The sequence below is a fragment of the uncultured Gemella sp. genome, assembly GCF_963537375.1.
Classification (GTDB): Bacteria; Bacillota; Bacilli; order Staphylococcales; family Gemellaceae; genus Gemella.
In genome coordinates this window covers 1-52334 of record NZ_CAUTDQ010000007.1, presented here as the reverse complement: position 1 = coordinate 52334, position 52334 = coordinate 1, and the positions used below count along the sequence as shown (strand labels likewise).

Here is a 52334-nt window from a genome sequence, read left to right as displayed (position 1 = left end):
TAAAGTGTGATAAGTCCAGTTTTTATGCGGATAACTAGATTTTTATGCTATTTTTATCGCAAAAATAGTATAGAAAGGAAGAAGATGAAGAATTTAAAGTTTGATGGAACCCAGTTAAAATATATAGCTATAATTGCTATGACAATTGATCATTTAGCATGGCTATTATATCCAGGTTTAGTTAAAGAACCGATACCAGTAATTATGCACATAGTAGGACGTTTAACAGCACCGATTATGTGGTATTTTATTGCAGAAGGATGTTATTATACAAAAGATATTAAAAAATATTTCTTTAGGATTATGAGTTTTGCTGTTATCAGTCACTTTGCTTTTTGTTTCGGTTTAGGTATACCATTTGATATAACAACAGGAAGTATATTTAATAAAACTAGTGTCTTATTCCCATTGGCGATGTCGGTTGCATTAATCGCAATTTTTAGAAATGAGAAGATAAATAATACATTAAAGATTTTAGCAATTATTGTTTTCTGTTTATTAACGTTTGTAGCGGATTGGTCTTCAATAGCTCTAATGATGCCATTCTTTTTATATAATCATAGAGATAATAAAAAACAACAAATACTTGACTATGTTATCTGGATAAGTGTTTATGCAGCTATTTATATTATATTTATAGATGTATTTTATGGAGTACTACAGTTTTCAACTTTATTCTCTTTACCATTATTAATGAGATATGATGGCACTAGAGGAAAACATATTGGTTCTAAGTGGTTCTTCTACTACTATTATCCAATACATTTAGCTATTATAGGTATATTTAGAATAATATTATATGGAAATATTTCATTGGTACTTTAGAAATAGTATGGACTTAGCAAATCAAAAGAACATGGATAGGTTTAATACAACAAAAATCTAATATAGGGGTTCCTTATTAAGACAAAACTTAATAAGGAACTTTTTTACATATATTGTGATATTAATTTGTAGTAAAAAAGTGAAGGATATAATATAATTAGAATACTATAAATAATAAGTTTCGAAAGGATAAAATGAATAATAAAGAAGAAAAAGTTCAATGCCAAAAGTTATGGGCAAATAATAAATACTTAGTTCTAAGTCACTCAAGTAAAATATACTTAGAAATTAGAACGTATTTAAAGCAAGAAGAAGTATCACTGAGTAAAGTGAGTGAACTTATAAATCAAGCAATAAGTTTACCAGAAGATAAAGGACAAGTAACGAATGCACTTCATCATGTCTGGGGATATTTTAAAAAATTTGCAACAAAAGAAGAAAAAGATCATTTTTTTGAAATGATTGAAGAATATCATAATAATAAATATAAAAAAGAAGGTTTGATAAATGAAGTAAAATATCTTCTAAAGAAATATCCAAATAGATATTTGGAAGAATCTACTTTTATCAATGGAGGACAAGATGAGACTTTGGCATGAAGAACTAATATCAAAACTACCAAGGCAACAACTTTTAGGTCAACATAGAGAATGCTGCGCATTAAGAGGAAATGGTTGGGGTAAGAAACATGCAACGGTAGATTATGTATTTGAACATAAGCCATTTTTCCTTTTTAAGTATCATGAATTAATCATGCAGGAAATGAAGAATAGAGGATATAATGTTAGTAAAGAATGGCTAGATAAAAATTATAGAGGAAAAATTTGTGCTCCTCACAACGATCTAAAAGAGTATAAAATAAATAAGCCGATTTATAAAGAACACGATGCAGCATACTATGATGAGTGTATTGAGAATTTAGCTCAAAAGGATATTTTTATCTGGTAGTAATTAAGAAAAGATTGTTTTATTGACAATTAATAATAAAAGTAGTAATATTAATTTACTTGCAAACGCAAGTAAATTAAGAGGTGACAAATGAATAATGAAGAAGTAGTAAATAAATGGATAGCATTTCATAGTAATATGAAACAAATAAGTACTGAATTAGAAGATGCCTTATCAAAAGGAGAGCATCCAATAACTTTAAATGAATACTATAGCTTACATTACTTGAATGAAACCGAAGGAAATATATTAAGAATGACAGATTTAAGTACTAAGATTTCATTAAGTTTAAGTGCAACATCAAGAATGTTAGCTAAATTTGAGAATACGTGTGGTGTAATAGAAAGATTTTCTTCTGCTGAGGATAAGAGAGGTGTATGTATAAAATTAACACCTAAAGGAAAAAAGTACCTAGAAAATACTACAAGTATAGTTACAGATGTATTAAATAGAAATAGTGATAAAATATAAAATCAGAATTTATTATTTTGATTTTTATATTTTACTAATGTACTTGTTTGTGCAAGCAAATATTTTCAAATAAAAGTTAGGAGAATTAAAATGACAAAATTAACAAATCAACCAGTAAAAGATAGAGCAGAACATAATGCATATTTTCCATCAGACTATTCTTTGAGTATATATACAAGCCCTGTGACAAATTTTGATGGTTTTAAATTTGAAAACACATATAGTGGTGAAAAGAATAAAATTTTAATGATAGCGACAGATGAAAGATATTTACAAATGTCTAATGGAAAGTATTTTTCGACAGGTAATCACCCTGTAGAAACATTATTACCAATGTTACATATGGATGCTGCTGGATTTGAGATAGATATTGTTACTTTATCAGGAAACTCTGTAAAATTAGAGATGTGGGCAATGCCAGAAAAAGATGAAAATGTTATGAAGCTTTATAATAAATATATAGAAAAATTTGAGAATCCTCTTAAATTAGATAGAATTTTGGAGAATATTACTTCAGAAAATTCACCTTATTCAGGTGTTTTCATACCAGGTGGTCATGGTGCAATGATTAACTTGCCTGAAAGTAGAGAAGTAAAAGAGGTTCTTAAATGGGCAATTAAAGAGAATAAAAAAATCATAACACTTTGTCATGGTCCAGCTGCATTAATTTCAGGAAATATTGATGAATCAGAGTTCTTATTTAAAAATTATGAAATGACTGTTTTCCCAGATAGTATAGATGAGGGAGCAAACCAAGAAATTGGCTATATGCCAGGAAAATTAAAATGGTTATTAGCTGAAAAGCTAGAAAGTTTGGGTGCGAAAATAGTAAATGAAGCAATAAGCGGTCAGGTTCATATAGATAGAAACTTAATAACTGGAGACAGTCCTCTTGCAGCAAATCAACTAGGAATTGTAGCTGTAGATGAGTTGTTAAAAATGGTAAATAAATAGAGGTGATAATTATGAAAATTTCAATTTTAAATTTAGCTCCATTAAGACAGGGGCAGAATTTTAAAGATGCTATTGACGCAATGGTTAAATTAGCTAAAAAGGCTGATGAATTAGGATATGAAAGATATTGGATTGCAGAACATCATAATACTAAAAGTGTAGCAAGTAGTGCGACACAATTACTAATACAACGTACATTAGATAATACAAAAAATATTAGAGTAGGATCAGGTGGAGTAATGTTGCCTAATCATAGTCCGTATATAGTTGCTGAACAATATGGAACTTTAGAGACTCTTTATCCAGGAAGAGTTGATTTAGGTTTAGGTCGTGCTCCAGGTACTGATTATAACACTGCGCGAGCTATTAGAAGAAACACAAATAGAGAGATGGATTTTAAAAAAGAAGTCGTGGAGCTATCTGGGTATTTTAAAGATACAAGACCTGTTCATGCATATCCAGCTGCTGGGCTTGATGTTCCACTATACATACTAGGTTCAAGTACTGATAGTGCATATGTAGCTGCTGAGCTAGGATTACCTTATTCATTTGCATCGCATTTTGCTCCAGCTATGATGGAAAATGCAGTAGCAATTTATAGACATTACTTTAAACCATCAGAAGTTTTAAGTGAGCCGTATGTAATTTTAGGTGCTAATGCAGTTGTTGCAGATACCGATGAAGAAGCAAAAAGATTATCAACAACTCAGATTCAATCATTTTTAAATATCATTACAAGTAATCCTCAAGGTATGGTTCCTCCAGTACAATCGGAAGAAGCGGTTTGGAAAAATTATATAGCTACAACTAAAGTGCCACATTTTGGACCAATTGCATTTGAACATGATGAAATAGTTGATCATGAGAAAGCTGTTGTTGATCAGATGACAAAAATCTCATTTATTGGTAATAAGGAAACTGTGAAAAATCAAATTTTAGATTTGAAAAATAGGGTAGAATTCGATGAATTAATGATAAATTCATATATTTATGACGAAAAAGCACAGCATCATTCATATGAACTATTAAAAGAGGTTATTGATGATATTAATGGATAGGTTATTGGTGAATTTAGAAATACTACTTCTTAATTGTTAAAATTTATAATTTTTTGAAAACTAAATTGATGACAAAAGTAGATAATTAGTGTATTATGAAATCAAATAAACTTGATAATAGTAAAAAAGAGGTAAATTATGGAAAAATATCTAATTAATGACGAATTTGTCAATGTAAAATCAAGAGTAGATGAATATTTAGAAAAAAATAACATTCATCAATTTTTAAATATAAACCAAGGTGAATATGCTAAAAACGTTGGTTTAGAATTAGAGGATATTCAATATGTAGTATTTGGTAATCCAAAAGTAGGAACATTACTAATGCAAGATGACTTATATCTAAGCTTTAACTTACCACTTAAATTATTACTTATTAAGAGAGAAGATAAGACAGAAGTATTATATGAAAAACCTACTTCGTGGTTAAAAGAAGAACATTCTGATAGAATAAAAGACATTTTATCAAAAATGGATAATTTGTATTTAGATGTCATTAAGTATCTAGAAGTATAATTAAGAATTGTTTATTTTAGATAAGAAAATTAAATAAGGAGAATTATAGATAAAATTGATTTTCTATAATTCTTCTTTTTTATTTGAATACAAACTAAAACTAATTTTATCAATGGTTATTGGGAGTGTTTTGTGGTAAACTGTTACTAGTATACATAGGAGGTATGAAGAATGTTAAAAACAGATTTTTTAGATGTAGAATTATCTAACCCATTAATGAATGCATCAGGGGTTCACTGTATGACGACTAAGGAACTAGATGAATTAGTGGCTAGTGAAGCGGGGGCTTTTGTTACAAAGACTGCAACTCGTGATTATAGAGAAGGTAACCCTGAACCAAGATATTATGATACTGCTTTAGGAAGTATAAATTCAATGGGATTACCGAATAATGGTTTAGATTATTATTTAGATTATGTTATTGAACGTCAAAAATCAGGTGCAAAATTGCAGTTTTTATCGGTAACAGGTATGAGTTATGATGAAAATATTGGTCTATTAAAGAAAATTCAAGAAAGTGAATATGAAGGTGTGACTGAATTTAATCTATCATGTCCAAATGTACCAGGAAAACCTCAGATTGCTTATGATTTTGAACTTACAGATAAATTGTTAGCTGAGGTACTCACATTCTTTACAAAACCTATTGGGGTAAAACTACCTCCGTATTTCGATATTGCTCATTTTGATGAAATGGCTAAAATTCTTAATAAATATCCTCTTACATATGTGAATAGTGTAAATAGTGTAGGAAATGGTTTATATATTGATTTAGATAAAGAACAAGTAGTTATTAAGCCAAAAGGTGGATTTGGTGGACTAGGTGGAGAATATATTAAACCAACAGCATTAGCTAATGTTCGTGCATTTAGGGAACGCTTGAATCCTAGTATAAAAATTATTGGAACTGGTGGAGTTATAAACGGCAAAGATGTATTTGAACATATTCTATGTGGTGCAGATTTAGTTCAAGTAGGAACAACTTTACATAAAGAGGGAGTTTCAGTTTTTACTAGACTAACTAAAGAACTTCAAGAAGTGATGAAAGAAAAAGGGTACTCAAGTTTAGATAACTTTAGAGGAAAATTAAAGGTAATAGAATAAATAATTAGCATACATATAGTATAAAATTTAATTAATGATGAAAATGTAAAAGAAAAATAGATAACACTTGAAAATCATTTTGAAAATTGTTATTATATATTGTACAGACAAAATATAGCACATATAAAGGCAAGAATATGGCTTGCAAGTTTCTACCATCAGACCGTAAATTTGATGACTATGGGCATTCTTATTATAATGTTATTGGAGTTGGTCCAAAAATCCTAGATTTTAAAAAGTTTACAAGAAAACTCATAGACGCAGTGGTTTATTGATATCTAAAATCGCTTTATAAAAGCTTTTTAGATATCTAATAAACTGTGCGGGGGTGACTCGACAAAATCGATTTCCCCGAAATCACGATTTTTGAGTCACTCCCAACTATTTGTAGTAGAATTTTTAAATCGCCTATAAGTAATTATAGGTGATTTTTTGTATTTATATAGTTATATTTGTCAAAAATTATATATAACTAAGGAGAAAATAATCTTGAAAACTTTTATTTTAAGTTTACAGCACGTACTAGCAATGTACGCAGGAGCGGTAATTGTACCGATAATTGTTGCTGGAGGTCTAGGTCTTTCAGCAGAACAAACAACGTATTTAGTGTCAGTTGATATTTTTATGTGTGGGGTAGCAACATTCTTACAAGTGTATAAAGGTAAATTTACAGGTATTGGGTTACCTGTTGTACTTGGATGTACTTTCACAGCAGTTGCGCCGATGATAGCTATAGGAAATAGCTCAGGGTTACCAACTATGTATGGAGCAATTTTTGTTTCAGGATTAGTGGTAGTTGGAATAGCACCATTTTTCGCTAAGGTGGCTAAGTTATTCCCACCTGTTGTTACTGGTAGTGTTGTAACAATTATAGGTATTACATTAGTACCAGTTGCGATGAACTATATTGCGGGTGGACAAGGATCGAAAGATTTTGGAAATCCAAAAAATATTGTATTGGCATGTATTACACTTGCAATTATTTTAGTAATTTATAAATTTACTACTGGATTTATTCAATCAATAGCAATTTTATTAGGGTTAGTATCAGGAACTATTATTGCTAGTTTTATGGGAATGGTAACTTTAACAGAAGTTACACAAGCAGGTTGGTTCCAACATCCAACACCGTTTAAGTTTGCTAGTTTCGAATTCAATATAAGCGCGATTTTAACATTTGTTATAGTTGGAATAGTTAGTATGATTGAATCGACTGGTGTATATTATGCCCTAGGAAATATCTGTAATCAAGAGGTTAAAGAACCAGATTTAAGAAGAGGATATTTAGCAGAAGGATTAGCGGTTATAATTGGATCATTAGTAAATGCCTTCCCGTATACTACTTATTCTCAAAACGTAGGACTTGTACAAATTTCAGGTGTAAAAAGTAAAAAAGTAATGTATGTAATGGTACTGTTACTTCTAGTTTTTGGATCAATTCCAAAAATTGGAGCTTTAGCTACAATCGTACCTCAACCAGTACTAGGAGGAGCGATGATTAGTATGTTTGGTATGGTACTTGCATATGGTGTGAAAATGTTAGGAAATACTGATTTTGCTAAACAAGAAAATCTTATGATAATTGCTTGTTCTGTTGGTTTAGGATTAGGTGTAACAACAGTTCCTACAGCATTTGCTCAATTACCAAGCTTTATCCGTATGTTTACTGATAGTGGTATTGTTTTAGGCACAATTGTTGCGATTGTAATGAATCTGATTTTTAATAGAAAATCAAAATTAAATAAATAATTAGTTAGATATAAATTGTGATTCAGATATAGAAACTTCAAAAAAACAAAATGAGAATGACTTTATAATATTGATTTAGACAATATTTCGATTTTATAAAAACGTTCTCTTTTTTTATGTGTTTAGGCTTGAAAATCAATGTTTTTTGTGTACAAAATATTATAGATGTAGTATAATTTAATAAAGGTCAATTTTAGTCAATAAAGGAGGTGCCCTTATGAATAATAATATGACAGATATTCTTGAACAATATATTATGAACTTATTTAATGAGGCAACAGAGGATCATATAATTATTAAAAGAAGTAATGTCGCACAAAAATTTGACTGTGTACCATCCCAATTAAATTATGTAATAAAAACGAGATTTACTCCGGAACATGGATTTATTATAGAAAGTAAACGTGGAGGGGGAGGATTTATTAGAATTACTAAAATAACCCTTCATAAAAATAAAGATTACATAGACTATTTAATTGAGACTGTAGATAATGAAACTATTGAGGTAGAAGAAGCCGTTAGAATAGCTAAAATTCTGCTTGAAAAAGAATATATAGATAAATTTGACTACAATCATTTTATAGATAGTGTAGAGATTATTACTGATGTTCATAATCAATTTTTAGATCATATTGATAAAAATAGTGCTGAAGAGATGATTTCTAAAACAAAAGCAAATTTAAAAGATTTGACAATAAGATTTTTAACAAATATAAAATATAATAAGAGAGGATAAGGTTATGTACATAAGATTTAATGAAACGGCCCTTATGGTGCTAACGACAGCGAAAGAAGAAGCTAATGATTTTGGTGTTAAGGCCGTAGGGACAGAGCACTTACTATTAGCTATGTTGAGTATGAACAATACATTGTCATGTAAAACACTTAATAAATATGGTGTTTATTATGACGACTTCAGAAAAAGCGTAGTAGATTTTTATGAAGCAGAATTAGAAGGTACGGATTTTTATCGTAATGTTTTAATGAAGATAGATTATACAAATGGAGCTGTTAGAACTATAGAAAAAAGTCAACAATTTGCAGATGATACATCTAGTTTTGTAGTTACAAGCGAGCACTTACTATTATCTTTATTAAATGAGAAAACAGGGACTGCTGTTCGATTATTAACTGATAAGTTAGGAGTTAATGTTGATGCATTAATTACGGAATTATTTGAATTATTAAAACAAAGCCAAGGATTACTATCTAAATTATTTGATGGGTTTAAAAAATTAGAAGCTTCAGAAGATAGTTCAGCAAAAACTAAAACTTTAAATTCTTTAGCTAAAGATTTAACTAAGGATGCATTTAATAATAAATTAGACCCTGTTTTAGCTCGTGATAAAGAAATCACTCGAATGATAGAGATTTTAAATAGACGTACTAAGAATAATCCGGTATTAATTGGAGAACCTGGGGTAGGGAAAACAGCTATTGTTGAAGGTTTAGCAGAAAGAATAGTATCTCAAAATGTTCCGAGTAATTTATTAGGTAAGAGAGTTATGGTTCTAGATATGGGAACTTTACTTGCAGGTACTAAGTATCGTGGTGAATTTGAAGAAAGATTAAAAAATATCATTACTGAAATAGAAGATGCAGGAGATATTATTTTATTCATCGATGAAATTCATACGATAATTGGTGCTGGAGGAACTGAAGGTAGTGCCGATGCATCAAACATCCTTAAACCAGCTTTATCACGTGGTTTAATTCAATGTATAGGGGCAACAACTACTGAAGAATATAGAAAATATTTTGAAAAAGATGCAGCTTTAGAACGTAGATTCCAACCGATTAAAGTTGAAGAACCAAATACAGAAGATTCAATTAAAATTCTAGAAGGATTACGCCATAAATATGAAGAACATCATAATGTGGAAATTTTAGATGAAGCTTTAGATGCAGCGGTTAAGTTAAGTACAACTTATATTACTGATAGATGTTTACCAGATAAAGCAATTGACCTTATTGATGAAGCTTGTTCTAAAGTTAAATTAAGATTTTATAAATCTCCAGAGAAATTAAAAGAATATGAAGATGAATTAAGTCGTTTAAATAAAGAAAAAGATAGAGCTGTAATTAATCAAGAATTTGAAATAGCAGCTAAAAAACGTGATGAAGTTAACCAAGTAATTAGTAAAATTGAGCAATTTAAAATTTCTTGGCAAGATAGTTTATCAAAAGATAAAATTAAAATTAGTGCTGATCATGTAGCTGAAGTTCTTGCTGCTTGGACTGGGGTTCCTGTTACTAAATTAACAGAAACTGAAAGTGAAAGACTTCTAAAATTAGAAGAAATTTTACACAAACGAGTTATTGGACAAGATGAAGCTGTGGTGAGCCTAGCTAAAGCAGTTAGAAGAGCAAGAAGCGGATTTAAAGCCCCTAATAGACCAATAGGAAGTTTTATTTTCTTAGGACCTACAGGTGTAGGAAAAACAGAACTTGCGAAAAGTTTATCTGAAGCATTATTTAGTTCAGAAGATAATATGATTCGTATTGACATGAGTGAGTATATGGAACCACACTCAATTAGTAGACTTGTTGGAGCTCCTCCAGGTTATGTAGGATATGAAGAAGCGGGACAATTATCAGAACAAGTTCGTCAAAAACCATATTCTGTAGTATTATTTGATGAAATTGAAAAAGCTCACCCATCTATTTTTAATATTTTATTACAAGTATTAGATGATGGACGTTTAACAGATGCTTCAGGTCGCGTAGTAGATTTCAAAAATACTATTATTATCATGACTTCGAATGTTGGAGTGAGTGAACTAAATGATCAAAAATTCGTAGGATTCGGTGGAAGCGAATCTATCAAAAATGATTATAAAAATGTTCAAAATACTATGATGGAAGCATTGAAAAAACAATATCGCCCAGAATTCTTAAATAGAATAGACGATATTATTGTCTTCAAAACTCTTGAAAAAGAAGAGTTAGAAAAAATCTCTGAGTTATTAATTGATGGATTATCTAAGCGATTAGCAGATAGAGATATTACTATTAAACTTACTAAAAAAGCTATGGCTAAAATCGTTGAAGACGGTAGTATAAAAGAATATGGAGCGCGTCCATTAAAACGTAGTATTCAAAAAAATATTGAAGACTTATTAAGTGAAGAACTATTAAGAAATCCTGAATTAACTGGAACTATTAATATTGATTATAAAAATGATAATTTTGTTGTAAAGAAAACTAAGAGGTAATTATGGCAAAGGTAAATGTTAAATACGAATGTAATGCCTGTGGTTACCAAAGTTTAAAATATATGGGAAGATGTCCTAATTGTAAAAAATGGGCGTCTATGGAAGAAGTAGTTGAAGCAAAAAAGGCTACTAAACATACAGAATTTGAAGTTAAAACAAATGATACAGAACGTGTAGAAGCTGGGAAACTAAAATCAGTTTCTACACAGGATGTTCCACGAACACTTACAGATAGTGGTGAATTAAATAGGGTTTTAGGTGGAGGAGTTGTAGGAGGATCATTAGTCCTTTTAGGTGGAGATCCAGGTATCGGTAAATCTACATTGCTTCTTCAGATATCAGCATATTTAGCCAAAGAACACGATGTTCTTTATGTAACAGGTGAGGAGTCTGTGAGACAGGTTAAAATAAGAGCTGATAGGTTAAAAAATAACACGGATGAACTGTTTGTTTATGCGCAAACTGATTTAAATTTAATTTATCAAGTTGTAAAAAAAATAAAACCACAGTTTTTAGTCATTGACTCAATTCAAACAATTTATAACCCTAACCTAGAAAATTCTCCAGGAAGTATTACTCAAGTTAGAGAATGCACACAACAACTTATGAAGATTGCTAAGAGTTTAAATATAGCAATATTTATAGTAGGGCATGTTACTAAAGAAGGAACTATTGCAGGACCACGTATGCTTGAACACATGGTTGATACAGTGTTATATTTTGAAGGAGAAGGGCAACATAGTTACAGAATTCTTAGAGCAGTAAAAAATCGTTTTGGATCTACTAATGAAATTGGTATTTTTGAAATGAAACATAGTGGACTAGAGGATTTAGCAAACCCTTCTCAGATGTTTCTTGAGGAACGAAGCAAAAATCTTGCAGGGGCAACAATTATAAGTACAATGGAAGGTAGCCGACCACTTCTTGTAGAAATTCAATCATTAACAACACCAACTGCTTTTAATAACCCAAGAAGAATTTCTACTGGATTAGAGTATAATAAATTAATTCTATTAATGGCTGTTCTTGAGAAGAAAGCAGGGTATCTACTTCAACAACAAGATGTTTATGTTAAGGTATCAGGTGGAGTCAAGATTGATGATCCTGCAGTAGACTTAGGTGTGGTTATGGCTGTTGCTTCAAGTTTTAAAGATATTGCGGTTAATATGAATGATTGTTTCATTGGTGAGGTTGGATTAACTGGAGAAGTGAGAAGAGTAAGTAGAATTGAACAAAGAATCAATGAGGCTAAAAAACATGGATTTAAACGTGTTATAGTGCCAATCGGTAATATGAAAAATTCTGATTTTCCAGATGGGATTGAAATAATACCGGTAAAAGATATTAGAGAATGTTTAGACATAGCTTTTAGCAATGTTTTTTAAATAAATAATTATAGGTGAGTAGAGATTTAGTATATTTATTTCTCTATTCATCTATTAGTATAAAAAAACTTAAATTATTTTGAATTTAATTATGTTAATTTTAAGTAGAATGTAGTAGAATAGTTAGAAGAGATGTTTTATATCTCTCTATCATACAATATAAAATTATTAGAGAATAATTAATAATTTTAAATTACAATTAAATATTTAAAGGAGTGATTTTCATGTTGAAAAAAGTTTTAATTACAATTTCCTTTTTTCTAGGAATAACTGTTGGAACACTATCAACTAGTGCATTGATTTATTATAATATATTTACTTCAATGAGTGAGACGATGTTAAGAATCATTGTTACAATTGGAACTACAGTATTTTTTGTATTAATGTCTTTATTATTTTCAGATAGATTTGTAGCAATGTTAAAACGAATGGAAGATCGTCTATCAAGAACACCAATACAAAAAATTGTTTTCACGACAATAGGATTAATTCTTGGATTACTGTTAGCTAGTTTACTTTCATCAGGAGTTGATGTTATAGCTGGTGCAGGAATAATGGGTAGAATAATTTCGGCTGTGATTTATATTGTTTTTGGATACTTAGGATTGGTACTAGGGTATAGACGTGAAGGTGAATTTTTAAATATTCTTACAGCTTTTAAATTTGGAAATAAACCTAAAGAAAAAGAACCTAAAGTTAAGAATAAGAAAGTTGTAGCTAAGGTTGTTGATACAAGTGCCTTAATTGATTCACGTATTCAAGATGTTGCTAAAACTGGATTCTTAGAAGGAAAAATTATTGTTCCTGAGTTTGTATTAAAAGAATTACAGTTAATCTCAGATTCGGAAGATCCATTAAAACGAGCTAAAGGAAGACTCGGATTAGATTGTGTTGAACATCTCCAAAAAATGAAAGAGATTGATCTTGAAATAGATAATAAATACAATTATAACGAGCATAAAGGTGTAGATAATCTACTAATTGACTATGCTTTAAAATATAAATGTGCTATTATAACAACTGATTATAACCTTAATAAACTTGCTACTTTACAATCTATTAAGGTTTTAAATGTTAATGATTTAAGTAATGCTGTAAAACCTATGTTAACTACAGGTGAAAAATTAGAAGTTCAGGTTCTAAGAGAAGGTAAGGAAAATAATCAAGGTGTAGCATATACTGAAGACGGTACAATGATTGTTGTTGAAAATGGTAAACGTGCCGTAGGTAAAACTGTTGAAGTTGAAGTGCAAAGTGTACTACAAACATCTTCAGGAAGAATAATATTCACAAGAATTGTTTAATAAATTTGCTTTTTTTGAAAAAATGTGTTAATATAAATTGTATTGTATTAACGAATGATTATTTTAGGAGGAGAGTATGCACACTTTTTTAATGACAATAGCAATAGTGAGCAGTATTCTGTTAATTGTAGTAGTTTTATTACAAGAAAGTAAATCTGGAGGTTTATCTGGATTAACTGGTGGAGCAGAAGAACTGTTTGGAAAACAAAAAGTAAGAGGTGCTGAATTAGTTTTACAAAGAATTACAATAGTACTAGGACTAATATTTTTTATAACACTAGTGTGTCTTACTTGGTTAAAATTATAGACTAAACAATGATAAACCTAAAATGTAATTTCATTTTAGGTTTATTTTTATAGAAATAATTATATGTTGTATAATCTAAAAAAGGAGGATTATATGTTAGAAAAAATTGAAAAAATATTCAAAGAAGATAAAGTTTTAAGTATTGAAGATTTAAAAGAAAAATTAAATATTGATTCAGCAAAAGAATTTGTTGAGTTAGTTAAGAATGTTGGAAAGTTAGAAAGAAAATTAGTGATAACTCAATTACCTAATGAGAAATTTCTTTATATCAAAGAGGCCTTAGAAGTAGAAGGGGTAATTAGATTACATCAAAAAGGCTTTGCATTTGTTTATTCGGCTGATTTAGGAATAGAAGTCTATGTACCTAAAGGATTTACTCAAAGTGCCATGACTGGTGATGTTGTTTTAGTTAAAGTTGATAGTGTATATAAAGATGATCGTAATCTAGAAGGTATTGTTCAAAAAGTACTAGAAAGAAATACTAAGTATACAGTTGGAACATTAACTAATGGAAAATTTTTCTCTTTTGTAAAAAGTGATGATAAAAATATTGTAAAATATATAAAAATAACTAATGCGAAGAACTTCAATTTAGTTGATGGAACTAAGGTGTTGGTTGAAATTACTGATTACTCTAAGGTCAGCTTTGAAGATCATAAAGGGATAATAATCAAGTCAATAGGTCACAAAGATGATCCAGGAGTTGATATTCTTTCAGTGATATATAAACATAATGTCCCGAATGAATTTCCAAAGGAAGTAGTTGAACAAACTGAAGAAATTAGCGAAGAGATTAAACTTGAAGATAAATATATAGATTGTACAAATGAAATGGTAGTTACAATTGATGGAGATGATGCAAAAGACTTAGATGATGCCGTTTCGGTAGTTAAAACTAAAAAAGGTTATAGATTGAAAGTTTTTATAGCCGATGTCAGTAGATATGTTACGGAAGATAGTCCATTAGATAAAGAAGCTGCCAATAGAGGATGTAGTGTTTATTTAGCAGATAGAGTTGTACCAATGCTACCGAGAAAATTATCTAATAATATTTGTTCGTTAAACCCACATGTAATGAGGTATACCATTTGTTGTGATATTGATTTTAATTCCAAAGGTTATCCTGAGAGTTATGATATCTATCCAGCGGTAATAAAATCTAAAGGTCGATTAACTTATAAAAAGGTTAATGAAGTTTATGCAGAAAATAACGAAGTAATAGAAGAGTATAAAGAATATGTTCCAATGTTAAAAACTGCATTAGAATTATCTAGAAAAATTCGAATGAATAGAGAAACTAGAGGTGCAATTGATTTTGATAAACCGGAATCAAAAGTTGTTGTAGATGAAAATGGTGAAGTACTAGATATAGTGTTGAGAGAAAGAGGTATATCAGAACGCCTTATTGAAGATTTTATGTTAAGTGCAAATGAAGTTATTGGAGAGCATTTCTTTTGGATGCAAGTACCATTCATTTATCGTATTCATGAAGAGCCAAAAGTTGAAAAACTTAGACAATTTTTTGATATTGCGGCTAGTCTAGGATATAGAACAAAAGGGAAAATTGACGAAATTGAACCTTATATTCTTGCCAATATGCTTAGAAAATTCAAGGGTGAAGTTGTAGAACCAATGCTTTCTACAATTTTATTAAGAACTATGAATCAGGCAAGATATTCTACAAATAATATAGGCCACTTTGCATTAGCGACGAAATATTATACTCACTTTACATCGCCTATAAGACGTTATCCAGACTTATTGGTACACAGAATGATAAGAACTTATCTATTTAATGGAGATGTATCAGATGAAACGATTGACAATTTCCTTACTCGACTTCCAGAATTAGCTGAAAGTTCTTCAGAATATGAAAAACGAGCAGTTGATTGTGAACGTGAAGTTGATAGAATGAAAAAATGTGAGTATATGTTGAAATATCAAGAACAAACATTTAGAGGTATTATATCTAGTGTTACTAATTTTGGGGTGTTTATTACGTTAGAAAGAAGTAATATTGAAGGCCTAGTCCATATTAAGGCTATGAATGATGATTATTATACTTATGATCAAAAGAACATGGTTTTAATTGGAAGAAGAAAGAAAAAAATATATCGTCTAGGTGATGAGGTTATCGTTAAGGTAGCGAATGTTGATTTAGAGAATCAAGAAATAGATTTCAAAATATTGAAACATAAATCATTAATTAGTGGTAAATAGAGGAAGATATTATGAACAAAGAAATTAAAGTAATAGCTCAAAATAAAAAAGCAAATCATGATTATTTTATTGAGGAAACATACGAGGCAGGATTAGTTCTAACTGGTACAGAAATAAAATCAATACGTCGTGGAAGGATTAATCTAAAGGATTCTTATTGTCAAACAAGACGTGGAGAAATGTTTGTATATAATATGCATATTTCTCATTTTGAAGAGGGTAATAGATTTAATCATGAACCATTAAGAGTAAGAAAATTATTATTAAAGAAAAAACAAATTGCTTCATTGACTAACGTGCAAAATGAAATAGGTATGAGTATAATTCCTTTAAAACTATATATAAAAAATGGCTATGCAAAGCTGTTAATTGGAGTTGCTAAGGGTAAAAAGAATTATGATAAACGTCATGTGTTGAAGCAAAAAGAAGCAAATAAAGAGATAAGTAGGGTTTTGAAAGATAAACAGAAATATTAAAAAACTATGTATTATTTCATAGTAAGTATAGTTAAACATATCGTAATAAGGTTTATTACGATATGTTTTTTTTATACCTAAAGAATAAAATAGTATAAAACAATTATTTGTCCTTGATTTTTTATTGAAGAGTATAAATGAAAAATAGAACTGTTATAAAAAAACTACGTAATTTTTTTCAAAAAAATATATATTATTTTCTTTGGTATTACTGGATTTTTTAAGAATGTTGTAAAAATAACTAAAAAAACGCTTTACATTTAAATGGAAGCGTGCTACAATATTTAATGTAAACAAGAAAATCGTTGACAAATTACCATCAAATACAAAAGAGTTATTATATCTAAATAGTAAAAAATGAAACAGTAAAAAAACTGTTATATATCTGATTGATGAGAGTAGAGAGAGTAGTCTTTAGAATAAACAGTTAAGAATTTTTACAATATTTTATTTTTAGTTAACATATTATTTGGTAGTTAAAAACAATAGATTTTCACAAACCAAACAAAATATATTTATACAAAGGAGAAGTGTATTTATGGAAAAATTCACTCAATTATTACAGCCGGTGGCTGATAATTTATATCTTTCTGCACTTGTTGCATTAATCCCGATTGTGTTTTACTTAGTAGCACTAGCAGGATTTAAAGTTAAAGGGTGGTTAACAGGACTTTTAACTTTATTAGTAGCAATTGTAATTGCATGCGTATTCTTTAAAATGCCATTCCAATTCGCAGCGTTCTCAACAATTCATGGTATGGTATACGGTATTATGCCTATCGGTTGGATTATTTTAACATCAGTATTCTTATATAAAATGACAGTTAAAACTGGTCACTTTGATATTATCAGAGACAGTATTACTTCATTAACTGATGACCGTCGTATCCAAGCATTAATCATTGCATTCTCATTTGGGGCTTTCTTAGAAGGAGCTGCAGGATTTGGAGCACCGGTAGCAATCACAGCTTCATTATTAGTAGGTTTAGGATTTAAACCACTTTATGCTGCAGGTGTTTGTATGATCGCTAATACTGCACCGGTTGCATTCGGAGCAGTTGGAGCACCGGTAACAGCTATGGATGGATTAGCAACTTATGCAAATGGATCACCAATCGCTGCTGCAGAAATCGCAGCTATGATTGGACGTCAATTACCATTAGTGTCTATCTTTATTCCATTCTACTTAGTATTAATCATGGCTGGATTTAAGAAAACATTAGAAGTATGGCCTGCATTATTAGTATCTGGTGGATCATTTGCGATAGCACAATTTATAAGTTCTAACTTCATGGGAGAACAATTACCTGACATTCTTTCATCATTAGTATCATTAGTTTCAATCGTTGTTTTACTTCAATTCTGGAAACCAAAAACAACTTGGAGATTTGCTGATGAAAAAGAAGATGGTGGAAAAGATAGTGTTAAAGCAAAACACAGCTTAAACGAAGTTTTAGTAGCTTGGTCACCATTCGTAGTATTAACAGTGATTATCTTCTTATGGACTATGAAATCTTCTAAAGCATTCTTCAAAACACTTGCTTTAAATCCGAAGGTACCATTTATCCACAATAATATTATTAGTTCTGTATCAGGAAAAGAAATTGCAGCAGTATTCAAACTTGACCTAGTAGGATCAATCGGGACAGCAATTTTAGTAGCAGCGTTAATCTCTAAGTTTATTATTAAAATTAGTTGGAAAGATGCAGGTGCAACTTTTATTCAAACATTTAATGAAGTTAAAATTGCATTGTTAACAATCTGTTTCGTAGTAGGATTTGCATACATTATGAATGCATCAGGTATGTCTAATACTCTAGGATACGCGCTAGCAGCAACAGGTGGAGCATTTAAATTCCTATCACCAGCTCTTGGATGGATTGGAGTGTTCATTACTGGTTCTGATACATCAGCTAACTTACTATTTGCTAAATTACAACAAGTTACAGCTAGCCAAGTAGGAATGGATCCATTATTAGCGGTAGCAGCTAACGCATCAGGAGGAGTAGTAGGTAAAATGATTTCTCCACAATCTATCGCAGTAGCAGCTGCAGCGGTTGGTCTAGTAGGTAGAGAGTCAGACTTACTTAAATTTACAGTTAAACACAGTTTCATCCTGTTAATAATTGTGTGTGCTATCGTTGCACTTCAATCAACTAGAGTACTTGGATGGATGATTCCAGTACACCCATAATAAAAGAATAGTATTAAGGAAGATCGAGTTATACTTGATCTTCTTTTTTATTAGTGAAAGTGCTAACGAAAAAAAATATCTTAAATTAAAGTAATTTCGTTAGTATATTTGTTTACAATCAAGAAAAATAGTGGTATTATTGATAAGTTAGATTAAATACTATATAAATTTAAGATTATATATATTTTATAAAGTAAGAACAAGGAGATAAAAATGTCAGTACAATTAAGAGATGATGTTAGAAATATAGCAATTATAGCCCACGTTGACCACGGTAAAACTACATTAGTTGATGAGCTATTAAAACAATCAGGAATTTTCCGCTCAAACGAGCACGTAGAAGAAAGAGCTATGGACTCTAACGATTTAGAAAGAGAACGTGGTATTACAATCCTAGCAAAAAATACAGCTATTGATTATAAAGGAAAAAGAATTAACATTCTTGATACACCAGGACACGCAGACTTCGGTGGTGAAGTAGAGCGTATCATGAAAATGGTAGATGGTGTTCTTTTAGTAGTAGATGCTTACGAAGGAACAATGCCTCAAACTCGTTTCGTTCTTAAAAAAGCTTTAGAACAAAACTTAAAACCAATTGTTGTTGTAAACAAAATTGATAAACCATCAGCTCGTCCAGAGGAAGTAGTAGACGAAGTTATTGATTTATTTATCGAATTAGGTGCAAATGATGAGCAACTTGAATTCCCAGTTGTTTATGCATCAGCTATTAACGGAACAGCTTCTTTAGAAAGTGATCCAAGTGCGCAAGAAGAAAACATGCAATGTTTATATGAAACAGTAATTGATTACGTTCCAGCACCAAAAGATAATAGAGATGAACCACTTCAATTCCAAGTAGCATTATTAGATTATAATGACTATGTTGGACGTATTGGTATTGGACGTGTATTCCGTGGAAGTATGAAAGTAGGAGAATCAGTTTCTCTTATGAAACTTGATGGAACAGTGAAAAACTTCCGTGTAACTAAGATTTTTGGTTACTTTGGATTAAAACGTGAAGAAATTCAAGAAGCGCATGCAGGGGATATCGTTGCAGTAAGTGGTATGGATGATATTAACGTTGGGGAAACAGTTTGTCCAACAGATCACCAAGAAGCATTACCAATACTTCACATTGATGAACCAACACTACAAATGACTTTCTTAGTTAATAACTCACCATTTGCTGGTAAAGAAGGTAAATTTGTTACAGCTCGTAAATTAGAAGATAGATTAATGCAACAATTAGAAACAGACGTTTCATTACGTGTAGAACCTAATACAAGTGATTCTTGGGTAGTAAGTGGACGTGGAGAACTTCACTTATCAATTCTTATCGAAAACTTACGTCGTGAAGGTTACGAGCTTCAAGTATCTAAACCAGAAGTAATTATCCGTAACATAGATGGTGTAGATTGTGAGCCAGTTGAGCGTGTTCAAGTTGATGTACCGGATGAAAGTGTTGGTGCTGTTATCGAATCATTAGGTCAACGTAAAGGTGATATGGTAGATATGCAAGCTGATGGAAATGGACAAACTCGTCTTATCTTTAATGTCCCAGCTCGTGGACTTATCGGATACTCTACAGAATTCATGTCTATGACTAAAGGATATGGTATTATTAACCACACATTCGATTCTTACCAACCAATGCAAAAAGGGCGTGTTGGTGGACGTCGTAATGGTGTATTAGTAGCTCTTGAAAATGGTCAAGCTACAGCGTACTCTATCTCAAGCTTAGAAGATCGTGGTACAGTATTTATTGAGCCAGGTACGGATGTATACGGTGGTATGATTGTTGGAGAAAACAGCCGTGAAAATGACTTAACAGTTAACATCACAAAAGCTAAAGCTCAAACAAACGTACGTTCTTCTACAAAAGACCAAACAGTAACACTTAAAAAAGCTCGTATTATGACTTTAGAAGAAAGTCTTGAGTACCTAAGTGATGATGAATACTTAGAGGTAACTCCAGAGTCAATTCGTCTACGTAAAAAAGAATTAGATAAAGCAGCTCGTGAAAAAGCAGCTCGTAAAGCAAAATATTCAGAAGAATAGAAATAAAGAAACTTTCGAAGTAGGTAACTATTTCGAAAGTTTTTTTATAAAGAAAAAATTATTGTATAATTATAGAAAAAATGTATTAATTTATAGAGATATAAATTAATTATTTTAATAGAATCTTTATATTTTGAAATATAATAATTTTCCTGTATTTAATTTTAATGTAGATTAACTTTATATTTGATGATATAATATGTAACAGAGATAACTCTATAAAAATATTATAAAAACTAAGGGAGGCATAATTATGTCAAAAAAATATGATGTTGTTATAAAATCTACAGGAATGGGTAGTGGAGAACAAGAATTGAGTGATAACCTAATGAAAGGGTTTATTCATACTCTTGCTCAAAAAGAACACTTACCAGAGCATATTATATTTTATGGAGAAGGAGTAAAATATACTGCAAAAGGTTCTGAAGCACTTGAAGATTTGAGCGACTTAGAATCTAGAGGTGTTAAAATACTTTCATGTGGAATTTGTGTAGACTATTATGATTTAACAGACTACTTAAAAATAGGTGGACTTACAACTATGTCAGAAGTAATTGATATCTTATCAAATAGTGAACTAGTTGTTGAACCATAGTATTATTTTAAAGGGAGTGACTCAAAAATCGTGATTTCGGAGAAATCGATTTTGTCGAGTCACCCCCGCAAAGTTTATTAGATATCTAAAAATCTTTTTAAAATCGAATTTAGATATCAATAAACCACTGCGTTTATGAGTTCTTATAGTCGTTTTGTTAAAATTTAGGACTTTTGGGTCAGCCCTTTTTTTATGGAGGTATTAAGTATGGAGGGAAATTTGTTTAAACCTTTTACTACATCATTAATAGGTAGTTTACCTAGATCTAAAGAATTATTATTACTAAAAGAGAGTTGTAAAAAAAGTGAAAAATATACCGAAGTATATTTGCAAAAGTACATTGAAGAAACAAATAAAGTAATTTCTTTTCAGAAAGATTGTGGAATTGAGGTAATTGTTAGCGGTGAATTAAATCGAGATAACTATATGAGTTATATAGGGGAAATCGTTGATGGTGTTAAATTATTAACTCTTGAAGAGTTAAAAGAATTAACAGGGAATAATGAAAATTTTCGTAAAAGTTTAGAAGAAATGGATGCTTCAGATAATAGTATGAATAGTCCAATTTGTTTTGAAAAAATAAATACGGAAGTTAGGTTAAATAAAAAAGAGATAGAAATACTAAAGGATAGTTCAGTAGAACATTACAAATGTACATTACCAAGTCCATATTTATTAACTAGATCAATGTGGTTAAAAGAAATTACGGGAAATTCGTATGAGAGTAGAAATGAACTAGGAGAAGATGTAGTAAAACTTTTACGTCATGAAATTAGAGAATTAGTAAAAGAAGGAGTAAAGATTATCCAGATAGATGAACCAATACTATCAGAAGTCGTCTTTACTAATTCTAAATCAGATAATTCCTTTTACTGAGGTGCTTTATCGGAAAAAGTCAAGGTTGACAAAGAGTTAAAGTTTGCAAAGAATTTATTAAATGAGGTTTTAAATGAAATAAATTCTCATGAAGGTGTAATGAGTATTATGCATGTATGTAGAGGGAATTGGACAAAAGATGAAAGTGTATTACTTGAAGGAGCATATGATAAACTTGGGAAATTTTTTGATTCTCTTAAAGTAGATATGTTGGCATTAGAATTTTCAACACCTCGAGCAGGAGAAGTGGAAAAATTGTTTTATAATAATTTTCTAGATACAAAAATTATTTTAGGTTTTGGATGTATAAATCCAAGAAGTGACAGAGTTGAATCGGTTGATGAGATTGTAAGAAACGTAGAAAAAGTATTAGAATTCTTACCACCTGAAAATGTATGGCTAAATCCTGACTGTGGATTTGCCACATTTTCTAGAAGACCGTTAAATCCATATCCTATAATTCAAAAAAAATTAGAAAATATGGTAGAGGCTTCAAGAGTCTTACGAGAAAAATATTGTAAATAAAAAAATTAGCCTATGAATCACAAAATTCTTAGGCTAATTTTAATGAATTATTAATTTTTAACTTCTAAATTACCATCTTTTAAAGAGATATTATCTCCTTCTTTAACTTTTTCGTATTGTTCTTTAGTTACTGTAACGTGCTTAGTTTCACCATCTTTAGTTTTAATTTCAAGCATATAGACAGGAACTTTTGAATCTTTTACGTTGTCTACTAATTCTTTTTGCTTATCGCTTGCTTGAACATGATTGTGTGATGTAGCTGAACTGAATAATGTATACCATAGAAGTGCATTCGTTATATTACTTCCTGAAAAGAAGCCACTACTTCTGTAGTTATTATTTATGTAGTCAGTATATTGTTTTTTATAACCTTGATTATTGTAACTATTATAATCCTTATTATATGAACCACCTGAATTTTTCGTGAAGTTCTTAGTAGTGCTTGTAGTTGGTTTACTACTAGCTGTCGAACTAGTAGGTTTAGAACTTTGTTTGCTACTAGATGGTTTAGAAGAACTAGGTTTAGAACTAGATCTTGAAACGCTTGGTCTAGCTGATGAGCCTTTTGCTTCTATAAGATTAATGTTAGATGTGCTTATTGTAGAAAAAATTAATGTAGATGTAAGAAATAAACTTGTTATTTTTTTAAGTGTATTCTTTTTCATAGTACTATCCTTTCACGAAAATTAATTATTTTCAGTACTGCGTTTTGCGACGACAGTCCCTTCGATATTTTCTTGAGAATTTGTTTCACTTTTTACAGTATTTTCAATATTAGTTTTGTCATCTACTTTATTATCATCGGTAGAGTTGTTGTTAAAGTAATAATATAAACCAAACCCTACAATTGTGACAGTTAATAAAGTAAGAAATATTTTTAAAAATCTAGCCATATTAGAATCCTCCTAATACGTATCCTTTCATATCTAAAGCACGTTTTAACCTATCATATTCTGATGCAGGCACTTCAATTTCTTCTCCATTTACTTGAGAAATAGTGGCATACTCATCATTTAGTCCTTTCCAAACATCAACGATATTGTTTAAGTTGATTAATCCACGATTTCCATCTATTAGAGTAATTTCAAACCAATTCATAAAATTACCTCCTTTTTATTATTATGCTTAAATTATATCATAGTTCTAAGGAAAAAAATAGTATAGTAAATTTAAATATTACTATAGTTATTAAGGAAAGATTAATTCATGCTTTAATGTAAAATTAATGTATATTTTAAAAAAATTTGATATAATGATAGAAAGAATAAAATATAGTGAGGACAGAACGATGAAAATATCTGTGATAGGTTCAGGAAGTTGGGGAACAGCTTTATCTCAGGCTGTTGTTGATAATGGGCATGAACTATTATTATATTCAAGAAGTGAGAAATCGCGTGATGAAATTAATATACATCACACAAACAGTAGATATTTAAAAAATGCTATTTTACCTAAGGAAGTTGTTGCTACTAGTAGTTTAAAAGAAGCAGTTGAGTTTGCAGATGTAATTGTTATTGCAGTTCCTACAAAAGTGATGAGAGAAGTATCAAAGGAAATCAATAAATATTTAGATAAACCAAAATATATAATCCATGTATCTAAAGGTTTAGAGATGGATACTAACAAGAGGATGTCAGAGGTTATATCTGATGAAATTGATAGTGATAAACTTAAAGGTGTGGGAGTGCTTAGTGGTCCATCTCATGCAGAAGAGTTAATTTTAAGAAACCCTACAGTAGTTGCTATTGCATCAAAAAATGATGAATTAAATAAATTAGCACAAGAAATCTTCCATAATAAATATTTTAGAATTTATGTTAATAAAGATTTGATTGGTGTTGAAGTTGGTGGTGCTTTAAAGAATATAATTGCCCTTGGATGTGGAATAATTGATGGGATGGCTTATGGGGATAATGCTAAAGCAGCATTATTAACACGTGGGTTAATCGAGATAACAAGATTAGGGAAAAAACTAGGTGCTGATGAAATGACGTTCTTAGGTCTTGGAGGAATAGGTGACTTAGTAGTAACATGTACATCTAAACATTCAAGAAACTATAATTGCGGTTATTTAATAGGACAAGGATATTCATTAGAAGAAGCTATTAAAAAATTAGATATGGTAGCTGAAGGTGTGAGAACTACAAAAGTATGTTATTACTTGTCTAAGAAGTTTGATGTGTATATGCCAATTACTGAAAATATATACAAAGTATTGTATGAAGGACTTAGTATAAAAGACTGTGTTAACAACCTTATGAATAAGATGGCCGCAGAAGAATTAAATAAATTTGAATAAATAAGTTTACGTATTAGTAGAAAGATAAAATAATTTGAAAATTACTAATTAAAATATAGAAAAAATGCTAAAAAAGGCTAAATTTATATAATAAAACCTTGATTATTAGCGATTTATATGGTAATATTTAATAAGTGAAACGGTAGAACCGTTACTCAATAATGGAGGTAAAGAATTAATGAATAAATCAGAATTAATTTCAAAAGTTGCTGAGAAATCAGGACTACAAAAAAAACAAGCAACTGCTGCTATCGAAGCATTCGTAGAAACAGTTGAAGAAACTTTAGCTAAAGGTGAAAAAATCCAAATTATCGGATTTGGTAACTTTGAAGTTAGAGAAAGAGCTGCACGTAAAGGACGTAACCCTCAAACTAACGAAGTTATCGAAATCGCTGCAAGCAAAGTTCCTGCTTTCAAAGCTGGTAAAGCTCTTAAAGACGCAGTTAAATAATAACAATTTAATTCAAAAAGAGGAGTTACTACTTAGTAGCTCTTTTTTTTATAAAAACGGAGGATAGTTTTGAAAAATAAAGAACAATCACAAGAACTTATAAAAACACTATTAGAAAATATTGGTGAAGATACATCAAGAGCTGGATTACTAGACACACCTAAAAGATGTGTAAAAATGTATGAAGAGTTATTATCTAAAACAAATGTAGATCCGAAAGAGGAAATTAATACATTTTTTGAATCAGATAATGATGAGCCTATTTTAGTAAAAGACATTCAGTTCTACTCTCTATGTGAACACCATATGTTACCGTTCTATGGAGTATGTCACATAGCCTACGTTCCAAATAATAAAAAAATAACAGGGCTTAGTAAATTAGCTCGCCTTGTAGAAAGTGCTAGCCGTAGACTTCAAATTCAAGAAGATATGACACTAATGCTTGTAAATGCAATAGAAGAACAATTACAACCCAAAGGTGTGTATGTAATTATAGAAGCTGAACACATGTGTATGGCTATGCGTGGAATTAAGAAGATTGGTTCAAAAACAGTGACTAGTAAGAAAACTGGTATTTTCCTAGAAGATACGGAATTAGTTAAAGATATTCAATATAAAATTAAGTTATAAAAATAACTGATAATATAAGGAGTAGATTATGAAAGAGAGTAGCTATATTATTATTAGAGCTGAAGTCGATAATGTAAAAGTTATTACAAAAAAGACAAATAACGAAGAAGCTCTAGAAATATTAAATAAGGGAGAAGTTATTATTCTAAATATATTTGATAATATCGTAAATTTTAAAGTACAAGGAAGAGCGAGAATAGTATCAAATTTAGATCAAGTAATTTCGGAATAAATGATAAACCTACACAGACTAAAAGTAGCTTGTGTAGGTTTTTTTGTAAAAATATAGTGAAACTATTGTTTGGAATAAAAAAAGTTCGCAGAAATTTTTCTGAGAACTTCTTTATTTTTACTAGAATAGTAATTTATCTGCTCCACCAAGTTTGTAGTCAAGAGCAGCCATAGCAAGTACGTTAATAAAGTGCCATGGACGATCAAATTCTGGTTGGAAGAATATATCAGCAAGTGCTAATTGTTCTAATGTCCAGTCTGATGCGATAGCTATTGATAAAGCTGCGATAGCACTAGAAACGTCGTGTTTAGACATGAATTGAGCTCCTAGAACTCTGTGAGTATCTTCATCGTAGTAAATTTTCATGTGAACTAGATTGTTTTCTTTTCTCATGAAGTCAGGGTAGATTCTCTCTTCTACATATTTAGAAGCTACTTTACCGTCATATAGACCTACACCGTTTTGAGATAGTCCAGTACTTACAAATTTGTAATCGAAGAATGATAATGCAGAAGTACCGTTTACTGCAGGCATTTTAGTTTTAGTACCCATAGCGTTTAATGCAGCTACAACACCTTGACGACGAGCTAATGTAGCAAGAGCTATTGGTAATTCTCCACGTGTTGGAGCATATGGAAGAAGAGTAGAGTCTCCTCCAGCGTATACATCCTCAGCAGATGTTTCTAAGTATTCGTTAGTAACAACAAAACCGCGTTCTGTCATTTCTAATTCTCCATTTAGCCATGAAGCATCTGGACGAACACCAACAGAAACGATTACTGTATCTGCTTCGTATTCACCTTGATCAGTTACTACAGAAGTAACTTTTCCGTTTTCACCTTTGAATGAAAGAACTTTTTCTCCACCACGAACTTTAAGATTGTGTTTAGCACCTTCTTCAGTAAGGATGTCAGTTAATTCTTGGTCTAAATATGTATTTAAGATTCTTGGTGCGAAGTCAACGATTGTTACATCGATACCGTGTTTTGCATAAGATTCTGCAACTTCAAGACCGATGTATCCACCACCAACTACAACAGCTTTTTTACTGTTTTGCATACAATTGTATACAGCTTGAGTGTCTTCTGGTCCACGGAAAGTGTGGATATTTTCTAATTCAATTCCTTCGAATGGAGGTTTAATTGCAGCTCCACCAGGACTTAATAATAATTTATCGTAAGTTTGTTTTTCTTCACCAGCTGGTGTTTTAACAACAACATATTTCTCTTTTGAGTTTAATCCTACAACATCGCTGTTACAGTGGATGTTAATACCTTGAGAACGGTAAGATTCCTCTGTAGCAAAGTGTAGTTCAGATAATGCTTTAGATGTCCCATCTAAATAAGATTGGCTACCTCAACCCATAAATGAAGCCCCAGCGCCTCTTTCATATAAGTGAATTTCAGCATTAGGCTCGTTTTTTAAGATAGTTTGAACAGCTTCGTAACCGAAGTGAGATGTTCCAACAACTACATATTTCATATATTTTCCTCCTAAATTAATATTAAAATTTTCCCGTATAATTTCTATTGTATTATTATACAAATAGTATTATAACACATAACACCAAAATATAAAAATAATATGCTTTGAAAAAATGATGAGAATACTTTTGTTATCGTTTTACTTCTATGAAAAATATGTTTTAAATTATAAGCAATTTTGTTAAATATTTGTTTTAAAATTAAGTTGAATATTATTATATATTACCTATTGGAATTTATGATTTGACTTTTTTTGACTTTTGTTTTATTATATATTTCAGAAGATATATAGAATAAAAATTTTAAAAGAGGTTATTAATATGATTAAACCATTATTTGATAATGTATTATTAAAAAAAGTAGAAGTAGAAAAAGCAACGACTAGTGGAATAGTATTAGCTTCAAAAGAAGAGACTTCAAATATTGCTGTAGTAGTTGCTTTAGGAGAAAGTTGTTTATTATCAAAAGATAATGATGGAGAACTTACGGAAGGAAGTAAAGTAGTATTTTCAGATAACTATAAAAAGGTAAATTTCAAAAACGAAGAGTATTTCTTAGTTAATGAAGAAGAAGTTTTAGCTGTTATTGAAGATTAAGTTTGTATTTAAAAAAGAGATATTTTAGTATTATAGGAGGAATCATGGTAAAGGAATTAAAATTTTCAGAAGATGCACGTCAATCGATGAAAGTTGGTGTGGATAAATTAGCAAATGCTGTAAAAATAACATTAGGACCAAAAGGGAGAAATGTTGTACTAGATAGAAAATTTGGTTCGCCATTAATAACTAACGATGGTGTATCAATTGCAAAAGAAATTGAACTGGAAGACCCATATGAGAATATGGGAGCAAAGTTAGTTGCTGAAGTTGCTAATAAAACAAATGAAATTGCAGGAGATGGTACAACTACTGCAACAATCCTTGCTCAAGCAATGATAACTGAAGGTTTAAAAAATGTTACAAGCGGAGCTAATCCAATAGGAATTAGAAAAGGTATGGAAAGAGCTGTAAAAGTAGCTGTAGAGCAACTTCGTGATATTAGTGTTACAGTCGATTCTAAGGATAAAATTGCTCAAGTAGGTGCAATCTCTGCTGCTGATGAAGAAATAGGAAAATTCATCTCAGAAGCTATGGATAAAGTGGGGAATGACGGAGTTATTACTATTGAAGAATCTCAAGGACTTGAAACTACGTTAGAAGTAGTAGAGGGGATGCAATTTGATAGAGGGTATTTATCTCCTTATATGGTTAGTGATACTGAGAAAATGATTGCTGATTTAGATAATCCTTACGTTCTTGTTACTGATAAGAAAATTAGTGCAGTTCAAGAAATTTTACCAGTACTTGAAGAAGTAGTTGCTGCTGCTAAACCATTATTAATTATTGCAGATGATATTGAGCAAGAAGCTGTTGCTACACTTGTTGTAAACAAACTTCGTGGTACATTTAATGTTGTAGCTGTAAAAGCTCCAGGATTTGGTGAAAGAAGAAAAGCAATTTTAGAAGATATTGCTATTTTAACAGGTGGAACATTAATTACTGACGATTTAGGTCTTGAGCTAAAAGACGCTAATATTACAATGCTAGGTAAAGCAGCTAAGGTTAATGTTACTAAAGACAATACTGTTATTGTTGGTGGTAAAGGTGATAAAGAAAAAATTGAAACTAGAACTCAACAAATAAAAGCACTATATGCAGAATCAAGTTCTGAATTTGATCGTGAGAAATTGCAAGAAAGACTAGCGAAACTTTCAGGTGGTGTTGCAGTAATTAAAGTTGGTGCAGCAACAGAAACTGAATTAAAAGAAAGAAAACTTCGTATAGAAGATGCTTTAAATTCAACACGTGCCGCGGTAGAAGAAGGTATAGTTCCTGGTGGTGGAACAGCACTTGTTCAAGTAATATCTGAGGTTGAAAAACTAGAAGCAACTGGTGATGAACAAACAGGTATTAACATAATTAAAAAAGCTCTTGAAGCTCCAGTTCGTCAAATTGCTGAAAATGCTGGATTAGAGAGTAGTGTTATCGTGGCTAAACTGAAAGAAGTTGAAGTAGGATATGGATTTAATGCAGCTACTGAAGAATGGGTAGATATGATCAAAGCTGGTATCGTAGACCCTACAAAAGTTACTCGTTCTGCCTTGCAAAATGCAGCGAGTGTATCAAGTTTATTCTTATCAACAGAAGCAGTAGTAGCAGATGTTTCAAAGGATGAACCTATGCAACCTCAAATGCCAATGATGTAAAATTTATAGATAAAACAAATAATTTGAATATTTTTCTATGATATTATAAAATAAAAACATAAGTAATAAAGGAGACGGAAATAATGAGAGAAATTACAGATAAAGAATTTTTTGAACTATCAAAAACTGATAGTGTAAAAGTATTTGACTTTTGGGCACCATGGTGTGGTCCTTGTAAAATGTTAGCACCTGTATTAGAAGAGGTTTCTAATGAATTAACTAACATTGAATTCTACAAAGTTAATGTTGATGAAAATCAAGAGGCAGCTGGTGAATATGGAATTATGTCAATTCCTACACTATTAATTATGAAAAATGGTGAAGTACTAGAAGAAAAAACTGGATACCAACCAAAAGAAGCATTAGTAGAATTATTATCAAAATACTAATAAAAAAAAGAGGCTGCAGGATTAATTTTCTGTGGCCTTTATTGCCTTAAATATTATAAAATCAGGAATAACTCGATTGCGAATTATTCCTGATTTTTTTAATATTAATAATTTTTTAAATATTGATCAATTTCCCAATCTGTAACTTGAGTTCTAAATGAATCCCATTCGATTGACTTCGCTTCTATAAAGTTATAGAAAATGTGATCACCAAGAGCTTCTTTCATAATAGAAGATGAAGATAATTCTTTTAGGGCTGTGTATAATGTTGATGGCAATTCATCGATTCCGTTAGCAATTCTTTCTTCAGGAGTCATAACATAGATATTACTTCTAACTTCTTCAGCCGGAATAAGTTTATTTTCAATACCATCTAAGCCAGCTGCTAAAATAGTAGACATAGCTAAGTATGGGTTTGCTGCTGGGTCTACCGATCTAACTTCAACACGAGTAGATTTACCACGAGCTGCTGGGATACGTACTAGAGGAGAACGGTTAGATGTTGACCATGCAACATAACAAGGTGCTTCGTATCCTGGTACTAGACGTTTGTATGAATTTACAGTAGGGTTACAAACAGCTGTGAAACTACGAGCATGTTTAAGAATTCCTGCGATAAAGTGTGAAGCAACTTCGCTTAAACCATTTTCGCTAGTTTCATCGTAAAAACTATTTTCCCCTTTACTAAATAATGAAACGTTACAGTGCATACCAGAACCATTAATACCAAAGATAGGTTTTGGCATGAATGTAGCATGTAGTCCATGTTTACGAGCAATAGTTTTAACGATTAATTTGAAAGTTTGAATATTATCACAAGCTGAAATTACGTCGTCATACTTGAAATCAATTTCATGTTGACCGGGTGCAACTTCGTGATGACTTGCTTCAATGTCAAATCCAAGGCGTTCTAATTCAAGTACGATGTCACGACGAACATTTTCTCCTAAATCAACTGGAGCAAGGTCGAAATATCCACCATTGTCATTTAATTCTAAACTAGGTTCCCCATTCTCTTTTAGTCTGAATAAGAAGAATTCTGGTTCTGGTCCAAGATTTAAAGTATCAAAACCAAGTTTTTTCATTCTTTCAAGAGTTCTTTTTAAATTACCGCGAGGATCTCCAGCAAATGGTTTTCCATCAACTGTGTATACATCACAGATAAAGCGGGCAACTTTTCCATATTCACTATCCCATGAAAATACTAAGAATGTACTTAAGTCAGGGTATAAGTACATATCACTTTCTTCGATACGAACGAAACCTTCAATTGATGAACCGTCAAACATCATTTTGTTATCTAATACTTTTTCAATTTGACTAACTGGTACTTCTACGTTTTTTATAGTTCCAGTAATATCAGTAAATTGTAATCGAATGTATTTAACATTTTCTTCTTCAATTCTTTTAATAATTTCTTCTCTAGTAATAGTTTTAGCCATGTCTTCTCCTTAAAACTCTGTAAAAAATTTGTTAAAAAATCTAACATTAAAATTTATTTTTTTTATTGTTATAAAATCTTGATAAGTCACCTCGTCCGATTGAGCGTTCCCTAGGTAATCCGTTTGGACCAGCAAATATATCGTTATGAATAATTTGTCTGATTTGTGTAGTTTCAGCAGATACGTCTTTTTCATTTATAATTTCATCTATTGCTTTTAAACTAAACCCCTTTGTAAGTAGATCTTTTATAGTTAATAGTTTATCAATATCATTAAATGAAAAAAGCCTAGTGTTTCCTTCAGTACGTTTAGGAGTGAATAGTTTTTTTTCTTCATAATATCTTATCTGTCTAGCTGTAAGTTGAGTAATTTTAGTTACTACACTTATAGAAAAAACAGGAAGATTTTTTTGTAATTCTTTAAACCCCATAAATGCACCTCTCAATTTAGATTTTGTGAAATAAATATTTTATATCTATTAGTATAATAACAAAATGAAAGTGAAAAATAAAGTATATGTTAAATAATCTAACATTAAAATTTTATGTTAACAGGAGAAGCATTATTATAGAGTTTTTTTAAATATATATATAAAGTGTGTTTAAAATTTTTAGAAATCGTGATAAAATAAAGCTATATAAAAAAAGAAAGGATGATAGTATGGCGATATTTTTATCTGTTATAGTTTTTATTGTCTCGTTTGTTCTACTTTTAGGTTCATACATAATATTAGTAGCAAATAAAAAAATAAAAAAAAGACGTATGGATAAGGTATTGACGTTGGTAGCAGCTTATAGTTTAGTTAGTGCTTTAGTGTTTTGCTATCAATATTTATACTTATAAGATAATATAAATTACAATTAAATATTAAGTTTGGATGTGAAAATTTTGAAAAAAGATTCCTTGTTTAAAGGGACTGCTATACTTAGCATAAGTTTAATCTTGACGAAAGTTTTAGGAGCTGTATATCTAATTCCGTTCTATCAAATTATTGGTGGAGAAGAGCAGATGGCCCTGTTCAATTATGGTTATAGTTATTATGCTACTATATTGGAGGTTTCTGCAGCGGGTGTTCCTTTAGCGATAGCAAAGTTAGTTGCAAAATACAATGCTTTAGGTGCCTATAGTATAAGTAGAAAAATTTATAGATTGGGTTCTTGGCTTCTCGTTGTAATGGGAATAATTGGTTTCTGTATTCTGTTCTTCGGTTCTGGATTTATTTCGGAACAGATATTAATTAGTAATCAACAGAAATTTACACCTCAAGAAGGAGCTTTGGTGCTTAGAAGTTTGAGTTTTGGAATACCACTTGTATTGATTTCAGCAGGTATTCGAGGACTCTTCCAAGGTCATGAGATTATGTTACCATCAGCATTAAGTCAATTTGTAGAACAAGTAGCCCGTATTGCTTTCATGTTAGGAGCAACATACTTTATCATGAGAGTTTTAGGTTATGGAGTCGTTGAAGGGAATGTTAGTGCAACTTTTGCTGCAGCAGTAGGAGCTGTGTTTTCTTTAATTACGCTATCCTTTTTTTATACTAAATATAGAAGAAGTTTAGATTTTAATACTCCAAAAGATAGTAATTCTATAGAAATTACTACTGGAGAGTTAGTAAAAGAATTTCTATCAGTTTCAATTCCTTTTATATTTATTGTTGGATTATTTCCGATTTTAAATATAATAGATCAACACAATTTTATTCATGGTATGACAAAAATAGGAAAAGCTGATATTGTTGATGGAAGGTTCTCTGCTTTACAACTTGTTAATAAAGTAGTAATGATAGCTGTAGCTATAGCCCCAGCATTTTCAAGTACATTTTTACCTTCTATTACGCGATTATTTGCCCAAGGTGATAAAGTAAGTGTAAGTACGCAGATTAATAAAGTCATATTGGCTCTTATGATGATGGTCTTACCGGCTTTGGTTGGTATGTTTGTTCTTGCTGATCCGCTATATTCTACATTTTATAGTCGAAGTCTTATAAATGCAGATTTACTTAGATTTTATTTACCACTTGCGATTTTATATTCTTTTTATAGTTTAACAAGTATTATAATGCAAGCAATAAATAAACAAATGATAAATCTTATAACTATAGTGATTGGATTGGCAGTTAAATATATGACTATTACTCCATTTGTAGTTAATTATGAGACAAACGGTGTAATTTTATCTTCAATAACAACTTATGTAGTTATGATTATAATTAACTTAGTAATTATAAATAGTGTTGTTAAACTTAAAGTTTTAGAATTTTTATCAAAATTAATTATTCTTTTAAGTAGTTGTTTCATTATGTTTATCGCAGTCGCTGCGGTTTATGATTCGATTGTCTCTAATTTTGTTATTGAGTCAAAAATCTCTAGTATGATATTAATTATAATATGTGCTGTTATAGGTGCTGCAGTCTACTTCTTTAGTATTACTAGAATGAAATTTGATAAGTATTTGTTTGGAAGAACAATAACCTTATCATCATTAAGAAATATGAGGAGAAGAGGATAGTGAGACTAGATAAATTTATAAGTACAACGACGACGCTAAGTAGAGCAGAAGCAAAAAAAATTATAAAAAAAGGAATATTAATTAATAATATTCTAGTAAAATCCCCTGATTATAAGGTTGATGAAATAAGTGATCAGGTTATAGTGAATGGAGAACGGTTAATTTATCAAGAGAATATTTATATAATGATGAATAAACCTAAAAATGTTATATCAGCTACAGAAGATGCGGTTGAAAAAACAGTAGTTGATATTTTAGAAGAGAAAGATCGCATATATAAAGTTTTTCCTGTTGGTAGACTAGACAAGGATACTGAAGGATTAATGTTACTGACGAATGACGGTGAGCTTGCTCATAAATTAATTTCCCCCAAAAAAGATGTAGAAAAAAAATACTATGTTGAAGTATCTGGAAAATTAAAAGATGAGTATATCGAATTTGTCGAGAATGGACTTATTATAGACGGAGGATATAAGTGTAAAAGTGCTCGCTTAGAAATACTCGAATCAAATGAAGAAAAAAGTAGAGCAAATATATTTATAACTGAAGGAAAGTTTCATCAAGTAAAAAGAATGATGAAAGCTCTAGGAACTACAGTAACATACTTAAAGAGATTGTCTATAGGATCATTAAAATTAGATGAAAATCTAAAATTAGGTGAATATAGATATTTAACAGAAAAGGAACTAAAAAATTTAAATAAATAATGGAGGGATATATTATGAATATCAATTTTAAACAAGAGGTTCAAAATCATAAGGAGGATCTATTAAAAGATTTATTCGATTTATTAAGTGTTCGTTCAATTTTAGGAACTGATGTAACTGAGGAAACTCCTTTTGGTAGCGGTCCAAGAGAAGCGCTAGATTTAATTTTATCATTTGGAGAACGTGATGGTTATAAAACTAAATTAGTAGAAAACAAAGCTGGTCACATTGAAGTTGGTGAAGGTGAAGAGTTATTCGGTATCCTTGGTCACGTCGATGTAGTGCCAGTAGTTGAAGCTGATTGGATTAGCCACCCGTTTAAACCAGAAGTTAGAGATGGGAAAATTTATGCTCGTGGATCTTTAGATGATAAAGGACCTACAATGGCTGCTTATTACGCTGTAAAACTTTTAGATAAACTGGGTGTGAAATGGAATAAACGTGTTCGTTTAATCATCGGTAGTGATGAAGAAACAGGATTTAGATGTGTTGAATCATACTTTAAACATGAAGAACAACCTGCTTTAGGATTTACACCAGATGCTATGTTCCCACTAGTTTATGCTGAAAAAGCACGTGTTACTTTTGATCATAAATTAATCTTTACAGATGAAGAAGGAACTTACGATTACAAACTTGTTAAATTTAATGGTGGACAAGTTCTTAATATGGTTATTGCAAGTGCAGAAGCAGAATTAGAAGGCGATGCTAGCGATATTAAAGAAAAATTTGAAAAATTCTTAGTTAATGAAAAACTAGAAGGAGAAGTTGAAGTTGGTAATACAATTAAACTTGTTCTAAAAGGTAAAGCTGCCCATGGATCAACACCACAATTTGGTATTAATGGTGCTACAAAATTAGCAGAATTTTTAAGCACATTAGGATTAGATGTTAATGGTAAAAACTTCGTTAGTTATATAGTAGAAAAATTAGCAAATGATCCATTCGGTGAAAAACTAGGGATAAATTATTCTGATGATGAAATGGGTGCATCAACATACAACTATGGTATTTTAAAATATGATTTAGCAGAAAAAGTTGGGGTAGTATCAACTGACTGCCGTCATCCTAAGAAATTTAATCTAGTTGAAAAACTTGAAACAATAAAAGTAGATAATGTAAATATTGAAGTAACTAGTACAAAAGAAGCACACTACGTACCAAAAGATGACGAGTTAGTTACTACTCTAATGGATGTTTATAGAAAGTATACAGGAGATACTGAAAATGATGCATTTGTACTTGGTGGTGGAACATATGCTAGATGCCTGAAAAAAGGTGTAGCATTTGGACTTCTTTTCCCAGGTAAACAAGATACAATGCACCAAGCTAATGAATTCTTAGAAATTGAAGATTTATTATTGGCAACTGCGATTTATGCAGAAGGAATTTATAAACTTTGTTGCGAATAAAAATTATATAAAAATATTTATTTGATATAATAATTTCAAAGGACAAGGTAACATAAAAACTCAATCTCAAAGATATTTTTACATATTTTTAATTTTTAAATTAGAATATCTTTGAGATTTTTAATTTTAATTAAAAATAGCATCTTGAAAAAAATGATTAAAGAATGTAAAATATATAGTGCATTATAGTTTTTAAAATTAGAAAAAGAGATTGAAGAAAGGAGCAGTAAGAAAATGTCTAAAGAATATTATCAAATGGGCTGGACTTTAGATGATACATATCAAGAAGATTATTTTTGTTCGAGAGATAATCAGAGATATTTTATTAAGAAAAATACTACTCCAATGATAGCAACTCTTTCAGCAGAAGGAATAGTCCCTAGGTTAAGATGGACTAAGCGTATAAGTAATGGAGATGTATTAATTGCTCAGGATTTTGAAAATGGTAGAACATTAAATACAGAGGACATGACGGATAGACGTATTCCCGAAATTTTAAAAAAAGTTCATGGATCTGAAAAGTTAAAAAAAATAATGAAAGCCCAAGGGTATACTGAGGAAACGGCTACAAGTTCATTATACAATTTAAAATCAATTATAGCAGATGAACTTCGTAAAAATAGTAATATAGTCAATGCTCTTAATTATTTAGAGAATTCTATTCCAGTTGATGAAGTTGAATATACGCCGTGTCATACAGATTTACATAAAGATAACTGGTTGTTATCTGATCAAGGGAAACTATTTTTAGTTGATTGGGAACACTCAATATTATGTGATCCAGCAATCGATATTTCATTTGTACTGTATAGATATATTCCTCAAAGCGAGTGGAATGAATGGTTAGCGATATATGGGCAAGAACCTACTTTAAAATATAGAAATAGATTGAAGTGGTATATAACGTTACAATCAGTTATTATGATAGTTTGGTATCATGAGAAAAAACAATTATCTGAAATGAACTCATGGTTAATCTTTTTAGATAGAATATTTAACGATTTTATTTAAAGCATTAAATAGGAAAAACCTAATTAATGCTTTTATTTTTTTTATAAACGGTGTAAAATATAAAGAGTAACATAATATGTGTTAAAATGAATCAAAATTGTGATTTTATATAGCTTAAGTAATATCAATTAATAAATTTATATTTTAAGACGAAAATTATTTTAATTTGATGATTTTACTGTTATGTTAATAGAAACTTATGGAGTAATAGCATGACTATAAAAAATTATAAATTATACCTGATAGATTTAGATGGTACTATATATAATGGAGAAAAAAAAATCAGGTATGCTAAAGAATTTGTTGAATATTTAAACGAAAAGAATATAGACTATTTATTTTTAACAAATAATTCGACGAAAGAACCAAAAGATGTCGCTGAGCATCTTAAGAAATTTGATATATACACTTCTGAAGAACATGTTTTTACTTCAAGTGATGCTACTAAAATTTATCTTGAATCTAAAGGATATAAAAACTTATATGTAATAGGAGAAGCTGGGGTAAAGAATACACTTAGTTCATTTTGCCAAAAGGATACTGAAGAAGATGTTGAAGCAGTAGTAGTAGGTCTAGATAGAGAACTTACATATGAAAAATTAGCTATTGCTACTAAAGCTATTTTAAATGGAGCAGAACTTATTGGTACTAATCCAGATACATTATTACCTACTGCACATGGTTTCGTGCCAAGTAATGGGGGGCAAGTCAAATATTTGGAATATGCAACTTCTACACTGGCTACAATTATAGGTAAACCTAGTAATATTATTATGGAATCTGCCATTAAATTATTCAATTATAGAAAAGATGAAATAGTAATGGTAGGTGATAATTATGATACAGACATTATGTCAGGCATAAATAGCGGAATAGATACAATTCATGTTCAAACAGGTGTGACAAGCTTCGAAGAATTGAAAGAAAAAGAGAAAAAACCAACGTATTCAATAGAAAACTTATATCAATTGATTAAATAGCGAGGAGAATATAAATGATTATAAAAACTGAAGAACAATTACAGAAAATGAAAGAAATAGGTTTCATCTGTGCAACAATTAGAGATGAAATGGTAAAAAAAGCAGTACCAGGAGTTTCAACAAAAGAACTTGATAATATTGCTAAAGAATTATTTGAAAAATATGGTGCAAAGTCAGCTCCAATAACTGAGTATGATTTCCCAGGATACACATGTATTTCGTTAAATTATCAAGCTGCACATGGTATCCCATCTAGTACTAAAATTTTAAAAGATGGAGATCTTCTTAATATTGATGTATCAGGATGTAAAGATGGTTACTATGCAGATACTGGTATTTCTTTTGTTGTTGGTAAAGTTGATGATCCGATGAAAGAAAAGGTCTGTGAAGTTGCTAAAGAAGCATTTTACGAAGGTATTAAACATGCTGTTGCTGGAAGAAAAATTAATCAAATTGGGAAAAATGTCCACAAAAAAATTAAAGAACATAAGTTAGAAGTAATTGAAAATTTAACAGGTCACGGAATCGGAACTTCATTACACCAAGAGCCACAACATGTTTTTAACTATTTTGATCCATGGGATAACATTATCCTAAAAGATGGTATGTGTTTGGCTGTAGAACCATTCGTATCTACAAAAGCAAAAACTGTAGGTAATTCAGATAGAGATGAATGGGAGTTAGTTGCAAACGATGGTTCTTACATAGCTCAATATGAACACACAATAGTAGTTCGTGAAAATCAAGAACCGTTAATCTTAACAAAAATAGACTAATTTTCATTGGAAAAAGTTGACAATTTAATAAAAATGATTTAAGATACTACTTATTAAAAAATTATGGAGAGAAGAAAATGGCAGAAAATTTAGTAATAGTCGAATCTCCTTCAAAGGCAAAAACTATTGAGAAATATCTAGGGAAAAAATACAGAGTAATATCTTCAAAAGGTCATGTAAGAGACCTACCTAAAAGTAGAATGGGAGTAGAAGTACTAGATAATGGGAATGTGGATGTTGATTATATTTCAATAAGAGGAAAAGGTGATGTAATCAAGTCTCTAAAAAAAGAGGCAAAAGGGAAAAAAGTTTTCCTAGCATCCGACCCTGATAGAGAAGGAGAGGCAATAGCATGGCATATTGCTCACATATTAGGATTAGATAATGATTCTGATAATAGAATAGTATTTAATGAAATAACAAAAGATGCGGTAAAGGATGCAATTAAACATCCAAGAAAAATTAATACGGATTTAGTTCAATCACAACAAGCAAGAAGAATTCTTGATCGACTTGTAGGTTATAATATTTCACCTGTTCTATGGAAAAAAGTTAAACCAAAGCTATCGGCTGGTCGAGTGCAAAATGCTGCATTAAAACTAATTGTTGATAGGGAAGAAGAGATACAAAAATTCGTACCTCAAGAATATTGGTCAATGCCTATAGATTTTATTAAAAATAGAAAAGTTTTAACAGCTAATTTCTATTCGTATAAAGGTAAAAAGATTAAACTTGAGAGCAAAAAAGATGTAGATAAAATAAGAAAAGTTATAGTAGGTGATACATTTAAAGTATTAGATGTAGCGAAAACTAAGAAAAATAGAAATGCTCCTAATGTCTATATTACTTCTACTATGCAACAAGATGCTTCAAGAAAGATTAATTTTAAAACTCGTAAAACAATGAGCGTGGCTCAAGAGTTATACGAAGGAATTAATCTTAAAAAATTGGGTGGCGTTACCGGGTTAATTACGTACATGAGAACAGACTCTACTAGAGTATCTGATGAAGCGGTAAAAATGGCTAGTGATTATATACTAAATAATTTTGGTAAAGATTATTTAGCCACATCAGTAAAATCAAGAAAATCTAGTAAGAATGTACAAGATGCTCATGAAGGGATAAGACCAACAAACATCAATTTTACTCCAGATTCTATTAAAGAATATTTATCGAATGATCAATATAAGTTATATAAATTAATCTGGGAAAGATTCCTTGCGAGTCGTATGAGTGCTGCAGTTTATGAAACGAGTACTACTACATTTGAAAATAATGAAGTTGTATATCGCGGAGCGCATTCTAAGCTTTTATTTAATGGATTCTTGGCAGTATTAAAAGAAAAAGAAAAAGTTAAATTAGCACCAGAATTTGAAGTTGGAGAAGATGCTAAGGTTAAAGAGATAAAAGAAGAGCAACACTTCACACAGCCACCAGCAAGATATTCTGAAGCAAAATTAATTGCTGAACTTGAAGAATTAGGTGTAGGTCGTCCATCAACTTATGCAACAATAGTGGATACTCTACAAAAAAGATATTATGCTAAGTTGCAAAATAAAGTATTTACTCCAACAGAATTAGGAACATTAGTAAGCAAAATTACCGAACAGTATTTCCCTGATATTATTAACACAAAATTTACTGCAAATCTTGAAAGTCAGCTAGATGATATTGCAGAAGGAAAAGTTGGATGGGAAAAAACAATTTATAATTTCTACAGTGGTTTTAGAAAAGATGTAGAAAAAGCGGAATCAGAAATGGAAAAAGTTGAAATAAAACAAGAATTTACTGGTGAATCTTGTCCAGAATGTTCATCTCCACTTGTATTCAAGTTAGGTAAATTTGGTAAATTCATAGCTTGTTCTAATTTCCCTGATTGTAGATATACAAATACAATTCAGAAAAAAGTAGGGGTAAAATGTCCAAAATGTAAGAAACATGATATATTAGAAAAGAAATCTAAAAAAGGTAAACTTTTCTATGGATGTGAAGGATTCCCAACTTGTGATTTTGTATCATGGGATAAGCCGATAAATAGAAATTGTCCTAAGTGTGATAATATTCTATTTGAAGGTAAAAAAGGTGTTCATTGTGATCACTGTGATTACAAAGAAGAAATTAAAAAATAAAAACAATAATAAAGATTTGATAATTTGTTTAATTGTTAAATCTTTTTAATTTTTAATTATTGATAGCTAATAATTTATTAGTATTAAAATAGCGTCTTCAAACACCATAAATTAATTGAGAAAACGATTAACTTATGTTATTTAAGAAGGTAATTATCTGAAAATTTAAAACATTTATCCAACAAAAAATGAAATATTTTTTAAAAATCTATTGACAAATATTAATAAATATATTATTGTATATAACATACTTTAAAAAACAAAAATTATTTGGAGGAGATGACATGTTGAAATTTTTAAAGAAAAATCCATATGTATCAATCGGACTTATGTTATTTGCACTGTTCTTTGGTGCTGGTAATTTAATTTTCCCAGCATTCCTAGGACAAAACGCTGGAAGTAATTTATCTACAGCGATGATAGGATTTATTATTATGGGAGTGGGATTACCACTTTTAGGAGTTATTGTAATGGGTTACTCAGGAGCTGAGGACTTATTAGATTTATCTAGTAGAGCAGGTAAAGGTTTCGGTATTGCTTTTACGACTTTATTATACTTAACAATCGGGCCTTTCTTTGCAATTCCTAGAACAGGGACTACAACTTACGAATTAGGATTATCAAGCTTTGTAGCACCTGAAAATACTACAATTGCTCAAGCTATTTTCTTAGCTTTATTCATGGGATTAACATTATGGTTAGCTATTAGCCCAAATAAACTAGTAGATAGAATTGGTACAGTAATTACACCAGTTTTACTACTTTCAATGGTTGTGTTAATTATTGCATCATTAGTTAAACCTATGGGTGTAGCTCAAGAACCTACTAAAACATATGCTACTACTTCATTAGCATTTACAAATGGTTTAATGGAAGGATACAATACTATGGATGCATTGGCATCATTAGTATTTGGTATTATCGTTATTAACTCTGTAAAACTATACGGAGCTAAAACTAAGAAAGAAGTGTTTAACAACACAGCAAAATCAGCAATTATTGCAGCTGTATTACTAGCTTTAGTTTATGTATTCATTTCAAATATTGGAGCTACATCTGTTTCAGTATTAGGATTACAAAAAACAGGTGCAGGAGTATTAACTGGAGCAACAACGTATTACTTCGGTAATGTTGGTAAATTATTATTATTCGTTATTGTATTCTTAGCTTGTCTAACAACAAGTGTAGGATTAGTAACAGCTTGTTCTTCATATTTCGTAAGATTATATGATAAAGTTAGCTATAAAACTTATGCTATTGCACTTACTTTATTCTCATTTGCAGTAGGTAACTATGGATTAGCTGCAATCATTCAAGGAGCAGTACCAGTACTAGTTTTATTATACCCATTAACAATGGTATTAATCCTATTAGGATTCTTAAATAATTTCTTCGGTGGAAAGAGAGTTGTTTATGTAACTACAGTATTATTTACAGGATTATTTAGTTTATATACAACTGTAATTTCAACATTTAAATTAGCAGTACCAGCTGTTGATAATTTATTAGCAAAAGTTAAATTCTTACCAGTACCTGCAGATTTTGCATGGTTAGACTTTGCATTAATCGGTTTTGTACTAGGTATCGTTTTAACTTTCTTTGTAAAAGAAAATAAATAATTAATTAAAAGATGATAGGAGTTTAATCTTCTATCATCTTTTAATTTTTTTGACTATTGTTTTGACAATGAGATAAAGCAATGGTATTATAGTAAGATGTAATCTTATATTTTTGAGGAAAAAAAAGATATAGAAAAAGAGTAATAAAATTTTGTTATTTTTATATAGGAGAAGCAATGGTTTTAGAATTTAGAGAATATAAAAAGAAAATAAAAAAAGATACAATCTTAGAATTAGATTTACAGGTGGACACAGGTGAAATTTTAACTATTATTAATAATAAATCGGAGGATATAGAACTTCTAAAAGATTCTTTTAGAAAAAGAACGAAGTATAAAGGGGAAATTCTTTTCGATAATGAGGATGTTAGTAAGCAAAAACTATTATTCACTAAGGATTTCGGATTTTATAACGATTTAACATTAATAAAAAATTTAAAAGTAGCGTTAGATTTGTTCAATGTAAAATTTTCAATTGATGATTTAGAAAATGATTTAGAATCTTTAAATCTTAAATCAAGTTCTAAGTATAAGGAATTACTTCCAAATGAAGTTAATAAATTTCATACATTATTTTCAATACTCGTAGATCAAAATGTTCTTATTATTGATAATACTGATAAAGCTTTAACTTCTGAAGATATGGAAGTTATAAGTGACTTTATTTTGGATAAATCAAATAATGCCAATGTAATTATTTTAGATACTATGTTAAATAGATATAACAGTATTGCTGATAAGGTTCTAGTTATTACTGACGGGATTAAATCATATTTTGGAAATCTTGAAGATTTATTAATCTTAAAACAACTTACTGCTATTAATATTTCTGACAACGAAAAACTAGATGATATACTATCTGGATATCAGTATACTATATATCATGATAATGAAATAGTAGTAAGAGAAGAGGTTCTTGAAGAAGTAGTTTATAGCCTATTAAAAAATAATATTGAAGTATATCAAATTCGTAACTTAGGTGAGAAAATTAAATTGTATGAGGGCGAGGCTGATCTATAATGTTTTTTAGGATTGAATTTGGTAAGTTATTTAGAAGAAAATTTAATTATCTATTCGCATTAATTTTAATTTTATTAAATTTAGGTATAGTTTTTAAATTAGATTCTTTATCATTATTTTATGATAAGTCTTTGGTGGATATTATTTTTAATATTGTATTAAAAATAGATTTAGTGATAATATTATTTATTATGGGATTGAATTACATCTTTTCGTACAGAGAAGATTATATTTCAAAGGTAAATGTTTTTCTTGAGATTCATAAAAAGAAAAGTGTCCGAGATTTTTCTTCAATCTTTGCTAATTTAATTTACTTTTTAGTTTATTATGCAATAATAGTATCAAGTTTATTAGCTTTATTATTTGTTCGTAAGAATAGTTTATTTAGTGAAATAAAATCGATTATGATGAATGTAAATACTGCAGGAGCATTCGCAACAATGTTAATATTATTGTTACTTTTTGCAAATATTATATTTTTATTATCGTTAAGATTATTCAATAATACTAATTTAGCTATTTCTGTTTCGCTTTTATACTTTTTAGGTGGAGAGGTAATTGCTAAGATGATTAAAACAAGGCTTAACTTTGCAAGTGAAAGAATAGATAATAGTGTGCTTACTATTTTTACTAAATCATTTAATAATTTGAATCAACATATTACATTTAACCTTACTACTTTTTTACCTGTAGTGTTAAATTTTGTTGGGTTAGTAATAGTTATTTATATAGTAAGATTAATAAAAAAAATATTCGGATAGAAGGAGATTTAAATGGATACACAGATATTAATTCAGTATGTAATAGTATTGCTTAGTTTGATACTATTAGAAGGATTATTGTCGGCAGATAATGCTATTGTACTAGCTGTTATGGTTAGACATCTTCCTCCGAAGGATCAAAAACATGCTTTAATGTATGGTCTTGCAGGAGCATTAATTTTTAGAATAATAGCAATTTTCCTAATTACAATTTTAGCACAGTATTGGGAAATACAGGTACTAGGTGGGCTATATTTAATATATATGGCTGGTACGCACATCAAGGAATTTTTTGATAAACAGAAACAAAAAGATTATGAAGAGGAAGTAAAAGCTCCAAAAAAACAAAGTGGTTTCTGGGCGACAGTTATAAAAGTAGAATTAACAGATATAGCTTTTGCTATCGATTCAATTTTAGCAGCTGTGGCAATTGCAATTACATTACCACATATCTCAGAGACATCAATCGGAGGGATTAACCTTGGACAATTTTCTGTTATGGTAATCGGTGGTTTTGTTGGGGTTATAATAATGCGTTATGCTGCTAATATTTTTATTAAAGTACTAGAAACTAAACCTGGTTTAGAAATCGCAGCTTTCTTAATAGTTGGCTGGGTAGGTATTAAACTATTTGTTATAGCAGCAGCTCATGAAAAACTAGGATTAATACCACACGATTTTCCTCATTCAACACTTTGGACTGTAATTTTCTGGGTTGTATTACTTGGATTATTAGTTTGGGGAGTTTTAGTATCAAAAAGATTTGAAAATAAATAATATATAAAAAGAAGAGATGATATAGTTATTATCTCTTCTTTTTCTGTTAACTTGGACTTCTAGTTTTCATATACACATAGAAAGATATGTGATATAATTTAAAAATATATTAAATTAGATTTAGGAGGAAAAAATGGCATTCGATGGTTTTTTTGTAAGAAAGATGGTAAAAGAATTAGAAGAAAGTATATTACAAGGACGAATAAATAAAGTAAATAATCTATCAACAGATGAGTTCGTCTTTTCAATAAGAAAAGGGAAAAATTTGAAATTATTTCTATCGGCAAATCCAAGTGCATCTAGAATACAATTAACTAATAATAGTTATGAAAATCCTTCAACACCATCAAATTTTTGTTCTGTACTTAGAAAATACTTAACAGGTGGGATAATACAAGAAATAAATCAAGTAAATAATGATCGTATTTTGGTTTTTAAAATTAAAAATTTTGATGACCTTGGATATGAGAAATACTATTATTTAATAACAGAACTAATGGGGAAACATTCTAATATTATTTTAACTAATGAAGATAATATTATACTTGAATCATTGAAAAATAGTTATAGTCTTGAATATAAACGATCTACAATTTCAAACATGGCTTATACTTTACCTCCTACTAAAGAGAAATTTGATCCATTCGACTATGACAAATATAAAAATTTAGAATTTGATAATAAAGATAAGAAGTTTTTAATGAAAAATTTCTATGGTGTTTCTGCTTTATTAAATAATTATTTCGAAAAATATTCTGAGTTGAATTTAAAAAATGCTTTTCTAAATTTCTGTGAGGAATTTGATAAGTATAATAAGCCTATTTTGATAGAAGAAAATGGTAAAAAGGATTTTTACTTCTTTGACGTTAAAGAATATAGTAAAGAGTTTGATTCGTTATCACAACTCCTTGATTACTACTATATGGACATAGCCAGAGAATCAATTAATAAGAATACTGACAGAAAACTATTTAATTTTATTAATACAAAAATAAATAGACTAAATAAAAAGTTAAGTATATTAGAAAGTGAGCTTATTCAAGCTGAAAATAGGGATGATTACAAATTAAAAGGTCAGCTATTGATTTCTAATATTTATTTATTTAAAAGAGAGATACCAGAAACAGTAACGTTGCAGAATTTTTATAGTGAAGATTTATCTGAAATTGAGATAGAATTAGATCCGAGTTTAACTATTGAAAAAAATTCGGAGAAATATTTTAATCTTTATAAAAAGAATAAGAGAACAATTGAGAATCTAATTGAACAAATAGAGATAGCTAAAGAAGATTTAGGATACTTTGAGACGATAAAATTCCAACTTGAAAATGCGGATAAAACTGATATAGCAGAAATCAAAGAAGAATTGATTGCTAATGGGATTTTAAAAGAAAAGATAAAAATTAATAAGAAAAAAAACAAGAGTAATTATTTTATTATTCATCATAATGAGACAGCAATTTATGTTGGAAAGAATAATCTTCAAAATGATACTATTACAAATAAATTAGCAAGACGAGACTATTTATGGCTTCATGCAAAAGATATTCCAGGTAGTCATGTTGTAATTTTTGATAATAATCCAAGTGAAGATACAATAGAAGTTGCATCAATGTTAGCTGCATACTATTCGAAGTTTAAAAACGAAGAATATGTTAATGTAGATAGAACATTAATAAAAAATGTGAAAAAAATATCTGGTGCCAAACCTGGATTAGTAACGTATATAGGACAAAAAACTGTTAAGCAAAAGATAGATAAAGATCTAATTGGACAGCTTTTAACAAACGATAAAAATTAAATATTAAACATCAAAGGAAGGTAAACATATGAATGATAAATTGGATGTAAAAACAGCCATAAAAGATACATTACCAACCGTGTTTGGATATATAGGTATAGGTTTGGCGTTTGGAATTATAGCTAGTTCAGTGGGGATTAATCCTTTCTTTGTGGGAGCAATGTCATTATTTATTTATGCAGGAGGAGCTCAATTTATTACAGTGAGTATGCTCTCAAGCGGTGCTCCTATACTTTCAATCATATTAGCAACATTTCTAATTAATTCGAGGATGATATTAATGAGTATGGCAGTAGCTCCATTTTTTAAACGTTATAGTTTGTTTAAGAATATAGTAGTCGGAACTTTTTTAACTGATGAGAGTTTTGCTTTAGGAATGAATAAGCAAAACTATACAGGTGGAAATCTTACTTATGAATGGTTTAATGCAGCAAATTTAATATCTTATTTTACATGGTTTACTTCATCAGTAGCAGGAGCATTATTAGGAGGAATAGTTAAGGATCCCAAACCTCTTGGTTTAGATTTTGCTTTAGTAGCAATGTTTATAGGATTGTTGTACCTGCAAGTATTATCAGATTTTACTATTAAGAAAAAGGTTCAGTTTATTGTTATTACCGTTGTGTTATTTTTAGTATATTTTGGAATGATTTTTATTCCTAGTAATGTATTGATAATAGTAGTTACTTTAATAGGGTGTGCGATAGGAGTGGTTTTAAAAAATGTTATCAACTAGTTATATTCTCTTAACAATATTGGGATGTACAATTGTAACATGTTTATCTAGAGTACTTCCATTTGTATTATTGAAAAAATTTGATCTGCCAAAAGCGGTAATTGAGTATCTTAGTTTTGTACCAATTGTAATAATGTCAGCGCTATGGTTTGATAGTTTATTTATACAAAAAATTGGAGAATTTCCTCAAATCAATTATGAAAATCTACTAGCGTCTCTACCTACAGTAGTTAGTGCTATTATATCAAAAAGTCTTCTAGTAATTGTTGTAGTTGGAATAGTATCTTTAGCAATAATAAGATATGTTTTTTAGAAAGTATAGATTAAGATTGTGATGTTTATTAGAAATAAAAATTAAGAATTTTTAAAAAATACTAACAAATTAATTTTCAACTTAAATATACATGTTTATAGTTTAAATTTTTTTTGATTTATGGTATTATAAAAAGATAATAAAACATAATAGAAGGATACGAAAAATGGAGAAAGGATTACTAATAGTTCTTTCAGGACCTTCAGGAGTAGGTAAAGGTACTGTAAGAAAGAGAATTTTTGAAAGTAATGATGTTGACTTCGAATATTCAATTTCAATGACTTCAAGAGGCATGAGGCCTGGAGAAGAAGATGGAGTTGATTATTTCTTTAAAACAAAAGAAGAATTTGAAAGTTTAATTCAACAAGGTGAATTATTAGAATATGCTCAGTATGTCGACAATTATTATGGAACTCCCGTTAAGTACGTTAGGGAGACGATGGAAAAAGGAAAAGATATATTTTTAGAAATTGAAGTCCAAGGTGCTGAGAAAGTTAAAAGTAAAATTCCAGATGCCTTATTTATATTTTTAGCTCCACCAAGTATTGCAGATCTTAAAGATAGATTAAAAGGTCGTGGTACTGAAAGCGATGAAGTAATAGAATCACGTATAGCTAAGGCGAAAAAAGAAATTAATATGATGCATCTATATGATTATGTTGTAGAGAATGATGAAGTAGATAAAGCTGTAGAAAGAATCAAAGCGATTATACTTAGTGAACATTTAAAACGTGAACGTATAGAAATGAAATATAGAAGAGCATTATTAGAATTAGAAGAAATGTAGGAGAAGAAGATGTTATATCCAAAATTAGATGTATTAAAATCAAAAGTAAATTCAAAATATATGTTAGTTTCATTAGCAAGTAAAAGAGCTAGAGAATTATTTGCAAACCCTGAAACAGCAAAATTAGATAAATATACTTCTCATAAAGAAGTAGGTAAAGCATTAGAAGAAATTGCTGAAGGGAAAATTTCAGTTTTAGAAAAATAGTTTAAAATATTGTTTACAAAATAATATTTTTAGTGTAAAGTAGTATAAGTGTTTTTCTTTGAGTGATCGCGGCAGTAATGCTGAGGAAAGTCCATACTCACACAGGCTGAGATGCTTGTAGTGTTCAACGCTAAACGAAAAAATAAGTTTAGGCACCTTATGGTGACGGCAGAAAATATAATCTAAGTAGTTTTCTATATGGTTATATGTCTTGAAAGTGCCACAGTGACGGAGTTCTTGTAGAAATATAAGAAGTGGAACGCGGTAAACCCCTTGAGTGAGCAATTCAAATTTTGGTAGAAGCACTTATTCCGCAGAAATGAATGTAGGAATAGGAAATATGTATTTATTTAGACAGATGATCACAGCTATTTTTACGAGAGTAGACTAGACTCGATTGAGTAAGGTAGATACAGAATATGGCTTATGATAAGAAAAATAACTAGTTCTAGGGGCTCTTAGGAGCCTCTTTTTTTAAGGAGGAAGAGATGAAATTTAATTTAGTAGCAACAACCCCTATGGGTATTGAAGCAATAGTGGCTAAAGAAGTTCAAGAGTTAGGTTATGAAACAAAAGTAGAAAATGGGAGAGTTTATTACTCTGGAGATAAAAGAGCGATAGTTCGTTCAAATCTATGGTTAAGATGTGCTGATAGAGTGAAAATCGTTGTTGCACAATTTCCAGCTTATACTTTTGAGGAGTTATTTGAAAAAACAAAAGAAATAGAATGGGATAAATATCTTCCAGTAGATGCTAAATTCCCTGTAGATGGACGTAGTCATAAGTCTACATTATTCAGTGTTTCAGACTGTCAATCAATTGTTAAAAAAGCAATAGTAGAAAAAATGAAGAAGAGTTATGGTGTTACTGGATGGTTAACAGAAACTGGTGCTAGATATAGATTAGAGATAATTATGTTAAATGATATTGCAACCATTCTATTGGATACTTCTGGAGATGGTCTTCATAAACGTGGATATCGAGCTAAACAAGGAACAGCACCATTAAAAGAAACACTAGCAGCAGCAATGGTCAAACTAACTAACTGGAAAGGTGAAACACCTTTATATGACTTATTCTGTGGATCTGGAACATTATTGATAGAAGCGGCTATGGCAGCTCAAAATATGGCTCCTGGTATTAATAGAAACTTTGACTTTGAAAAGTGGCCATGGATGCCAAAAAGTCTTGTAGAAGAAGAAAGAAATAAGGCAGAAGATCTTATTGATTATGATAAAGAATTAGAATTATATGGTTCTGATATTGATCCTAAAATGATAGCGACAGCTGAAAATAATGCTGAGGAAATTGGTCTTGCAGGAGTAATTAAGTTCAAACAAATGTCGGTATTTGACTTTGTAGCCAAAAAAGAAACTGGATGTGTAATTGCAAATCCACCTTATGGTGAACGTCTTGGTGAGAAAAAAGAAGTAGAAGCAATGTATAAGTTTTTAGGAACTGAGCTTAAAAATAAGAAACATTGGTCACTTTATTTATTAACATCTCATAAAATGTTTGAACATTTATATGGAAAAAAAGCTACAAAAAGAAGAAAACTTTTTAATGGTTCCATTGAATGTACCTATTATCAATACTGGGGAGAAAAATTAAGATAACATTTGACAATTATAAAAATATATCATAAAATAAGGATGTAAGTAGAGTTATATTAAAAAGAAAAGAGGTTGAGTTTATGCATTTAACAAAGAGTACTGAACAAGCAATCTGTATAATGGTTATGTTATACCTTCAAGATAGACATGTTTTCTTGAATTCTAAGGAAATAAGCCAGCGTTTAAATATTTCTCCAACATATCTGAAAAAAATTATGAGAAAATTGGTTGTCAATGATCTAGTAAAAGCTAACACTGGTATTGGAGGGGGATATAAATACAAGTCAAATAAAAAAGTTACTTTATATGATATATATGTAGCGTTAAATGACGAAGTAGAAATTTTTGCACTGAAAACAGATTACGTTTCAAAAATTTTTGAAGGGGCCTTAGCAGTCGATAAACGTTACAGTAAGTACTTGAAAAAAGTTAACACTGTAAATAAAGCGATTAAAACTGCTTTAGAAGAAATTACAATCGAAAACTTAGTTGAAGATATTCTTGAAGAAAATTCTAAGATTAGACTAGATTGGAATAATTGGGAAGACGAATTTGAAAGAGTTAATGTTTTCTTTAAAGGATAATAAAAAACGGTTATGATTTTTCATAACCGTTTTTTATTATAGAGCGCTAGCGAATGCTTCAATAAATTTATCAATGTTTTCGAAATCTTCGTCAGTATCTGCTTCAATTTCAATCTTAAGATTTTCAGTTGGATTAGTAGCACCAGTTTTTGCGATTTGCTCATCGAATTGATCTACACAAACACAGTACTCATCGTAGATAGTATCACCAGTTCCAATAACCCCATAGATTTTTCCTTCATAGTTTTTGTCTGCTAATGCTTCGTAAAATTCTTCCATTTCTTCAGGTAGTTCACCTTCACCATATGTATAACTTGCAACGATAAAAGCATCTGCATCGTCTAGAAAATCAAAATCTTCCATGTCTTCGATAAATAGTTTTTCTATTTCTAGACCTTTTTCTTCTTCGAATTTTTCAATTATCAAATCAGATAACATTTCAGTATTACCTGTTAAACTTGCGTAAACTAATTTAATATTCAAAAAAACCCCTCCATTCTATTAGTAAATAAATAATAACTAATCATTATTATAACTTATTAAAAATATTAAGTAAATAAAAAGAATTTATAAAATAAACTTTTTTTGTAGTGTTACAATTGATGTGAGACAAAATATAAAAAAAGAAGAGTAAATCCT

53 protein-coding genes, 1 other RNA gene and 1 riboswitch are annotated in these 52334 nt (G+C 29.9%); of the genes, 47 read left to right on the top strand and 7 right to left on the bottom strand.

Going from position 1 to position 52334, the window contains the following annotated elements; genetic code table 11:
* The first annotated feature begins 84 nt into the window (after positions 1–84).
* The 20 genes from RYK99_RS02610 to RYK99_RS02515 all read left to right on the top strand — a co-directional run bounded on the left by RYK99_RS02610 (position 85) and on the right by RYK99_RS02515 (position 22780).
* Entirely contained in the window at positions 85–825 is a 741-nt protein-coding gene (locus tag RYK99_RS02610; protein ID WP_271986822.1) for a TraX family protein, read from the top strand.
* Positions 826–1019: 194 nt separating this feature from the next.
* Positions 1020–1424, top strand: coding sequence for a YbgA family protein (locus tag RYK99_RS02605; protein ID WP_271986823.1), 405 nt, complete (start codon positions 1020–1022; stop codon positions 1422–1424).
* A complete protein-coding gene (locus RYK99_RS02600) occupies positions 1408–1773 on the top strand; it encodes a TIGR02328 family protein (protein ID WP_271986825.1) in 366 nt (121 codons plus the stop codon). The genes RYK99_RS02605 and RYK99_RS02600 overlap by 17 nt, the downstream gene beginning before the upstream one ends.
* A gap of 90 nt (positions 1774–1863) precedes the next feature.
* Positions 1864–2244, top strand: coding sequence for a MarR family winged helix-turn-helix transcriptional regulator (locus tag RYK99_RS02595; protein ID WP_003146915.1), 381 nt, complete (start codon positions 1864–1866; stop codon positions 2242–2244).
* 90 nt (positions 2245–2334) lie between these two features.
* Positions 2335–3198 (top strand): glyoxalase III HchA, encoded by an 864-nt coding sequence (hchA, locus tag RYK99_RS02590; RefSeq protein ID WP_271986826.1) that lies wholly within the window; start codon positions 2335–2337, stop codon positions 3196–3198.
* Positions 3199–3209: 11 nt separating this feature from the next.
* Positions 3210–4256: an LLM class flavin-dependent oxidoreductase gene (locus tag RYK99_RS02585; RefSeq protein ID WP_314989855.1), complete on the top strand. Its 1047-nt coding sequence runs from the start codon at positions 3210–3212 to the stop codon at positions 4254–4256.
* Positions 4257–4394: 138 nt separating this feature from the next.
* Positions 4395–4772: a DUF302 domain-containing protein gene (locus tag RYK99_RS02580; protein WP_314989853.1), complete on the top strand. Its 378-nt coding sequence runs from the start codon at positions 4395–4397 to the stop codon at positions 4770–4772.
* 171 nt (positions 4773–4943) lie between these two features.
* Entirely contained in the window at positions 4944–5876 is a 933-nt protein-coding gene (locus tag RYK99_RS02575) for a dihydroorotate oxidase (protein ID WP_314989851.1), read from the top strand.
* Between the two features lie 99 nt (positions 5877–5975).
* Positions 5976–6077: riboswitch (purine riboswitch) on the top strand.
* Positions 6078–6365: 288 nt separating this feature from the next.
* The gene (locus RYK99_RS02570) at positions 6366–7625 is read left to right on the top strand and encodes a nucleobase:cation symporter-2 family protein (RefSeq protein ID WP_314989849.1); all 1260 of its coding nucleotides are present in this window, start codon (positions 6366–6368) and stop codon (positions 7623–7625) included.
* 217 nt (positions 7626–7842) lie between these two features.
* Entirely contained in the window at positions 7843–8361 is a 519-nt protein-coding gene (locus RYK99_RS02565) for a CtsR family transcriptional regulator (RefSeq protein ID WP_314989847.1), read from the top strand.
* Between the two features lie 4 nt (positions 8362–8365).
* Positions 8366–10840 (top strand): ATP-dependent Clp protease ATP-binding subunit, encoded by a 2475-nt coding sequence (locus RYK99_RS02560; protein WP_314989846.1) that lies wholly within the window; start codon positions 8366–8368, stop codon positions 10838–10840.
* 2 nt (positions 10841–10842) lie between these two features.
* Positions 10843–12225, top strand: coding sequence for a DNA repair protein RadA (radA, locus tag RYK99_RS02555; protein WP_204644434.1), 1383 nt, complete (start codon positions 10843–10845; stop codon positions 12223–12225).
* A 224-nt stretch (positions 12226–12449) separates the two neighbouring features.
* Positions 12450–13529 carry a PIN/TRAM domain-containing protein gene (locus RYK99_RS02550; RefSeq protein ID WP_271965694.1) on the top strand — a complete coding sequence of 360 codons (1080 nt, stop codon included), beginning with the start codon at positions 12450–12452 and terminating at the stop codon, positions 13527–13529.
* 76 nt (positions 13530–13605) lie between these two features.
* Complete coding sequence (secG, locus tag RYK99_RS02545; protein ID WP_003146900.1) at positions 13606–13836, top strand: preprotein translocase subunit SecG; 231 nt, start codon at positions 13606–13608, stop codon at positions 13834–13836.
* A 93-nt stretch (positions 13837–13929) separates the two neighbouring features.
* Positions 13930–16056 (top strand): ribonuclease R, encoded by a 2127-nt coding sequence (rnr, locus tag RYK99_RS02540; RefSeq protein WP_314989841.1) that lies wholly within the window; start codon positions 13930–13932, stop codon positions 16054–16056.
* Positions 16057–16067: 11 nt separating this feature from the next.
* On the top strand, positions 16068–16532 hold the full coding sequence (gene smpB / locus RYK99_RS02535) for an SsrA-binding protein SmpB (protein WP_271965696.1): 465 nt from the start codon (positions 16068–16070) through the stop codon (positions 16530–16532).
* A gap of 538 nt (positions 16533–17070) precedes the next feature.
* The gene (locus RYK99_RS02530) at positions 17071–18726 is read left to right on the top strand and encodes an L-lactate permease (RefSeq protein WP_271965698.1); all 1656 of its coding nucleotides are present in this window, start codon (positions 17071–17073) and stop codon (positions 18724–18726) included.
* 213 nt (positions 18727–18939) lie between these two features.
* Positions 18940–20784 carry a translational GTPase TypA gene (typA, locus tag RYK99_RS02525; protein ID WP_271965699.1) on the top strand — a complete coding sequence of 615 codons (1845 nt, stop codon included), beginning with the start codon at positions 18940–18942 and terminating at the stop codon, positions 20782–20784.
* Positions 20785–21037: 253 nt separating this feature from the next.
* Positions 21038–21379, top strand: a complete 342-nt coding sequence (gene yedF, locus RYK99_RS02520) for a sulfurtransferase-like selenium metabolism protein YedF (protein ID WP_271965700.1) — start codon at positions 21038–21040, stop codon at positions 21377–21379.
* Between the two features lie 207 nt (positions 21380–21586).
* Positions 21587–22780 (top strand): cobalamin-independent methionine synthase II family protein, encoded by a 1194-nt coding sequence (locus tag RYK99_RS02515; RefSeq protein ID WP_271965701.1) that lies wholly within the window; start codon positions 21587–21589, stop codon positions 22778–22780.
* Positions 22781–22830: 50 nt separating this feature from the next.
* Here the strand turns inward: RYK99_RS02515 and RYK99_RS02510 are convergent, their stop codons facing one another.
* The 3 genes from RYK99_RS02510 to RYK99_RS02500 are packed head-to-tail and all read right to left on the bottom strand — an operon-like array spanning position 22831 to position 23878.
* The gene (locus RYK99_RS02510; RefSeq protein WP_271965702.1) at positions 22831–23445 is read right to left on the bottom strand and encodes a hypothetical protein; all 615 of its coding nucleotides are present in this window, start codon (positions 23443–23445) and stop codon (positions 22831–22833) included.
* 21 nt (positions 23446–23466) lie between these two features.
* The gene (locus RYK99_RS02505) at positions 23467–23673 is read right to left on the bottom strand and encodes a hypothetical protein (RefSeq protein ID WP_271965703.1); all 207 of its coding nucleotides are present in this window, start codon (positions 23671–23673) and stop codon (positions 23467–23469) included.
* A 1-nt stretch (position 23674) separates the two neighbouring features.
* On the bottom strand, positions 23675–23878 hold the full coding sequence (locus tag RYK99_RS02500) for a hypothetical protein (protein WP_271965704.1): 204 nt from the start codon (positions 23876–23878) through the stop codon (positions 23675–23677).
* Between the two features lie 190 nt (positions 23879–24068).
* Here RYK99_RS02500 and RYK99_RS02495 point away from each other — a divergent pair, with 190 nt between their 5' ends.
* The 4 genes from RYK99_RS02495 to mtrB all read left to right on the top strand — a co-directional run bounded on the left by RYK99_RS02495 (position 24069) and on the right by mtrB (position 26392).
* Entirely contained in the window at positions 24069–25079 is a 1011-nt protein-coding gene (locus RYK99_RS02495) for an NAD(P)H-dependent glycerol-3-phosphate dehydrogenase (RefSeq protein WP_271965705.1), read from the top strand.
* A 178-nt stretch (positions 25080–25257) separates the two neighbouring features.
* A complete protein-coding gene (locus RYK99_RS02490) occupies positions 25258–25530 on the top strand; it encodes an HU family DNA-binding protein (protein ID WP_003144688.1) in 273 nt (90 codons plus the stop codon).
* A 69-nt stretch (positions 25531–25599) separates the two neighbouring features.
* Positions 25600–26160, top strand: coding sequence for a GTP cyclohydrolase I FolE (gene folE, locus RYK99_RS02485; protein WP_060914163.1), 561 nt, complete (start codon positions 25600–25602; stop codon positions 26158–26160).
* 28 nt (positions 26161–26188) lie between these two features.
* Positions 26189–26392 (top strand): trp RNA-binding attenuation protein MtrB, encoded by a 204-nt coding sequence (mtrB, locus tag RYK99_RS02480; RefSeq protein WP_003146887.1) that lies wholly within the window; start codon positions 26189–26191, stop codon positions 26390–26392.
* 120 nt (positions 26393–26512) lie between these two features.
* On the opposite strand, the gene RYK99_RS02475 is transcribed toward mtrB, so the two are convergent.
* Positions 26513–27874 carry an FAD-dependent oxidoreductase gene (locus RYK99_RS02475; RefSeq protein WP_314989837.1) on the bottom strand — a complete coding sequence of 454 codons (1362 nt, stop codon included), beginning with the start codon at positions 27872–27874 and terminating at the stop codon, positions 26513–26515.
* Between the two features lie 322 nt (positions 27875–28196).
* Between RYK99_RS02475 and RYK99_RS02470 the strand changes: the two genes are divergently transcribed.
* The 3 genes from RYK99_RS02470 (at position 28197) to trxA (ending at position 30510) form a co-directional block, all read left to right on the top strand.
* On the top strand, positions 28197–28472 hold the full coding sequence (locus RYK99_RS02470) for a co-chaperone GroES (protein WP_314989835.1): 276 nt from the start codon (positions 28197–28199) through the stop codon (positions 28470–28472).
* Between the two features lie 44 nt (positions 28473–28516).
* Complete coding sequence (groL, locus tag RYK99_RS02465; protein WP_314989833.1) at positions 28517–30121, top strand: chaperonin GroEL; 1605 nt, start codon at positions 28517–28519, stop codon at positions 30119–30121.
* Positions 30122–30204: 83 nt separating this feature from the next.
* Positions 30205–30510, top strand: coding sequence for a thioredoxin (gene trxA / locus RYK99_RS02460; protein WP_048802943.1), 306 nt, complete (start codon positions 30205–30207; stop codon positions 30508–30510).
* A 104-nt stretch (positions 30511–30614) separates the two neighbouring features.
* Here trxA and glnA read toward each other — a convergent pair whose 3' ends face one another.
* Complete coding sequence (gene glnA, locus RYK99_RS02455) at positions 30615–31952, bottom strand: type I glutamate--ammonia ligase (protein WP_314989830.1); 1338 nt, start codon at positions 31950–31952, stop codon at positions 30615–30617.
* Between the two features lie 46 nt (positions 31953–31998).
* Positions 31999–32382: a MerR family transcriptional regulator gene (locus RYK99_RS02450; RefSeq protein WP_314989828.1), complete on the bottom strand. Its 384-nt coding sequence runs from the start codon at positions 32380–32382 to the stop codon at positions 31999–32001.
* A 230-nt stretch (positions 32383–32612) separates the two neighbouring features.
* Here RYK99_RS02450 and RYK99_RS02445 point away from each other — a divergent pair, with 230 nt between their 5' ends.
* The 20 genes from RYK99_RS02445 to RYK99_RS02350 all read left to right on the top strand — a co-directional run bounded on the left by RYK99_RS02445 (position 32613) and on the right by RYK99_RS02350 (position 51695).
* On the top strand, positions 32613–32795 hold the full coding sequence (locus RYK99_RS02445) for a hypothetical protein (RefSeq protein ID WP_314989826.1): 183 nt from the start codon (positions 32613–32615) through the stop codon (positions 32793–32795).
* Positions 32796–32831: 36 nt separating this feature from the next.
* The gene (locus RYK99_RS02440; protein WP_314989824.1) at positions 32832–34463 is read left to right on the top strand and encodes a polysaccharide biosynthesis protein; all 1632 of its coding nucleotides are present in this window, start codon (positions 32832–32834) and stop codon (positions 34461–34463) included.
* Positions 34463–35170, top strand: coding sequence for a 16S rRNA pseudouridine(516) synthase (locus tag RYK99_RS02435; RefSeq protein ID WP_314989822.1), 708 nt, complete (start codon positions 34463–34465; stop codon positions 35168–35170). Before RYK99_RS02440 ends, RYK99_RS02435 begins: the two co-directional genes overlap by 1 nt.
* A 14-nt stretch (positions 35171–35184) precedes the next feature.
* Entirely contained in the window at positions 35185–36582 is a 1398-nt protein-coding gene (gene pepV / locus RYK99_RS02430) for a dipeptidase PepV (RefSeq protein ID WP_314989820.1), read from the top strand.
* 234 nt (positions 36583–36816) lie between these two features.
* A complete protein-coding gene (locus RYK99_RS02425; RefSeq protein WP_314989818.1) occupies positions 36817–37593 on the top strand; it encodes a phosphotransferase family protein in 777 nt (258 codons plus the stop codon).
* A gap of 212 nt (positions 37594–37805) precedes the next feature.
* Positions 37806–38573 (top strand): TIGR01457 family HAD-type hydrolase, encoded by a 768-nt coding sequence (locus RYK99_RS02420; RefSeq protein WP_314989816.1) that lies wholly within the window; start codon positions 37806–37808, stop codon positions 38571–38573.
* A 14-nt stretch (positions 38574–38587) separates the two neighbouring features.
* A complete protein-coding gene (gene map / locus RYK99_RS02415) occupies positions 38588–39349 on the top strand; it encodes a type I methionyl aminopeptidase (protein ID WP_003146873.1) in 762 nt (253 codons plus the stop codon).
* 77 nt (positions 39350–39426) lie between these two features.
* The gene (gene topA, locus RYK99_RS02410) at positions 39427–41478 is read left to right on the top strand and encodes a type I DNA topoisomerase (protein WP_314989813.1); all 2052 of its coding nucleotides are present in this window, start codon (positions 39427–39429) and stop codon (positions 41476–41478) included.
* Between the two features lie 284 nt (positions 41479–41762).
* Positions 41763–43097: a branched-chain amino acid transport system II carrier protein gene (gene brnQ, locus RYK99_RS02405; protein ID WP_314989811.1), complete on the top strand. Its 1335-nt coding sequence runs from the start codon at positions 41763–41765 to the stop codon at positions 43095–43097.
* 176 nt (positions 43098–43273) lie between these two features.
* Complete coding sequence (locus RYK99_RS02400; protein WP_314989810.1) at positions 43274–44116, top strand: ABC transporter ATP-binding protein; 843 nt, start codon at positions 43274–43276, stop codon at positions 44114–44116.
* Positions 44116–44877, top strand: a complete 762-nt coding sequence (locus tag RYK99_RS02395) for an iron ABC transporter permease (protein WP_314989808.1) — start codon at positions 44116–44118, stop codon at positions 44875–44877. The genes RYK99_RS02400 and RYK99_RS02395 overlap by 1 nt, the downstream gene beginning before the upstream one ends.
* Positions 44878–44889: 12 nt before the next feature.
* The gene (locus RYK99_RS02390) at positions 44890–45654 is read left to right on the top strand and encodes a TerC family protein (RefSeq protein ID WP_314989805.1); all 765 of its coding nucleotides are present in this window, start codon (positions 44890–44892) and stop codon (positions 45652–45654) included.
* A 133-nt stretch (positions 45655–45787) separates the two neighbouring features.
* The gene (locus tag RYK99_RS02385) at positions 45788–47455 is read left to right on the top strand and encodes an NFACT RNA binding domain-containing protein (protein ID WP_314989804.1); all 1668 of its coding nucleotides are present in this window, start codon (positions 45788–45790) and stop codon (positions 47453–47455) included.
* A 28-nt stretch (positions 47456–47483) separates the two neighbouring features.
* Positions 47484–48191, top strand: coding sequence for an AzlC family ABC transporter permease (locus tag RYK99_RS02380; RefSeq protein ID WP_314989803.1), 708 nt, complete (start codon positions 47484–47486; stop codon positions 48189–48191).
* On the top strand, positions 48178–48504 hold the full coding sequence (locus RYK99_RS02375) for an AzlD domain-containing protein (RefSeq protein ID WP_314989801.1): 327 nt from the start codon (positions 48178–48180) through the stop codon (positions 48502–48504). The genes RYK99_RS02380 and RYK99_RS02375 overlap by 14 nt, the downstream gene beginning before the upstream one ends.
* Before the next feature lie 166 nt (positions 48505–48670).
* Entirely contained in the window at positions 48671–49291 is a 621-nt protein-coding gene (gmk, locus tag RYK99_RS02370; RefSeq protein ID WP_314989800.1) for a guanylate kinase, read from the top strand.
* A gap of 9 nt (positions 49292–49300) precedes the next feature.
* Positions 49301–49498 carry a DNA-directed RNA polymerase subunit omega gene (gene rpoZ, locus RYK99_RS02365; RefSeq protein ID WP_003146858.1) on the top strand — a complete coding sequence of 66 codons (198 nt, stop codon included), beginning with the start codon at positions 49301–49303 and terminating at the stop codon, positions 49496–49498.
* Between the two features lie 54 nt (positions 49499–49552).
* An RNA gene (gene rnpB / locus RYK99_RS02360) (RNase P RNA component class B) lies at positions 49553–49930 on the top strand.
* Positions 49931–49986: 56 nt separating this feature from the next.
* On the top strand, positions 49987–51114 hold the full coding sequence (locus tag RYK99_RS02355; RefSeq protein ID WP_314989797.1) for a class I SAM-dependent RNA methyltransferase: 1128 nt from the start codon (positions 49987–49989) through the stop codon (positions 51112–51114).
* A gap of 77 nt (positions 51115–51191) precedes the next feature.
* A complete protein-coding gene (locus tag RYK99_RS02350; RefSeq protein ID WP_314989795.1) occupies positions 51192–51695 on the top strand; it encodes an Rrf2 family transcriptional regulator in 504 nt (167 codons plus the stop codon).
* Between the two features lie 36 nt (positions 51696–51731).
* Here RYK99_RS02350 and RYK99_RS02345 read toward each other — a convergent pair whose 3' ends face one another.
* On the bottom strand, positions 51732–52178 hold the full coding sequence (locus RYK99_RS02345; RefSeq protein WP_271965549.1) for a flavodoxin: 447 nt from the start codon (positions 52176–52178) through the stop codon (positions 51732–51734).
* Positions 52179–52334: the final 156 nt, after the last annotated feature.

Excerpts from the sequence above, each read along its gene's own strand:
- yedF (WP_271965700.1), top strand. The coding sequence starts at position 21,038 with ATGTCAAAAAAATATGATGTTGTTATAAAATCTACAGGAATGGGTAGT.
- RYK99_RS02420 (WP_314989816.1), top strand. The coding sequence starts at position 37,806 with ATGACTATAAAAAATTATAAATTATACCTGATAGATTTAGATGGTACT.
- RYK99_RS02595 (WP_003146915.1), top strand. The coding sequence starts at position 1,864 with ATGAATAATGAAGAAGTAGTAAATAAATGGATAGCATTTCATAGTAAT.
- RYK99_RS02380 (WP_314989803.1), top strand. The coding sequence starts at position 47,484 with ATGAATGATAAATTGGATGTAAAAACAGCCATAAAAGATACATTACCA.
- brnQ (WP_314989811.1), top strand. The coding sequence starts at position 41,763 with ATGTTGAAATTTTTAAAGAAAAATCCATATGTATCAATCGGACTTATG.
- RYK99_RS02400 (WP_314989810.1), top strand. The coding sequence starts at position 43,274 with ATGGTTTTAGAATTTAGAGAATATAAAAAGAAAATAAAAAAAGATACA.
- trxA (WP_048802943.1), top strand. The coding sequence starts at position 30,205 with ATGAGAGAAATTACAGATAAAGAATTTTTTGAACTATCAAAAACTGAT.
- groL (WP_314989833.1), top strand. The coding sequence starts at position 28,517 with ATGGTAAAGGAATTAAAATTTTCAGAAGATGCACGTCAATCGATGAAA.
- RYK99_RS02450 (WP_314989828.1), bottom strand. The coding sequence starts at position 32,382 with ATGGGGTTTAAAGAATTACAAAAAAATCTTCCTGTTTTTTCTATAAGT.
- topA (WP_314989813.1), top strand. The coding sequence starts at position 39,427 with ATGGCAGAAAATTTAGTAATAGTCGAATCTCCTTCAAAGGCAAAAACT.
- rpoZ (WP_003146858.1), top strand. The coding sequence starts at position 49,301 with ATGTTATATCCAAAATTAGATGTATTAAAATCAAAAGTAAATTCAAAA.
- RYK99_RS02605 (WP_271986823.1), top strand. The coding sequence starts at position 1,020 with ATGAATAATAAAGAAGAAAAAGTTCAATGCCAAAAGTTATGGGCAAAT.
- RYK99_RS02560 (WP_314989846.1), top strand. The coding sequence starts at position 8,366 with ATGTACATAAGATTTAATGAAACGGCCCTTATGGTGCTAACGACAGCG.
- RYK99_RS02385 (WP_314989804.1), top strand. The coding sequence starts at position 45,788 with ATGGCATTCGATGGTTTTTTTGTAAGAAAGATGGTAAAAGAATTAGAA.
- rnr (WP_314989841.1), top strand. The coding sequence starts at position 13,930 with ATGTTAGAAAAAATTGAAAAAATATTCAAAGAAGATAAAGTTTTAAGT.
- RYK99_RS02510 (WP_271965702.1), bottom strand. The coding sequence starts at position 23,445 with ATGAAAAAGAATACACTTAAAAAAATAACAAGTTTATTTCTTACATCT.
- RYK99_RS02355 (WP_314989797.1), top strand. The coding sequence starts at position 49,987 with ATGAAATTTAATTTAGTAGCAACAACCCCTATGGGTATTGAAGCAATA.
- map (WP_003146873.1), top strand. The coding sequence starts at position 38,588 with ATGATTATAAAAACTGAAGAACAATTACAGAAAATGAAAGAAATAGGT.
- RYK99_RS02350 (WP_314989795.1), top strand. The coding sequence starts at position 51,192 with ATGCATTTAACAAAGAGTACTGAACAAGCAATCTGTATAATGGTTATG.
- typA (WP_271965699.1), top strand. The coding sequence starts at position 18,940 with ATGTCAGTACAATTAAGAGATGATGTTAGAAATATAGCAATTATAGCC.
- RYK99_RS02500 (WP_271965704.1), bottom strand. The coding sequence starts at position 23,878 with ATGAATTGGTTTGAAATTACTCTAATAGATGGAAATCGTGGATTAATC.
- RYK99_RS02550 (WP_271965694.1), top strand. The coding sequence starts at position 12,450 with ATGTTGAAAAAAGTTTTAATTACAATTTCCTTTTTTCTAGGAATAACT.
- RYK99_RS02610 (WP_271986822.1), top strand. The coding sequence starts at position 85 with ATGAAGAATTTAAAGTTTGATGGAACCCAGTTAAAATATATAGCTATA.
- smpB (WP_271965696.1), top strand. The coding sequence starts at position 16,068 with ATGAACAAAGAAATTAAAGTAATAGCTCAAAATAAAAAAGCAAATCAT.
- RYK99_RS02390 (WP_314989805.1), top strand. The coding sequence starts at position 44,890 with ATGGATACACAGATATTAATTCAGTATGTAATAGTATTGCTTAGTTTG.
- RYK99_RS02505 (WP_271965703.1), bottom strand. The coding sequence starts at position 23,673 with ATGGCTAGATTTTTAAAAATATTTCTTACTTTATTAACTGTCACAATT.
- RYK99_RS02375 (WP_314989801.1), top strand. The coding sequence starts at position 48,178 with ATGTTATCAACTAGTTATATTCTCTTAACAATATTGGGATGTACAATT.
- hchA (WP_271986826.1), top strand. The coding sequence starts at position 2,335 with ATGACAAAATTAACAAATCAACCAGTAAAAGATAGAGCAGAACATAAT.
- RYK99_RS02575 (WP_314989851.1), top strand. The coding sequence starts at position 4,944 with ATGTTAAAAACAGATTTTTTAGATGTAGAATTATCTAACCCATTAATG.
- RYK99_RS02580 (WP_314989853.1), top strand. The coding sequence starts at position 4,395 with ATGGAAAAATATCTAATTAATGACGAATTTGTCAATGTAAAATCAAGA.
- glnA (WP_314989830.1), bottom strand. The coding sequence starts at position 31,952 with ATGGCTAAAACTATTACTAGAGAAGAAATTATTAAAAGAATTGAAGAA.
- pepV (WP_314989820.1), top strand. The coding sequence starts at position 35,185 with ATGAATATCAATTTTAAACAAGAGGTTCAAAATCATAAGGAGGATCTA.
- RYK99_RS02565 (WP_314989847.1), top strand. The coding sequence starts at position 7,843 with ATGAATAATAATATGACAGATATTCTTGAACAATATATTATGAACTTA.
- gmk (WP_314989800.1), top strand. The coding sequence starts at position 48,671 with ATGGAGAAAGGATTACTAATAGTTCTTTCAGGACCTTCAGGAGTAGGT.
- secG (WP_003146900.1), top strand. The coding sequence starts at position 13,606 with ATGCACACTTTTTTAATGACAATAGCAATAGTGAGCAGTATTCTGTTA.
- RYK99_RS02470 (WP_314989835.1), top strand. The coding sequence starts at position 28,197 with ATGATTAAACCATTATTTGATAATGTATTATTAAAAAAAGTAGAAGTA.
- RYK99_RS02600 (WP_271986825.1), top strand. The coding sequence starts at position 1,408 with ATGAGACTTTGGCATGAAGAACTAATATCAAAACTACCAAGGCAACAA.
- radA (WP_204644434.1), top strand. The coding sequence starts at position 10,843 with ATGGCAAAGGTAAATGTTAAATACGAATGTAATGCCTGTGGTTACCAA.
- RYK99_RS02395 (WP_314989808.1), top strand. The coding sequence starts at position 44,116 with ATGTTTTTTAGGATTGAATTTGGTAAGTTATTTAGAAGAAAATTTAAT.
- RYK99_RS02445 (WP_314989826.1), top strand. The coding sequence starts at position 32,613 with ATGGCGATATTTTTATCTGTTATAGTTTTTATTGTCTCGTTTGTTCTA.
- RYK99_RS02585 (WP_314989855.1), top strand. The coding sequence starts at position 3,210 with ATGAAAATTTCAATTTTAAATTTAGCTCCATTAAGACAGGGGCAGAAT.
- RYK99_RS02490 (WP_003144688.1), top strand. The coding sequence starts at position 25,258 with ATGAATAAATCAGAATTAATTTCAAAAGTTGCTGAGAAATCAGGACTA.
- RYK99_RS02530 (WP_271965698.1), top strand. The coding sequence starts at position 17,071 with ATGGAAAAATTCACTCAATTATTACAGCCGGTGGCTGATAATTTATAT.
- mtrB (WP_003146887.1), top strand. The coding sequence starts at position 26,189 with ATGAAAGAGAGTAGCTATATTATTATTAGAGCTGAAGTCGATAATGTA.
- RYK99_RS02495 (WP_271965705.1), top strand. The coding sequence starts at position 24,069 with ATGAAAATATCTGTGATAGGTTCAGGAAGTTGGGGAACAGCTTTATCT.
- RYK99_RS02425 (WP_314989818.1), top strand. The coding sequence starts at position 36,817 with ATGTCTAAAGAATATTATCAAATGGGCTGGACTTTAGATGATACATAT.